This window comes from Mesorhizobium sp. M7A.F.Ce.TU.012.03.2.1 (assembly GCF_004006095.1).
Lineage (GTDB): Bacteria > Pseudomonadota > Alphaproteobacteria > Rhizobiales > Rhizobiaceae > Mesorhizobium.
In genome coordinates, this window is record NZ_CP034779.1 from 3,594,900 (window position 1) to 3,649,976 (window position 55,077).

58 protein-coding genes, 1 tRNA gene and 1 pseudogene (2 of these 60 running past the window's edge) are annotated in these 55,077 nt (G+C 62.9%); 29 read left to right on the forward strand and 31 right to left on the reverse strand.

Annotation, left to right across the window (positions count from 1 at the left end; all coding sequences use genetic code 11):
• Together EJ079_RS17460 and EJ079_RS17465 are read left to right on the forward strand one after the other, a co-directional pair.
• A protein-coding gene (locus tag EJ079_RS17460; RefSeq protein ID WP_127809623.1) for a VOC family protein crosses the window boundary here: on the forward strand, positions 1-132 show its end. The gene continues 294 nt to the left of window position 1, outside the view; 132 of the gene's 426 nt are visible here — the last part of the coding sequence; its start codon lies beyond the left edge, outside the window; the stop codon is at positions 130-132.
• A gap of 130 nt (positions 133-262) precedes the next feature.
• Positions 263-1,366, forward strand: coding sequence for a helix-turn-helix transcriptional regulator (locus tag EJ079_RS17465; RefSeq protein WP_127809624.1), 1,104 nt, complete (start codon positions 263-265; stop codon positions 1,364-1,366).
• A gap of 62 nt (positions 1,367-1,428) precedes the next feature.
• On the opposite strand, the gene EJ079_RS17470 is transcribed toward EJ079_RS17465, so the two are convergent.
• A complete protein-coding gene (locus EJ079_RS17470; protein WP_127809625.1) occupies positions 1,429-2,376 on the reverse strand; it encodes a trypsin-like peptidase domain-containing protein in 948 nt (315 codons plus the stop codon).
• 168 nt (positions 2,377-2,544) lie between these two features.
• Here EJ079_RS17470 and EJ079_RS17475 point away from each other — a divergent pair, with 168 nt between their 5' ends.
• From EJ079_RS17475 to EJ079_RS17485, 3 genes are all read left to right on the forward strand, one after another.
• Entirely contained in the window at positions 2,545-3,417 is an 873-nt protein-coding gene (locus EJ079_RS17475; RefSeq protein WP_127396640.1) for a S1C family serine protease, read from the forward strand.
• 8 nt (positions 3,418-3,425) lie between these two features.
• Positions 3,426-4,061, forward strand: coding sequence for a helix-turn-helix transcriptional regulator (locus EJ079_RS17480; RefSeq protein WP_127326307.1), 636 nt, complete (start codon positions 3,426-3,428; stop codon positions 4,059-4,061).
• A 110-nt stretch (positions 4,062-4,171) separates the two neighbouring features.
• A complete protein-coding gene (locus tag EJ079_RS17485; RefSeq protein ID WP_127809626.1) occupies positions 4,172-5,038 on the forward strand; it encodes an NAD(P)-dependent oxidoreductase in 867 nt (288 codons plus the stop codon).
• A 123-nt stretch (positions 5,039-5,161) separates the two neighbouring features.
• On the opposite strand, the gene EJ079_RS17490 is transcribed toward EJ079_RS17485, so the two are convergent.
• The gene (locus EJ079_RS17490; protein ID WP_127809627.1) at positions 5,162-5,677 is read right to left on the reverse strand and encodes a TIGR00645 family protein; all 516 of its coding nucleotides are present in this window, start codon (positions 5,675-5,677) and stop codon (positions 5,162-5,164) included.
• Between the two features lie 305 nt (positions 5,678-5,982).
• A complete protein-coding gene (locus tag EJ079_RS17495) occupies positions 5,983-8,040 on the reverse strand; it encodes an OmpA family protein (protein ID WP_127809628.1) in 2,058 nt (685 codons plus the stop codon).
• A gap of 197 nt (positions 8,041-8,237) precedes the next feature.
• Between EJ079_RS17495 and EJ079_RS17500 the strand changes: the two genes are divergently transcribed.
• Positions 8,238-8,684, forward strand: a complete 447-nt coding sequence (locus EJ079_RS17500; RefSeq protein WP_127809629.1) for a YcgN family cysteine cluster protein — start codon at positions 8,238-8,240, stop codon at positions 8,682-8,684.
• A 251-nt stretch (positions 8,685-8,935) separates the two neighbouring features.
• A complete protein-coding gene (locus tag EJ079_RS17505; RefSeq protein WP_127269289.1) occupies positions 8,936-9,292 on the forward strand; it encodes a hypothetical protein in 357 nt (118 codons plus the stop codon).
• Positions 9,293-9,505: 213 nt separating this feature from the next.
• Here EJ079_RS17505 and EJ079_RS17510 read toward each other — a convergent pair whose 3' ends face one another.
• Positions 9,506-10,216 carry an SIMPL domain-containing protein gene (locus tag EJ079_RS17510; RefSeq protein ID WP_127809630.1) on the reverse strand — a complete coding sequence of 237 codons (711 nt, stop codon included), beginning with the start codon at positions 10,214-10,216 and terminating at the stop codon, positions 9,506-9,508.
• A 136-nt stretch (positions 10,217-10,352) separates the two neighbouring features.
• Here EJ079_RS17510 and EJ079_RS17515 point away from each other — a divergent pair.
• Positions 10,353-10,428: transfer RNA gene (locus tag EJ079_RS17515), tRNA-Ile, on the forward strand.
• A 228-nt stretch (positions 10,429-10,656) separates the two neighbouring features.
• Here EJ079_RS17515 and EJ079_RS17520 read toward each other — a convergent pair.
• The 7 genes from EJ079_RS17520 to EJ079_RS17550 form a co-directional block, all read right to left on the reverse strand.
• The gene (locus EJ079_RS17520; protein WP_127809631.1) at positions 10,657-12,033 is read right to left on the reverse strand and encodes an MmgE/PrpD family protein; all 1,377 of its coding nucleotides are present in this window, start codon (positions 12,031-12,033) and stop codon (positions 10,657-10,659) included.
• 25 nt (positions 12,034-12,058) lie between these two features.
• A complete protein-coding gene (locus EJ079_RS17525; protein WP_127809632.1) occupies positions 12,059-12,871 on the reverse strand; it encodes a CoA ester lyase in 813 nt (270 codons plus the stop codon).
• On the reverse strand, positions 12,865-13,707 hold the full coding sequence (locus EJ079_RS17530) for a MaoC family dehydratase N-terminal domain-containing protein (protein WP_127809633.1): 843 nt from the start codon (positions 13,705-13,707) through the stop codon (positions 12,865-12,867). Before EJ079_RS17530 ends, EJ079_RS17525 begins: the two co-directional genes overlap by 7 nt.
• Before the next feature lie 10 nt (positions 13,708-13,717).
• Complete coding sequence (locus EJ079_RS17535; protein ID WP_127809634.1) at positions 13,718-14,845, reverse strand: CaiB/BaiF CoA-transferase family protein; 1,128 nt, start codon at positions 14,843-14,845, stop codon at positions 13,718-13,720.
• The gene (locus tag EJ079_RS17540) at positions 14,838-15,578 is read right to left on the reverse strand and encodes an NAD(P)H-dependent oxidoreductase (protein WP_127318279.1); all 741 of its coding nucleotides are present in this window, start codon (positions 15,576-15,578) and stop codon (positions 14,838-14,840) included. The genes EJ079_RS17535 and EJ079_RS17540 overlap by 8 nt, the downstream gene beginning before the upstream one ends.
• A 9-nt stretch (positions 15,579-15,587) precedes the next feature.
• Positions 15,588-16,736 carry an acyl-CoA dehydrogenase family protein gene (locus EJ079_RS17545; protein ID WP_127809635.1) on the reverse strand — a complete coding sequence of 383 codons (1,149 nt, stop codon included), beginning with the start codon at positions 16,734-16,736 and terminating at the stop codon, positions 15,588-15,590.
• Between the two features lie 105 nt (positions 16,737-16,841).
• Positions 16,842-17,777: a LysR substrate-binding domain-containing protein gene (locus tag EJ079_RS17550; protein WP_127267891.1), complete on the reverse strand. Its 936-nt coding sequence runs from the start codon at positions 17,775-17,777 to the stop codon at positions 16,842-16,844.
• Positions 17,778-17,938: 161 nt separating this feature from the next.
• Between EJ079_RS17550 and EJ079_RS17555 the strand changes: the two genes are divergently transcribed.
• The 5 genes from EJ079_RS17555 to EJ079_RS17575 all read left to right on the forward strand — a co-directional run bounded on the left by EJ079_RS17555 (position 17,939) and on the right by EJ079_RS17575 (position 21,875).
• Positions 17,939-18,451 (forward strand): thiamine pyrophosphate-binding protein, encoded by a 513-nt coding sequence (locus EJ079_RS17555; RefSeq protein WP_164748823.1) that lies wholly within the window; start codon positions 17,939-17,941, stop codon positions 18,449-18,451.
• Positions 18,452-18,456: 5 nt separating this feature from the next.
• A complete protein-coding gene (locus EJ079_RS17560; RefSeq protein WP_127269711.1) occupies positions 18,457-19,044 on the forward strand; it encodes a thiamine pyrophosphate-dependent enzyme in 588 nt (195 codons plus the stop codon).
• 8 nt (positions 19,045-19,052) lie between these two features.
• The gene (locus tag EJ079_RS17565) at positions 19,053-20,531 is read left to right on the forward strand and encodes an aldehyde dehydrogenase (RefSeq protein ID WP_127809636.1); all 1,479 of its coding nucleotides are present in this window, start codon (positions 19,053-19,055) and stop codon (positions 20,529-20,531) included.
• Positions 20,532-20,625: 94 nt separating this feature from the next.
• Entirely contained in the window at positions 20,626-21,405 is a 780-nt protein-coding gene (locus tag EJ079_RS17570; RefSeq protein WP_024503240.1) for an SDR family oxidoreductase, read from the forward strand.
• A 5-nt stretch (positions 21,406-21,410) separates the two neighbouring features.
• Complete coding sequence (locus tag EJ079_RS17575; protein ID WP_245463670.1) at positions 21,411-21,875, forward strand: VOC family protein; 465 nt, start codon at positions 21,411-21,413, stop codon at positions 21,873-21,875.
• 46 nt (positions 21,876-21,921) lie between these two features.
• Here the strand turns inward: EJ079_RS17575 and EJ079_RS17580 are convergent, their stop codons facing one another.
• Together EJ079_RS17580 and EJ079_RS17585 are read right to left on the reverse strand one after the other, a co-directional pair.
• Positions 21,922-22,575 carry a GntR family transcriptional regulator gene (locus EJ079_RS17580; RefSeq protein ID WP_023809526.1) on the reverse strand — a complete coding sequence of 218 codons (654 nt, stop codon included), beginning with the start codon at positions 22,573-22,575 and terminating at the stop codon, positions 21,922-21,924.
• A gap of 106 nt (positions 22,576-22,681) precedes the next feature.
• Entirely contained in the window at positions 22,682-23,860 is a 1,179-nt protein-coding gene (locus tag EJ079_RS17585; protein ID WP_127809637.1) for an FAD-binding oxidoreductase, read from the reverse strand.
• Between the two features lie 204 nt (positions 23,861-24,064).
• On the opposite strand from EJ079_RS17585, the gene EJ079_RS17590 reads away from it, so the two are divergent.
• The 5 genes from EJ079_RS17590 to EJ079_RS17610 are packed head-to-tail and all read left to right on the forward strand — an operon-like array spanning position 24,065 to position 28,298.
• Complete coding sequence (locus tag EJ079_RS17590; protein ID WP_127269418.1) at positions 24,065-25,267, forward strand: pyridoxal phosphate-dependent aminotransferase; 1,203 nt, start codon at positions 24,065-24,067, stop codon at positions 25,265-25,267.
• A gap of 8 nt (positions 25,268-25,275) precedes the next feature.
• The gene (locus EJ079_RS17595) at positions 25,276-25,731 is read left to right on the forward strand and encodes an acetyl-CoA carboxylase biotin carboxyl carrier protein subunit (protein WP_127809638.1); all 456 of its coding nucleotides are present in this window, start codon (positions 25,276-25,278) and stop codon (positions 25,729-25,731) included.
• 4 nt (positions 25,732-25,735) lie between these two features.
• Positions 25,736-27,109: an acetyl-CoA carboxylase biotin carboxylase subunit gene (accC, locus tag EJ079_RS17600; RefSeq protein WP_127809639.1), complete on the forward strand. Its 1,374-nt coding sequence runs from the start codon at positions 25,736-25,738 to the stop codon at positions 27,107-27,109.
• On the forward strand, positions 27,099-27,488 hold the full coding sequence (locus EJ079_RS17605; protein WP_127809640.1) for a biotin/lipoyl-containing protein: 390 nt from the start codon (positions 27,099-27,101) through the stop codon (positions 27,486-27,488). The genes accC and EJ079_RS17605 overlap by 11 nt, the downstream gene beginning before the upstream one ends.
• Before the next feature lie 36 nt (positions 27,489-27,524).
• A complete protein-coding gene (locus EJ079_RS17610) occupies positions 27,525-28,298 on the forward strand; it encodes a 5-oxoprolinase subunit PxpA (protein WP_127809641.1) in 774 nt (257 codons plus the stop codon).
• A 17-nt stretch (positions 28,299-28,315) separates the two neighbouring features.
• Here EJ079_RS17610 and EJ079_RS17615 read toward each other — a convergent pair whose 3' ends face one another.
• Genes EJ079_RS17615 through EJ079_RS17640 form a run of 6 tightly spaced genes read right to left on the reverse strand, consistent with a single transcriptional unit; the run spans position 28,316 to position 34,036 of the window.
• Complete coding sequence (locus tag EJ079_RS17615) at positions 28,316-29,341, reverse strand: proline racemase family protein (RefSeq protein WP_127809642.1); 1,026 nt, start codon at positions 29,339-29,341, stop codon at positions 28,316-28,318.
• Between the two features lie 42 nt (positions 29,342-29,383).
• Positions 29,384-30,415 (reverse strand): Ldh family oxidoreductase, encoded by a 1,032-nt coding sequence (locus EJ079_RS17620; protein ID WP_127326620.1) that lies wholly within the window; start codon positions 30,413-30,415, stop codon positions 29,384-29,386.
• Positions 30,416-30,453: 38 nt separating this feature from the next.
• Positions 30,454-31,617 carry an epoxide hydrolase family protein gene (locus tag EJ079_RS17625; protein WP_127809643.1) on the reverse strand — a complete coding sequence of 388 codons (1,164 nt, stop codon included), beginning with the start codon at positions 31,615-31,617 and terminating at the stop codon, positions 30,454-30,456.
• Complete coding sequence (locus tag EJ079_RS17630; RefSeq protein WP_127809644.1) at positions 31,614-32,594, reverse strand: biotin-dependent carboxyltransferase family protein; 981 nt, start codon at positions 32,592-32,594, stop codon at positions 31,614-31,616. Before EJ079_RS17630 ends, EJ079_RS17625 begins: the two co-directional genes overlap by 4 nt.
• Positions 32,591-33,253: a 5-oxoprolinase subunit PxpB gene (gene pxpB, locus EJ079_RS17635; RefSeq protein WP_127396969.1), complete on the reverse strand. Its 663-nt coding sequence runs from the start codon at positions 33,251-33,253 to the stop codon at positions 32,591-32,593. The genes EJ079_RS17630 and pxpB overlap by 4 nt, the downstream gene beginning before the upstream one ends.
• A 6-nt stretch (positions 33,254-33,259) precedes the next feature.
• A complete protein-coding gene (locus EJ079_RS17640; protein ID WP_164873809.1) occupies positions 33,260-34,036 on the reverse strand; it encodes an SDR family oxidoreductase in 777 nt (258 codons plus the stop codon).
• 237 nt (positions 34,037-34,273) lie between these two features.
• On the opposite strand from EJ079_RS17640, the gene EJ079_RS17645 reads away from it, so the two are divergent.
• From EJ079_RS17645 to EJ079_RS17670, 6 genes are all read left to right on the forward strand, one after another.
• Positions 34,274-34,909, forward strand: a complete 636-nt coding sequence (locus tag EJ079_RS17645) for an RraA family protein (protein WP_127396967.1) — start codon at positions 34,274-34,276, stop codon at positions 34,907-34,909.
• Between the two features lie 148 nt (positions 34,910-35,057).
• Positions 35,058-36,167 carry a branched-chain amino acid ABC transporter substrate-binding protein gene (locus EJ079_RS17650; RefSeq protein ID WP_127326424.1) on the forward strand — a complete coding sequence of 370 codons (1,110 nt, stop codon included), beginning with the start codon at positions 35,058-35,060 and terminating at the stop codon, positions 36,165-36,167.
• 118 nt (positions 36,168-36,285) lie between these two features.
• Positions 36,286-37,197, forward strand: coding sequence for a branched-chain amino acid ABC transporter permease (locus EJ079_RS17655; protein WP_023809510.1), 912 nt, complete (start codon positions 36,286-36,288; stop codon positions 37,195-37,197).
• Complete coding sequence (locus EJ079_RS17660; RefSeq protein WP_245466214.1) at positions 37,197-38,156, forward strand: branched-chain amino acid ABC transporter permease; 960 nt, start codon at positions 37,197-37,199, stop codon at positions 38,154-38,156. Before EJ079_RS17655 ends, EJ079_RS17660 begins: the two co-directional genes overlap by 1 nt.
• Positions 38,157-38,158: 2 nt before the next feature.
• The gene (locus EJ079_RS17665) at positions 38,159-38,923 is read left to right on the forward strand and encodes an ABC transporter ATP-binding protein (protein WP_127809645.1); all 765 of its coding nucleotides are present in this window, start codon (positions 38,159-38,161) and stop codon (positions 38,921-38,923) included.
• Entirely contained in the window at positions 38,923-39,651 is a 729-nt protein-coding gene (locus tag EJ079_RS17670; RefSeq protein WP_127266690.1) for an ABC transporter ATP-binding protein, read from the forward strand. Before EJ079_RS17665 ends, EJ079_RS17670 begins: the two co-directional genes overlap by 1 nt.
• A 297-nt stretch (positions 39,652-39,948) precedes the next feature.
• Here EJ079_RS17670 and EJ079_RS17675 read toward each other — a convergent pair whose 3' ends face one another.
• Entirely contained in the window at positions 39,949-40,149 is a 201-nt protein-coding gene (locus EJ079_RS17675) for a hypothetical protein (protein ID WP_127809646.1), read from the reverse strand.
• Between the two features lie 63 nt (positions 40,150-40,212).
• Between EJ079_RS17675 and EJ079_RS17680 the strand changes: the two genes are divergently transcribed.
• Together EJ079_RS17680 and EJ079_RS17685 are read left to right on the forward strand one after the other, a co-directional pair.
• Entirely contained in the window at positions 40,213-40,416 is a 204-nt protein-coding gene (locus EJ079_RS17680; RefSeq protein WP_127809647.1) for a CsbD family protein, read from the forward strand.
• 383 nt (positions 40,417-40,799) lie between these two features.
• Positions 40,800-41,201, forward strand: coding sequence for a c-type cytochrome (locus EJ079_RS17685; protein WP_164873810.1), 402 nt, complete (start codon positions 40,800-40,802; stop codon positions 41,199-41,201).
• On the opposite strand, the gene EJ079_RS33340 is transcribed toward EJ079_RS17685, so the two are convergent.
• The 10 genes and pseudogenes from EJ079_RS33340 to EJ079_RS17725 all read right to left on the reverse strand — a co-directional run bounded on the left by EJ079_RS33340 (position 41,173) and on the right by EJ079_RS17725 (position 50,552).
• A complete protein-coding gene (locus EJ079_RS33340) occupies positions 41,173-41,976 on the reverse strand; it encodes a c-type cytochrome (RefSeq protein ID WP_164873811.1) in 804 nt (267 codons plus the stop codon). The two genes, EJ079_RS17685 and EJ079_RS33340, sit on opposite strands and share 29 nt — an antisense overlap.
• 101 nt (positions 41,977-42,077) lie before the next feature.
• Complete coding sequence (locus EJ079_RS33345; RefSeq protein WP_348629625.1) at positions 42,078-42,398, reverse strand: hypothetical protein; 321 nt, start codon at positions 42,396-42,398, stop codon at positions 42,078-42,080.
• A 222-nt stretch (positions 42,399-42,620) separates the two neighbouring features.
• Positions 42,621-42,962: a hypothetical protein gene (locus EJ079_RS17695; RefSeq protein ID WP_127266688.1), complete on the reverse strand. Its 342-nt coding sequence runs from the start codon at positions 42,960-42,962 to the stop codon at positions 42,621-42,623.
• A gap of 1 nt (position 42,963) precedes the next feature.
• Positions 42,964-43,566, reverse strand: a complete 603-nt coding sequence (locus EJ079_RS17700) for a cytochrome c oxidase subunit 3 (RefSeq protein ID WP_127811353.1) — start codon at positions 43,564-43,566, stop codon at positions 42,964-42,966.
• Positions 43,563-45,503, reverse strand: a complete 1,941-nt coding sequence (gene ctaD / locus EJ079_RS17705) for a cytochrome c oxidase subunit I (RefSeq protein ID WP_127809648.1) — start codon at positions 45,501-45,503, stop codon at positions 43,563-43,565. The genes EJ079_RS17700 and ctaD overlap by 4 nt, the downstream gene beginning before the upstream one ends.
• A complete protein-coding gene (locus tag EJ079_RS34215) occupies positions 45,500-45,850 on the reverse strand; it encodes a c-type cytochrome (RefSeq protein ID WP_281040165.1) in 351 nt (116 codons plus the stop codon). Before EJ079_RS34215 ends, ctaD begins: the two co-directional genes overlap by 4 nt.
• Positions 45,827-46,414: pseudogene (coxB, locus tag EJ079_RS34220) on the reverse strand (cytochrome c oxidase subunit II); the annotation flags it as partial. The pseudogene coxB and the gene EJ079_RS34215, both read right to left, overlap by 24 nt.
• A 299-nt stretch (positions 46,415-46,713) precedes the next feature.
• Positions 46,714-47,595, reverse strand: coding sequence for a cytochrome c oxidase assembly protein (locus EJ079_RS17715; protein WP_127809649.1), 882 nt, complete (start codon positions 47,593-47,595; stop codon positions 46,714-46,716).
• A 96-nt stretch (positions 47,596-47,691) separates the two neighbouring features.
• Entirely contained in the window at positions 47,692-49,446 is a 1,755-nt protein-coding gene (locus EJ079_RS17720; RefSeq protein WP_127809650.1) for a thiamine pyrophosphate-dependent enzyme, read from the reverse strand.
• Positions 49,447-49,541: 95 nt separating this feature from the next.
• The gene (locus tag EJ079_RS17725) at positions 49,542-50,552 is read right to left on the reverse strand and encodes an ATP-dependent DNA ligase (protein ID WP_127809651.1); all 1,011 of its coding nucleotides are present in this window, start codon (positions 50,550-50,552) and stop codon (positions 49,542-49,544) included.
• A 226-nt stretch (positions 50,553-50,778) separates the two neighbouring features.
• Between EJ079_RS17725 and EJ079_RS17730 the strand changes: the two genes are divergently transcribed.
• The 3 genes from EJ079_RS17730 to EJ079_RS17740 all read left to right on the forward strand — a co-directional run bounded on the left by EJ079_RS17730 (position 50,779) and on the right by EJ079_RS17740 (position 53,507).
• Entirely contained in the window at positions 50,779-51,207 is a 429-nt protein-coding gene (locus EJ079_RS17730) for a LysE family translocator (RefSeq protein WP_245481686.1), read from the forward strand.
• Positions 51,208-51,614: 407 nt separating this feature from the next.
• A complete protein-coding gene (locus EJ079_RS17735) occupies positions 51,615-52,934 on the forward strand; it encodes an Nramp family divalent metal transporter (RefSeq protein ID WP_348629716.1) in 1,320 nt (439 codons plus the stop codon).
• Positions 52,935-53,018: 84 nt separating this feature from the next.
• On the forward strand, positions 53,019-53,507 hold the full coding sequence (locus tag EJ079_RS17740) for a hypothetical protein (protein WP_127397664.1): 489 nt from the start codon (positions 53,019-53,021) through the stop codon (positions 53,505-53,507).
• 79 nt (positions 53,508-53,586) lie between these two features.
• On the opposite strand, the gene EJ079_RS17745 is transcribed toward EJ079_RS17740, so the two are convergent.
• On the reverse strand, positions 53,587-55,077 hold the 3' portion of the coding sequence (locus tag EJ079_RS17745) for a catalase (protein ID WP_127809652.1). 621 nt of this gene lie beyond the right edge of the window; the window shows 1,491 of its 2,112 coding nt (coding positions 622-2,112); its start codon lies off the right edge, out of view; the stop codon is at positions 53,587-53,589.

Sequence of the window (55,077 nt, forward strand, 5' to 3'; positions counted from 1 at the left end):
CGCGACGAACCCTTCGGCCAGCGCCATTTCATCACCCGGGATCCCAATGGCGTGCTGATCGACGTCATCAAGCCGATTCCGCCCAGCGAGGCGTTTCTGGCGCAGTACGCGGAGGGGGCGGTGGGCACCTGAACGGTGTTTTCGTGTTGGCTGTTCCCTACGCAATTTATGATCATCCGGTAATGCCAAGCCGAGAAAGTTTTGCTTTCTGAGCAGAGGTGCGATGCAATCATGCGAGTGCAGGTGGCGAGCGGACCATTGAATGACCGAAGATCTTGTCGATCGAATTTATGAAGCGGCGTTCGTCCCCGATTTATGGCCAGACGTCTTCGACAGGTTGAGCGAACTGTCGAACTCGACCGGAGGCGGTATGGGTTTGTTCGATGATCGGCTGGACCCGATGCTCATCGCGTCGGACCTGGTCCGGCCGATACTGGAGGGCATCTCTGCGGAAGGCGGGTTCAAGAGCAGCAGTGTCTCCCAACTCCTGCTGACGCTGCCCCCACCCTCGGAATTCGTCTACGACGAGGATTACTTCCCCAAGGAGGCGCTCGAGAACAATCGGACGCGGCTCGACCGGACGCTGCCATTGGGAATCGGTGGCGAAGTCGGTACGTTCATACCCCTGCCTACAGGCGAAGTTCTGTTGTTTACGATGGAGCGTTGGCTGACCAATGATCGGCCATCCCGAGACGAATTGGACCAGCTCAACCGCATGAGGCCGCATCTGGCGCGCGCCGGCCTGATTGGTGCGCGCCAGCGGCTGGAACGAGCGCGCGCTACGACTACGGCGCTTGCGGCGATCGGCCTGCCGGCCGCGGTGATGACGAGCAGGGGACGCGTTCTGGCGACCAATCAACTGCTTGACGCTCTGCCCCTTGTGTTCGTGCCGACGGCCCGTGATGGGCTCGCCCTTGCCGATGCCAAGGCAAACAAGTTGTTTCAGCAGGCGATTGCAAGCGGGACTGGTGACGCTGCGTCGGGTCGCTCCGTGCCCATAGCGCCAAGCGAGAATAGCGAGGCCATGATCGTTCACCTCATCCCTCTTCGCCGTCTGGCGCACGAACTTCTCTCAGGCGCCGACATACTGATCGCAGCCACGGCTCTCAACCCGACGAATCTGGTGCCTTCGCCGACCATCCCTACGGGCCTTTTCGACCTCTCGCCGGCCGAGGCGCGATTGGCAGCGGCATTGGCATCGGGGGATAGCCTTGGTGTGGCGGCGACAAGCGCCAACATCACCTATCGCACGGCCAGCACGTATTTTGGTCGTATCTTCGACAAGACAGGCACGCATCATCAGGCGCAACTCGTAGCTCTCCTGAAGGGAGCCTATGTCCCCGTTGCTCCCTCGAAGGGGGAGTGAGCAACGGCGGCCTTAAAGTCTTCGTTGTCCCAGAACCGCGGCACACTTCTGGGCGACATGCACTAGCTTCGCGCCACCGGCATCACCGTCACCTGGCTGACGCCGGTGCGGCGCACCACGGTGCATTGTGTCTCGCGGCCGATGCGCTCGGCGTCGAGCACGCGCACCAGGTCGTCGACGCCGGTGACCGGGCGGCCGTCTATTGCGGCGATGATGTCGCCCTCCTTCAAGCCGGCCTTGGCCGCCGGGCCATCCTTCTCGACGCTGCGCAGCCGCACCGCGGTGTTGGTCCACACTTGCGACAGGAGCGCGGCGCGTCGCGGCAGATTGACGGTGTCGGCCGAGACGCCGATGAAGGCGCGGCGCACGCGGCCGAAGCGGATGATCTCGGAAATGACGAAATTGGCGGTGTTGGAGGCAACAGCGAAGGCGATGCCTTGCGCGCCGTGGATCATGGCGGTGTTGACGCCGATGACCTCGCCGGCCGACGACACCAGCGGTCCGCCGGAATTGCCGGGATTGAGCGCTGCGTCGGTCTGGATAACGTCGTCGATCAGCCGGCCGGTGGAGGCGCGCATCGAGCGGCCGAGCGCGGAGACGACGCCGGAGGTGACGGTCCATTCGAAACCGAGCGGGTTGCCGATTGCAATGGCGATCTGGCCGCGCCGCAGCCGTTTGGAATCGCCCAGCGGTGCGACGTCGGCAAAGCTGCCGTCGGCGCGCACCAGCGCGATGTCGGTGTCGGGATCGCGGCCAAGAACACGCCCTTCTCTCGAGGCGCCGTCCGGCATCGAAACGCGCACCGTCCTGGCATCACCGACGACATGGAAGTTGGTGACCACCAGCCCGTCCGGCGCAATGACGAAGCCGGAGCCATGGCCGCCCTGACCGCCAACGCGCTCGATGCGGCAGACGGCCGGACCGATGCGGTCGACCGCATCGGCAACCGTCGTCGAATAGGCGTCGAGCAGCGTGTCATCGGTTTGGAATTTGGCGACCGCGACGGCCATGGGAGGGCTCCGTGTGTTCAGGCTTGATCGTGACTATATGTGCGGAGCGGCTGGAACCGCAGCGACCTGACCAGATGGCCAGTCAAACCGGCAACTAGCCGTCAGGCGAGTACCCGCGGACGCGCTGTCGAGCGATATCTGGGGCATGGATGAACCCAGGAGACCATTATGAGCGATTTCAATCTGAGCGCGTTTTCGCAAGCCGTCGCTGATCTCGCCGCCAAGGCCGCGCCGGCAACGGCTGGCTTCGCCACGCATCATCACCGCACGGCAAGCGCCTTCCACTGGCGTGACGGCTATTTCGTCACCGCTGAAGAGGCTGTCGAGGCCGGCGAGGAGATCGAACTGGTGTTGGCCTCGGGGGAAACGGTGAAGGCCGAGCTGGTTGGCCGCGACCCTTCTACCGGTGTTGCCCTGCTGAAGCCGTCGGAGGCCGTCAGCGCCGCGCCGTTGGCCAAGGCCGATGCGGTGCGGCCGGGCAACATCGCCATTGCCATCGGCAGCAGCGACGGTTCGGCTTTGGCTGTTTCGGGCTCGGTGGGCGAAGTCGGCCCGGCCTGGCGCTCGATGCGCGGCGGCACCATCGACCGGCGCATCAATCTTGCCGTCGGAGCCGGCGGCCGTTTCGAGGGCGGCCCGGTTCTCGACGCCAAGGGTGCGCTGATCGGCATGCTGTTGTTCGGACCGCGCCACCGGGCGCTGGTCATGCCTTACGAGACGATCGAGCGGGCGGTCGCGACCTTGCGCGAAAAGGGCCATGTCGCGCGCGGCTATCTCGGCGCCGGCCTGCATCCGGTACGCGACCGCGACGCGCACGGCGCGATGGTGATGAGTCTCGATGACGATGGTCCCGCGAAGACCGCCGGTCTCTCTCTTGGCGATATCATCGTGGCGTGGAACGGTGAGGCGGTGCACGGCCCGCGGGACCTGATCCGCAGGCTCGGACCCGACAGTGCCGGCTCTTCGGTGACGCTCGGTGTCGTGCGCGGCGGCGAACAGCGCGATGTCGTGCTGACAATCGGCGAAAAGCCGCTGAGCTGAGGGCATCCATGGACACGCTCACCAGCGACAGGATCATGCATGACGGTGCCGTCTCGCGGCGGCTGGTGGTGCTGATTGCGCTTGGCGATGCGTCACGCGCCGAGCGCCTGGCGGCCTCGCTGGCCGCGAGCGATGACCTGCTGCCGGTCGTAGCCGGCGGTGGAAGAGCCGACGTCGCCATCGTTGACGACAGCATTGGTGATGGCGTGCCGGCCCTCATTCCACGGGTGCTGCTGACCGGACGCGCTGGCGGCGAGCGGCCCGCCGGTGAGGTGCTGGCCGTGATGTCCGCTGGCGCGGAGGATTTGTTGATCGCCGCGGCGGCGCGGCTGGCCGCGGCCGGCTATCGCGTCTCGGGCGAGCGCGGAAGCGGACGCCATGAGGATTTCCGTGCCGGCGATGGCGAGCCGTTCGAGGAGGAGGCCTCCGACGAGCATGCCGCCCGCCCAACGCTGTCGCCGCGCGAGGCGGAAGTGTTGGCGCTGCTGGCCGAGGGCGCCCCAAACAAGGTGATCGCGCGGCGGCTGAACATTTCGGTGCACACCGCGAAGTTCCATGTCGCCGCAATCCTGATCAAGCTCGGCGCCGCCAACCGCACCGACGCGATTGCCATTGCGATGCGCCAAGGGCTGGTGCTGGTTTAGCCATAAACCCTACGCTGCGTAACGCGGTGTCCAGCGTGTCGGGTCTTGCGCTGCGGTCGCCTGCCGCGCAAAGGTTTGCGCCTGTTGTGTTGCAAGGGAGGCGCAAGGAAATGTCGCTCAAGGGAAAGACGCTGTTCATCTCCGGCGGGTCGCGCGGCATCGGGCTGGCGATCGCGCTGCGCGCGGCGCGCGACGGCGCCAATGTGACGATCGCGGCCAAGACCGCCGAACCGCATCCGAAGCTGCCGGGCACGATTTATAGCGCTGCCGAAGAGATCGAGCAGGCTGGCGGCAAGGCGCTGCCTGTTTTGTGCGACATCCGCGAGGAGGCGCAGGTGGCCGAGGCGGTCACCAGGACCGTGGAAAAATTCGGCGGCATCGACATCTGCGTCAACAATGCCAGCGCCATCCAACTCACCGGCACGCTCGAGACCGACATGAAACGCTACGATCTGATGCATCAGATCAACACGCGCGGTACCTTCCTGGTCTCGAAAATGTGCATTCCTCACCTGAAGTTGGCGCAAAATGCTCACATCCTGAATCTGGCGCCGCCGCTCGACATGAAGGCCAAGTGGTTCAGGAACCACGTCGCCTACACGATGGCCAAGTTCGGCATGTCGATGTGCACGCTGGGCATGAGTGCGGAGTTCGCCAAGGACGGCATCGCCGTCAATTCACTGTGGCCGATCTCGACCATCGACACGGCGGCGGTGCGCAATCTGCTCGGCGGCGCGACGGTGGCGGCGATGAGCCGTTTGCCCGACATCATGGCCGACGCCGCGCATGCCATCTTCATGCGGCCGGCGCGCGAGACAACAGGTAATTTCTACATCGACGAGGAGGTGCTGCGCGCCGAGGGCGTCAGCGACTTTTCAGCCTATGCGCCAGGTGCGACCGGGCCTCTGGCCGGAGATTTCTTTGTCCCTGACGAGGTGTTTGCCCGCACGGACAGCAAGATCAAGAGCATCTACTAGATCCGCGTCATTGTGAGCGTCGAGCTAAGCCATCCGCCGTGGCTGAGCCACGGCAAAGCCTTGCTCACAAAGCGATAGGGCGCCAACCCTGCCGGAGTGATTCAAGGTCCGGCAGGCGCTTGCTTACGCCTCATCCTTCTTGCCTTTGCCGAGGCCCATCAGCCGGTCGATATAGGCGAGCATGAGGGCCGAGACGACGAAGGCGAGATGGATGATGGTCAGCCACATCAACTGCTCGGTCGTGTAGGTCGACGAGTTCAAAAACACCTGCAAAAGGTGGATGGACGAGATGGCGACGATGGTCGAGGCAACCTTGACCTTCAGCGAGCCGACATCGATGGTGCCCAGCCAGTGCACGCCACCCTCCTGGTCGTCGAAGCGGCTGACGAAGTTCTCGTAGCCCGAGATGATGACCATCACCACGAGCGAGGCAACCAGTGCGGCATCGATCAGGCCGAGCATCTTGAGGATAGTGTCGGTGTCACCGAGCGTGAACGCCAGGGTAATGAACTCATAAAGCTTCTTGCCGAATGACAGCGCATAGACGGCCAATGCTAGGGCCAGGCCGATATAGAAAACGACGAGCAACCAGCGTGAAGCGAGAATGATCGATTCGATGGCGAGTTCGAGACGCTTCATGGGATGATTCCGGCTGGTTATCTCTCAGACAATGGCCGTATTCGGCCACGCCGCCACCGTTTGCAAGACAAAAAACCCCGCCGAACAAGGTCCGGCGGGGTTCAATGCGTCCCGCTGGAGCCGGGACGGGGCAGGGAACGCCCAGCACCGAATCTGGGGTGGCTGGGCTCGCGATTCAATGAGCCGTGTCTAATGCCCGTACAATTCTTGTTGAACCCGTCACATCCATCCATCCCCGGCGGTGCCGGGGATGGATGCTTCTCGTGCCGATTCCACAAACCGGGTCATGGGTTTGAAATCATGACCTAATTGTTGCTGGCCACAGGTGCCACCAGCGAGGTGATGCGGCGAATGCCGACGCGCCGGTTCTCGCGGTTCGGCGCCGACGTATTGACCTTCAGATACTCCTCGCCATAGCCCTGTGTCGTCAGGTTCTCCGGCGGGATGCCGAAGGCGTTGGTCAAGGCCTCGGCCACCGATTCTGCGCGGCGATCGGAAAGAGCCAGGTTAGCCTCCGGTGTGCCGACGGCGTCGGTGTGACCTTCGATCAGGAAGGTCTCGGCCGGGTTCTTCTTCAACAGCTTCTCCATTGCGGTGGCGACGCCCTCGAGCTTCTGCACTTCGGTGTCGGAGATCGAGGCCGAGCCGAATTCGAAGTTGAGCGTGTCGAGATCCACGCGCCGTGCGATGTCGCGCACGCGTGCCGAACGTTTGACCTCGTCGATCGAGTAGAGGCGCTGGACCTTCTCCACCGGTGGCTGTTCGAGGAAGGTGTAGTAGTCGTCCGGATCTTCGACATCCTCGGAGTCCAGAATGTACTCCTCGCGCGGGATTGTCAGCCGCATCGGCGGCAGATCATCGCCGGGATCGCGCCAGTCGCTGTCGTCCTCATAGTGCCGCTCATCGACATAGCTCAGCACATATTCGCGTCCATCCGGCGCAATGCGCGAACGCTGGATAACGTCGCCATAGCGGTTGCGGATGGTGACGATCTGAACACCGTTGTCACGCTCGACGATTTCCCGGGTGCGGTCGCCCGACAGATCCTCATAGTAGACGTTCCTGGCGCCGCGGGTCATGCGCGGGGCGTCATTGCTCTCGACGAATGTCTGGTTGTTGAACTGCAGGATGACGCGGTCGCCGAGTTCCCTGACGACGTCGACGCCTTTCGGACGCCGGCGGTCACGGACGTTCTCATCGGGCGCACGCTCTACGCGCGTGCCCTTTTCCTCGGTCACCGGCGCGATCTTCTCGGGCTTGATCTCCTGTTGTGCGGCCCTGTCGTCGGTGGGCGGCGGACCTTGGTCGATGGGAGCAGCCACCGGCTTACGGCCTTGATCGCCACCTTGCTGGGCATTTTGCCCGCCATTCTGCTGCTCGCCATCCTGGGGGACGATCTTGTCGCCCTGCTTGCGGCCGCCTCTGCGTTCGGCGTCCTTCTGGCTGTCCAGGATGGGAGCGGCGTTTGGATCGGCCGGTGCTTCGCCTTGCACCGGGTTTTCGCCCTGTGCCGGTGCTGCCGTCTGACCATTGGCCGGTTGTTCGCCGGTGGCTGGCTGTTCGGCTGTGGCCGGCTGCTCGCCAACAGGTTTCCTGACACGCTTCTTCGTCGTGTCCTGGGGCTGCTCGCCCTGGGCCGCGGGCTGTTCGCCGGCAGGGGCCGTCGCCTCTCCAGCGGGAGCCTCTTTCGGTGCCGGGGCGACTTCAGGTTGGGCCTGCTGGTCCTGCCTGTTCTTCTTGCGCGGCTTGGCCTGCTCGCCGGGCTGATTGTCGTTGGCCGGTTCCGCCTGGTTGGCCGGCGCCTGCTCGGTTTGCTGCTGCTGGTCGCGCTTCTTCCTGCGCGGCTGCTGTTCTTCGGCTGGCGCGGCCTGTTCGGCCGGCGCCTGTTCGGTCTGTTGCTGCTGGTCGCGCTTTTTCCTGCGCGGCTGCTGTTCCTCGGCTGGCGCGGCCTGTTCGGCCGGCGCCTGTTCGGTTTGCTGCTGCTGGTCGCGCTTCTTCCTGCGCGGCTGCTGTTCCTCGGCCGGAGCGGCCTGTTCGGCCGGCGCCTGCTCAGCCTGCTGCTGCTGGTCGCGCTTCTTCCGGCGTGGCTGCTGCTCCTCGGCCGGCTGTTCGCTCTGGGCAGGCGCGGCCTGCTGTTCAGGCTCGGCCTTCTTGCGCTCGCGCTTCTGTTCGGGTTCCGCCTGCTGCTGTTGTGCGCAGGCTTCGCCTTCGGCGCATGCTGCTTGCGCCAGGATGAATGGGGCTGCCGTGCGCTGGGCAAGGCCGGACGCGACACTTCCCTGAAGCGGGAACGCGCCCAACGGCGCGGATGCCATAAGCAGGCCGAGTGCCGTGCCTGCCAGAATCCGTGGTTGGCGTTTCATCGAAATTCTCCTTGTGGGGTCCCATCCTTGCGGAAACCGATCTTGTGCCGATTGGTTCCAGTCTGGCACGGATAGAGGCCGTACGGGGCGATTGACCGACCTTTTGAAGGCAACTTCATGTCATTCACCTGGCGATAGCCGCAATTGCGACCATTGCCGCGCTTGACCTTGCCCGCGGCTGGGGCCACATCCCGGAAATGGAAACGCCATTCTGGAAAACCAAGGCGCTGGAGGCGATGAGCCCGGCCGAGTGGGAATCGCTGTGCGACGGCTGCGGTAAATGCTGCCTTTCGAAGCTTGAGGACGAGGACACCGGCGAGATATACTGGACCAGCGTCGGCTGTCGGCTGTTCGATGCCGAGACCTGCCGCTGTTCGGACTACGTCAACCGGCTGGCGCGCGTTCCCGACTGCGTCGGGCTGACGCCACAGAATGTGCGAACCATCAGCTGGCTGCCCAGCACCTGCGCCTATCGGCTGGTGGCCGAGGGCCGCGACCTCTACTGGTGGCACCGGCTGGTGTCGGGCAGCGCCGAGACCGTGCATGAAGCCGGCATCTCGATGCGCGGCCGGGTCAAGGCGAGCGAAACCGATTTTGCCGAGCCGGAAGACTATTTTGACTATGTACTGGACGAGGAGCCGTAGGACCAGCGGCGGTGAGCAAGAGCCTCGCGTTTGAAGACATTCGGCCAATCCGCGGGGTCGGAACCGGGCGCCGAGTCAGGCGTTCTGGCCTTCACCGAGGGCTGGGGACGATGGCGAATGGCGGGAACTTTCCTTTTCCCGCCATATGAACCGGAGATGAACGGCAGGTTCGTAAAGAGTTCAGACAGGCAAGCGCATTCTCCCCTCATCGGTTCACAAGGGGCGAAGGCCCGCAAAAAGGAGAGAAGACGATGTTCAACACGATCAAGACGGCAGCCCTTTCGGCCCTGGTCGGTCTCGGCACGCTGGCGGCCGTTCCCGCTCACGCCGACAGCCTCTATCTCGGCTTCGGCAACAACAACGACCCGCGTTTTGGCGTCTATACCGGTGACGACGGTTATCGCCATCGCCGTGACGAGCGCCGTGGCAACTGGCGCCGTGGCTGCTCGCCGGACCGCGCCCTCGACAAGGCCGAACGCATGGGCCTCCACCGCGTCCGGATCGTCGACGTCAGCCGTCGTACGGTGAAAGTGGCGGGCCGCCAGGATGGCGACCGCGTCGTCGTCGTGTTCGCCAATGAGCGCGGCTGCCCGGTCATCTATCGCTAAGCTTGGGTTTGGCGGACCCTAGAGGCTGATCTTCTGCGAAGATCAGCCGGGAGACGCGATCTTCTGCGAAGATTGGTCTGGACTAGCCGAGCCCCTTTCCGTTTGAAGGGTGTGGCTCGAAAAAACCCGCGGGAGCAATCCCGCGGGTTTTTCATGCACGCCATTGGTTGATGATTGCCGTGGCCAGGCTCAGCCACGGATCGTCAGAGCCGCTTATTTCAGTTCGAAGGTGACGGTGACCTGCACATTGTAGGCGTTCTCACCGGCCTGTACCGGAGCCGCGCCGGCCGCGGCATCGAAGGCTTTGGCATTGATCGGCATCGGCGCCGGCCTGATGTTCTGGTCTGTGATCTCGAGCACCCGGCCCAGGCTGACGCCGGCGGCTTCGGCCAGCGTCTTGGCCTTGGCCATGGCGTCGGCGACCGCCTTCTTGCGCGCCTCGGTGACCGTGGCTGCCGGGTTGTCATTGGTGAAGGCAATGCCGCCGCCCTGATTGACGCCCAGCGACACCGCCTTGTCGAGGACCTCGCCTGTCTTGTCGACGTCGCGCACCCGCACCGAAAGCGTGTTGGTCACCTGGTAGGCGACGAGTTCGGCTTCCTGACTGCCGTCCGGCTTGTTGGTGTAGTTGTAGCGCGGGTTGATCTGGATGCCAGCGGTCTGCAGATCGCGGTCCTTGATGCCGGCGGACTTCATCGCCGCGATCACGGCGGCCATGGCGTCATTATTGGCATCGAGCGCGGCGCGCGCGGTTTTGGCCTCGCGCATGACGCTCAGCGTCAGGACCGCCAGATCGGGGGCTACGGTTGCTTCGCCTTCGCCCGACACGATGATGCGGGGCGGCGTCGGCAGATCGGCGGCTCCAGCCATCGCCGGAAAAGCGATTGCAGTGGCGAGCGCGAGAGGCAAAAGATGTCTGGTCATGAAAATCTCCTTGGTCTGCGATCAAGTCGCAAGGGGTCGCGTAGAGCGCGATTATGGGTTGATTTGGGCGATCTGCGGAAGCCCGTCGGGGAAAGCCTTGTGCCGCGATGCGAAAAACATTAATCCAGCCCGCGTGGGGCCTGTAGCTCAATGGTTAGAGCCGGCGGCTCATAACCGCTTGGTTGGGGGTTCGAGTCCCTCCGGGCCCACCATTATCGCTATTTATCAATAAGTTATCGTTTTTTATTTGCCTCGGTTAGCCAAAATCAGGTTGGCGAGTCTCCGTCGATCTCGTTGAATTCATTGATTTACGATGGGCTCCCGAGGACTGCCGATCAAACTGCTTTACAACATAGGGCGGCGCGAAAGGAATCGAACTGCCCGCAATGCGCTCGTTCCATCCGTTTCGGGCGGGTGCAGTCCTTCGGCGCGACAGCGGGCTAACTCTCAGCAAATATTTCCGCCGTGCTCCCGGGCTGACCGAGCCTCCAGATGCGGGCTATGCAGCGACGCATCTCGTCAGCGGTGGCGCCGCCTCGGAATTCGGCGAGGCGTATGGCCTTGGCTTCCAGTTCCTGTTTCGAAAGGGTGTTGCCGGGATCTCCCTTGGGCTCGTCGACGCGGGCATTGAATTTGCGGCCGTCAACCGTCGTGACGCTCACCTTGCCGACCCACTGCTTGGGATAAAGGGTGTCGACCTCGGCGTCGCGTTCCATATGCACCTTCGCGCGGAAACGGGCGACGCGGGTGTCGGCAAGTGCATGGTGTTCGAAAGCATCGAGGTCAGCGACGCCGTGAACGGCGATCAGCCCCAAAACCGTGCCCATGGAGAACTTCGCCTGGTGGACGGTTTGCGGAGTGACCACCGCGCCCAGGACATCGATGGCTCCCTGATGGACATGGGTCACCACGCCGGTGATGTCGTCCGGACCGAGCCCTTCGCGGCGCATGAGAGACTGCAGCGCGTCGGCGGCCGGATGAGTGTGCCGGCAGGCTGCGTGCCATTTGAAGGAGGTCTCCTCGGTTGCCCAACGGCTGCCGAGCCCGTCCGTCAGGCGGGCCGGATCGGCGTCGCTGGACATTCCGGCAGCCATTCCTTGCTGGCCTTCGAGGATCCGCGCGGCGCCCTTGAAGCCATCGCGCGCCAGATAGGCAGCGAACAGACCGTTGGCGGCCGCTCGCGCGGTATGGAGTTGCTTGGAATCGGCAGCGTCACGCAGAAATTCCCAGAGACCTGCCGCCTGCGTACCGGCCGAGCCGACAGCATGGTTGAGCCCGGCTGCGTCCAACCCGATCAATCTGCCGACCGCCGCGGCTGCTGCCACTGCGCCAGCCGTGCCGGTGGTGTGGAATATCTCGTAGTGCGAGCGTCCGAGGAATTCTCCCACGCGGATGCCCACTTCATAGCCGGCGATGCAGGCAGTCAGCACTTCGCGGCCGGTCTTCCCCTCAGCCTCCGCAACCGCCAAAACGGCCGGAAAGATCACCGCCGCCGGGTGAAAGACCGAGCCGTTGTGAACGTCGTCCTGTTCCACGACATGGGAGGCCGCCGCATTGACCATCGCTGCGAAGTAGGGGCTTGTGCGCCGCCGCGTCGGGATGATGGTGCTTGGGCCGTCCGCCGGCCCCATGGCACGCGCAAAGCCGTCGATCATCTCGACCTGGTGCGCGCCCTTGCCGGCCAGCGCCGAGCCGAGCCAGTCGATCATCAGTCCTTGCGCGAAATGAACGACGCGCGGCGGGATCTGTTCGAAGTCGAGTTCGGCAATGAAGGCGCAGAGCCTGGCGGTCGGCCAATCGGCGGTGTCCGTGCTCATCGGTTGCTTCTCCTCTGCATGCCCTTCAGACCAAAGCGGCCCGGCGCAGGACCTGCCTTGCACGTTCGACGACCGGTCGATCCACCATCTCGCCTTTCACCAGGCTGACTTCGCCTGATGAGGCCGCGCCAATGATGTCGCGTGCCCATGCGATGTCACTATCGCTCGGGCGAAAGCCATTGCGAATCGGCTCGATCTGCCTCGGATGGATGGCCATCTTGCCGCCAAAACCCATCTTCATGGCGTGGCGGGCGTCATCCTCGGTGATTTCGGGACTGTTCAGGTCGGTCGTTACGCCGTCGATCGGCGCGGCACGGCCAGCCGCGCGCGAGCGCCAGACGATTTCGTTGCAGGCCGCAAGCAAGGTCAGTCGATCATGCGCGCAACCGAGATCGAGCGAGAAGTCGACCGAGCCGAAGGCGACGGCAACGACGTTGGGCATGGCCAATATGTCCGGCAAGTTGGCGAGACCGACGGCGCTCTCGACCAGCGCGATGACGCAAACGCTGCGTGCCATGTGCCTGGCCATATCGGCAATGTCTTCCGGACGTTCGGCCTTGGGCAGCATGACGGAGACGCCGTCGAGGCGCCGCAGGGCGTCGATGTCCGCTTCGTGCCAGGGTGTTCCCGCGGCATTGATGCGGACCACGACCGCGGATTTCAGCGCGGCTGCATGAGCAACGACCGCTTCCCGAGCGCGGTCCTTGTCGCCAGGGGCGACAGCATCCTCGAGGTCTAGAACGACTGCGTCCGCGCCGCTGCTGTCGGCTTTGGCAAACCGCTCAGGACGTGAGCCCGGCACGAATAGCGGCACGACAGGCGTGACGAAGCTCACCATTGCGCCGTGGCTTTCACCGTCACATGGCCGTCGGACGACCGTGCCTCGAGAGCCATGCCGTCCTGGCCTGGGGATGTTGCGCTCAGAAGCAGGCGCTGTGGGCCGCTCGCCGGATGGACGCCGCGGAATGAGAAACGGCGCGGCGACTGACCGACAATGGCGGTGGCGAAGTTCATCAGCAGCGTCGCCTGCAGCGGGCCATGGATGACGAGCCCGGGATAGTGCTCGACCCCCGTGGCATAGGGCGTGTCGTAGTGGATGCGATGCCCGTTGAACGTCAGCGCGGAATATCGAAAGAGCAGCACGGGATCGATGTCGATCGTGCGCTCGTGCGATGCGGCCAGGGGCGAATTGGCCGGCGGGGCAGGGGACGCAGCAGCGGCTTCGGCGCCGCGATAGACGATGATCTGGTCCTCCTCGATGACCGGACCGGAATCGTTGGCGATGTCGTGCCGGACCGTGACGAAGGTGAGCGGGCCGGAGCGGCCCTGCTTCTCCTCGATGGCGGCCAATGTCGAGCGGCGGCGGATGCGGTCGCCAGAGCGGATCGGCGCCATGAAACGCACGTCGCTGGCAGCCCACATGCGACGGGGAAGCGGCACCGGCGGCAGGAAGCCGCCTTTGGCCGGGTGCCCGTCAGGTCCGAGTTCTCGCATGGCGGCAATGTCGGGCGCCAGGCACCAATGCAGTCCGGGCGCGGCTGCGCCGTCGGCAGTTTGCGCCGCGTGGTCCCCAAGCGTGGCGCCAAAGCTGGCCAGCAGGCGCGGGATCACAACATCCTCGACCTCGTGCGTGCGTCCAACCCATTCCTGCAGCATGCTTGTGTCCAGGCTCATGAGGTCCTCGTCAGGCGGCGAATTGGGACCGGATCCGGTCCGTATCGGCGCCAAGCGCGGGGACGCTGGGAACCGTTGCAAATCCCTCCGGCCGCCCTGCAGGCATTGGTACTGCGATGCGCTTGCCGTCCGGCAGTGCCACCTCCGTCCGGCGGAGCGCCTTGTGGTGCGGCAGGTCGCGCATTGCACTCACCCGGCCCCAGGCGATCTGCGCCTCGTCGAGACGGCTTATGGCCTCGTCGCAGTCGATTGCCCCGAAGATCGGTTCGATCTCGGCGTCGAGCGCCGTGCGGTTGGCAACCCGCCAGGTATTGGTGGCGAAGCGTTCGTCGGCGAACAGATCCTGCCTTTGCAGCACGAGCGTGCAGAAGCGCTTCCATTCATTGTTCTGCTGGATGGACACGACCACGCTGCCATCCCGACAGGCATAAGGTCGATAGGGGTAGATCGAAGCATGCGCCAGGCCATATCTCTGCGTCTCGCGGCCCGCATATTCGTAGTGCAGCAGCGGCACGGTCATCCAGTCGGCCATGGCGTCGAACATGGCAATCTCGACAATGCGGCCGCGCCCGGTCTTCTGGCGCGCCAGCAAGGCTTCGAGGATCGCTGCATGGGCATTCATGCCGGTGGCGATGTCGGCGGCGGAAACCCCGATTTTGCTTGGCGTGTCCGGCGTGCCGGTAACGGCGCAGATGCCGCTTTCGGCCTGCACCAGCATGTCGTAGGCGCGCATGGCCGCGTAGGGCGTGTCCTGCCCGTAGCCGACGATGTTGATGGCTATCAGCCGAGGAAACTCTTTCGCAATTGTATCGGCCGAGAGGCCGAGCCTGTCGATGGCGCCCGGCACGAGATTCTGCACGAGGACGTCGGCGCGCGCGACCATCCGGTGCAGGAGAGCCAGGTCGTGCTCACTCTTCAGGTCGAGCACCGCGCTCTCCTTGCCGCGGTTGAGCCAGACGAAGTAAGCCGACATGCCTTCCACTGCGGAATCGTAATGACGCGCGGTTTCGCCTTCCGGACGCTCGATCTTCACGACGCGCGCGCCGGCATCGGCAAGGCGGACCGTGCAGAGCGGAGCGGCGACGGCCTGCTCGATCGAAACGACAAACAGGCCCTCCAGCGGGCGGGCGTCAGACATTGCGCTGCACTCCCGAGCGCGCCAGCACGCCAGGCTTCAGCCGCTCGTTCTTGCCGTAGTCCTCGGCTGCGTGGAAGAACAGATGCGGCGTGCCATCAATGTCCTCGAGCCTCTTGCGGTAGGCGTCCAGATAGGCCTTGCGGCCATCGTCGCCGACGCGGCCCGGCATGTAGGCGACGAAGGGCGGCAGCACGTCGAAGCCGGAATAGCGCAGCAGACCATTGTGGATCGGCCACAGCACCGTGAGGATGTCGCCGTCGATGCCATCGGGCGCGTAGGTGTCGGCCGACGTGCCCGTGGTGGCGGCCACCATGGCGAGCTTTCCCCTGAACATGCCGGTGTCGTATTTGCGGCCCGGCAGATAGGCGAAACCGCGCGCGAAGACGCGATCGGCCCAGCCCTTGAGCATTGCTGGCATTCCGAACCACCAGACCGGGAACTGGAACAGCACGAAGTCCGCCCGCTTCACCTTTTCGATCTCTGCACTGATATCGGCCGACAGTGCGCCGGCCTCGTAGGCGGCGGTCTGTTCGCGCGGCAGGCTGAAGAAGTCCGGATCGTTACGCTCGCCCGATACGTCGCCCGGCCCTGCGACAGGATTGAAGCCCATCGCATAAAGGTCGCTGACGACTACATCGTGGCCTGCGCGGGTCAAGGTTTCCACGGCCAGATCCTTCATGGCGCCGTTGAAGGATTTTGCTTCCGGGTGTGCATAGACGATGAGGACGTTCACGGACGACTCCTAGTAGGAACGCGGCAGTCCAAGCACGTGCTCGGAAAGGTATGACAGGATGAGGTTGGTCGAGATCGGCGCGACCTGATAGAGACGCGTCTCGCGGAACTTGCGCTCGACATCGTACTCTTCCGCGAAACCGAACCCGCCATAAGTCTGGATGCAGACATTGGCGGCTTCGTTCGAAGCGTCGGCCGCCAGCATCTTGGCCATGTTCGCTTCGGATCCGGGGTTCTTGCCGGCCTCGTAGAGGTTCAGCGCCTCGCGCACCATCAGTTCGGCCGCGCGCATGTTGGCGTAGGCCCTTGCGATCGGAAACTGGATGCCCTGGTTCTGGCCGATCGCCCGGCCAAACACATGCCGCTCCTTTGCGTAGGTGCTTGCCTTTTCGATGAACCATTTCGCGTCGCCGACGCATTCGGCTGATATCAGGATGCGCTCGGCGTTCATGCCCGAGAGGATGTAGCGGAATCCCTTCCCCTCTTCGCCGATCAGGTTTTCGGCGGGTACGCGCAGATCGTCGAAGAAGACCTCGGTGGTGGCATGGTTCATCATGGTGCGGATCGGCCGGATTGTGAGGCCGTTGCCGACGGCTTCGCGCATGTCGACGATGAGGACGGAGAGGCCGTCGGTCTTTTTCATGCCGTCCTTCAGCGGCGTGGTCCGCGCCAGCAGCAGCATCAGATCCGAATGCTCGGCGCGGCTGGTCCAGATCTTCTGGCCCTTGACCACGAAATGATCGCCGTCGAGGCGAGCAGTGGTCTTGAGCGCCCCCGTGTCGGTCCCGCTGGTCGGTTCCGTGACGCCGAATGCCTGCAGGCGCAGTTCTCCCGTGGAGATCTTTGGTAGGTATCGCTGCTTCTGCGCTTCCGAGCCGTGGCGAAGAAGCGTGCCCATCGTGTACATCTGGGCATGGCAGGCGCCGCCATTGCAGCCGGCGCGCTGAATTTCCTCCAGCACGGCAGCGGCGGCCGAAAGCGGCAGGCCCGAGCCACCATATGCCTCCGGGATCAGGATCGAGAGCCAACCGGCCTGCGTCAACGCTGCGACGAAGTCGCCGGGATAGGCCATGTCCCTGTCGAGTGCGCGCCAGTATTCTCCGGGAAAGCGCGTGCACAGCCTGGCGACGGCATCGCGAATGTCCTGATAGGCTTCCATGAGGTTTGTCCGGGTTTTCGTCTTGCTGCGGGCCTCACTATCGCGCCTCCATGCCCTGTCAGCAATGCAGAGCGGACGTGAGCAGATATAACGCAATTCGAATGCTTATGGTGGAGGGCCGAGAAGTTGGCCGACCCAGACGGCCCGCCCGACAAGATCCTTGGCGATGTCCTCTATCGCTTGTCCGGCAAACCGCGCCAGCCGCGAGGCAGGCCGGTCCGCCGGGTAGGCAAGGATCAGGCGGCGCACGGGCACCGGATCGATCAATGGCGCGGCGGTGAGCAGCCCGGCAGTCACGTCGGCATGGATGGGAGCGAGCGGCAGGATCGTCCAGCCATGGCCGTTGCGCACCAGGTCCTTCAGCGCCGAATAGGAGTCCGCTTCGATGCCGACATCGAGCGTGATGCCGGCATCCGTGGCGCAGCGTTCGACGATGATGCGCAGCCCGTGCTTGATGCTGGGCAGCAGCAGGCGCTTGCCGGCGAGCGAGGCGAACGATACGGCGCGCACAGTTGAAAATCCCGCATCCGGCGGTCCGATCAGGAAGAGGTTTTCCAGGAGCAGCGGGCGCGAGCGCAGCGAACGCGCCATGCGCGGGTCATAGAGCACCGCGACGTCCACCTCGCCGCGGTGCATCCAGTCCAGCAGATAGCCGGTGTAGGCGCTGACAAGTCTGAGCTTCGCCTTGGGATGGGCCTTGCCGAAGGCGGCCGCCAGCGGCAGCGAAATAATGTCGGCAACGGTGGGCGGCAGGCCGATGGCCACTTCGCCGGTCAGCGGCGCATCGGCGGGCGTGGCCGTGGCGCGGATCTCGTCGATCTCGGCCATCACGCGCATGGCGTGCGCCAGCACCTCCTTGCCCTGCTCGGACAGCACCATGCCGCGTCCATGGCGCAGGAAAAGGGCAAAGCCCAATTCCTCCTCCAGCATGCGCACCTGCCGGCTGAGCGCCGGCTGCGCAATGTGCAGCCGGTCGGCGGCCTTGCTGAGGCTGCCGAGTTCGGCGACGTGGATGAGGGTGCGTAGCTGCGATAACTCCATGAGCTATCGAATACCATTATATCTGATCACGAGAAAGAGACGAAGATTGCATCGGTCAAGCGCGCTAGTCTAATGCCAGTCCAATATCTCGGAGATGTAAGGTGACGGCGAGCATACAAGCAAAACCTCCGGAAGCAGCAGCGCTTGCCGCCGCTCCGACCGTGTCTGAAAGGCAGTGGCCGGATCAGGTCTATGAGGTGCTCAAGGCTGCCGGCATCAGCCACATGTCCTATGTGCCGGATGCCGGTCATACCACATTGATCCGCCTTTTCAGTGAGGATCCCGAAGTCGTCACCAATGTGCTGACGACGGAGGAGGAGGGCATCGCCATCGCAGCAGGCTCCTGGCTCGGTGGCAAGCGGAGCGTCGTGCTCATGCAATCCTCCGGTGTCGGCAATTGCATCAACATGCTGTCGCTTCCCGTGCAGGCGCGCTTCCCCTTGCTCGTCCTGGTGACGATGCGGGGCGAATGGGCCGAGTTCAACCCGTGGCAGGTGCCGATGGGGCAGGCGACGGAGGCGTCGCTGAAGGCGATAGGGCTCAGGGTGCTGCGCGCCGAAACCGGTCCCGACCTGGTGGAGACGGTGGCGCAGGCAGCCTTGATGGCCTTCGACGCCGACCAGCAGATTGCCGTGCTGATCGGGCAGCGGCTGCTCGGCAAGAAGAAGTGGTGAGCGACATGAATTTACCGACGATGGACCGCCGGGTTGCGGTGAAGAAGCTGCTTGACGCCCGCGACGGAGCCCTGGTCGTGACCGGTCTAGGCTCGCCGAGCTACGACGTGCATGCTGCCGGTGACCGCAACGACAACTATTATCTGTGGGGCGCCATGGGGGGTGCTGCGCTGATCGGCCTCGGGCTTGCCCAAGCCCAACCCGACAAGCGGGTCATGGTGATCACCGGAGATGGCGAACAGCTGATGGCGTTCGGTTCGCTGGCGACGATCTCGGTGGCGCGGCCGAAAAATCTCGACCTGATCGTGCTCGACAATCAGCATTTCGGCGAGACCGGCATGCAGTCCAGCCATACCGGCAAGGGCATTGGTTTCGACAAGGTCGCGGCCGCTTGCGGTTTTTCGAAGACCGCCGAGCTGCGTACGCTGGAGGAGGTCGACATGCTCTGTGGAGAACTTCGGCGCCCGGCCGACGGTCCGCGCCTTTTCGTGCTGAAAATCACCGCCGAGAACCTGCCGCGCTCGCTGCCGCCGCGCGACGCGGTCGAGGTCAAGAACCGCTTTCGCGCCCATCTGGGCTTTGCCACCTGTTGAGGACCGATATGGCGCTGGTCAGTTTCCAGAACACGGTCGGCGGTCGGTTGCAATCGACAGCCGATACATTCGAGAGCCATGATCCGTTCACCGGCAGGCCCTGGGCGCTGATCCCGCGTGGAGGAGCGAGCCAGGTGGACGCCGCCGTGGCGTCCGCGAAGGCAGCATTCCGGTCGAAGGAATGGGCCGGCATCACGCCGACCGCGCGGGGCAAGCTGCTCGTGCGGCTGGCCGATCTGATCGCCGAGAACGCAGATCGTATTGCCGCCATCGAGACGCGCGACAATGGCAAGCTGCTCACCGAAATGACGGCACAGCTGCGCTATATCCCGGAATGGTTCCGCTATTTCGGCGGTCTTGCCGACAAGATCGAAGGGTCGGTGCTGCCGATCGACAAGGCTGGCATGTTCGCTTTCACCCGCCACGAGCCGCTGGGTGTCATTGCAGCGATCGTGCCCTGGAATTCGCCGCTTTTACTCCTGACATGGAAGCTCGCGCCGCTGCTGGCGGCAGGCAACACTGTCGTCATCAAGCCGTCGGAACACGCCTCGGCCTCGACGCTGGAGTTCGTGAAACTGTTTGCGCGGGCAGGCTTCCCGCCCGGCGTGGTCAACACCGTTACCGGCATGCCGCTTGATGTCGGCGCGCCACTCGTCTCTCATCCCGACGTCGCCAAGATCGCCTTCACCGGTGGTGAGCCTGGCGGGATCGCGGTCTATCGGGCGGCTGCCGAACAGCTAAAAGTCGTCACGCTGGAGCTCGGCGGCAAATCGGCCAACATCGTCTTCGACGACGCCGATATCGAGAGCGCGGTCAACGGCGCGATCTCAGGCATCTTCGCGGCCAGCGGCCAGACCTGCATCGCGGGTTCGCGGCTGCTGGTGCATCGCAAAATCCACGACCGGTTCGTGGAAGGCGTCATAACGCTGGCGGCCAGCGCTCGATTGGGCAATCCGGCGCTGCAAGAGACGCAGGTCGGGCCGATCACCACGCAAGCCCAGCGCGAGAAGGTGCTGTCCTATCTCGGCATCGCGCGCCGCGAGGGTGCGCTTTGCGTGCTGGGCGGCGGCAAGCCGGCCTCGGGTGAACTGGCCGAGGGCTGGTTCGTCGAGCCCACCATCTTCACCGGCGTGAACAACACCATGCGGATCGCGCGTGAGGAGGTGTTCGGGCCGATCCTGTCCGTCATCCCCTTTGACGACGAGGACGAGGCCTTCGCCATTGCCAATGACAGCCCCTATGGGCTGGCGGCGGGAATATGGACCAGCGACATGGGCAGGGCGCTGCGCGGCGCGGCCGCGATGGAAGCGGGGATGGTCTGGATCAACTCATACCGTGCCGTCTCCTACATGGCGCCCTTCGGCGGCTACAAGAGGAGCGGTATCGGGCGCGAAAGCGGGCAGGATGCCATCAATTCCTATCTGCAGACCAAGACGGTGTGGATAGACACCGCCGGCAAGACCGCCAATCCCTTCGTTATCCGCTAGGCTAGGCTTCGGTGGGAGAAACCCCATTCCTAGCCAAGCTCGGCCCATGCTCCCTGAGACGGTGGCCGACTTACAAATGATCGAAGGATTGGACATGAGACAGGCAGGCAAGGTGGCGGTTGTCACAGGCGCGGCGCGCGGCATCGGACGCGCTTGCGCGGAACGCTTTTTGGCCGAAGGCGCGAAGCTCGTGCTCGGCGACATCGATGCCGTGGAGTTAAAAAAATGTGCCGCTGAAATCGGTACCACCGACAGCGTCCTGGCGGTCGTCACGGATGTCAGCAAGAAGGACCAGGTCGATGGGCTGATTGCAGCGGCGGTGGCGAAGTTCGGCCGTGTCGACATCATGGTCAACAATGCCGGCATCGCTCCGGTCCAGGACTTTCTCGACATCACAGAGGCGGACTACGACAGGGTTCTCGCCGTCAATCTCAAAGGTGCGTTCATGGGCACCCAGGCCGCAGCCCGCCAGATGATCGCGCAAGGTGGAGGCGGCGTCATCATCAACATGTCGTCGATCAATTCGGGCCTCGCCAACCCACGTGTCGCCACCTACGCGATCTCCAAGGGCGGCATGAACCAGGTCACCAGCACCGCGGCCGTCGCCTTCGCCCCCCACGGCATCCGCGTGGTCGGTGTCGGGCCGGGCACCATCGCCACGGACATGGTCATGGACGGGACATTCATCGACTCGGAAGAAATGCGACGGGCGGTCCTTTCGCGGACACCTCTCGGGCGCCTCGGCACGGCAGCCGAGATCGCCTCGGTCGTGGCATTCCTAGCCAGCGACGACGCTTCCTACATCACCGGCGAGACGATCTACCCCGACGGGGGGCGCCGCGTTCTGAACTATACGGTCCCGATCAAGGAGTGAGAAGAATGGGGAGTGACGACATGGGCAATTTCGACAAGCTGCATCACATCTGCATCGTCGTGCACGATATCGACAAGGCGCAGGCCTATTATGACTCCATCGGCATCGGGCCATGGGAGTCCTATCCGCCGCTGGCCGAATACGAAGAACTCCAGGTCCCAAGCCCCGAGGGTTTCAAGGCGATGCAATACCGGATTTGCAACTTGCCGAACGTTCAGCTGCAGCTGTGCGAGCCGAACGGCGATCCTTCACCGCAGCGGATTCATCTCGACAGCAAGGGTGAAGGCGTCTTCCATATCGGCTTTGAGGTTCGCGATGCGGATGCAGCCGAGGCCAAGGCGCAGGACGACGGGCTTCCCGTGCTGATGCGCGGGCGCCGGGAAAACCGCACCGGCTTCACCTATTACGATACGGCCGACAAGGCGGGCGTGATCCTGCTGACGAGGGCGACCAATCTGCCCGGCAAATGATCTTCGCGCGAAGGATTGGGGCTGGACAAGGAGACGGGGCGACTGATCAGCTGCCCCGCAATTCCTCAAGCCGGTCGACCAGGAATTTGCCGCTGGTGATGATATGCATTTCCAAAAGGCCGACGGCGCGCAGCGTATCTTTGGCTTCGCATAGGTCGATGAGCTGCCAGTGGTCGCGGTCGGACTGGGCCTGGATCTCGGTGAGCGTCACCATCATGCGCGTGTAGCGTTCCAGCTGCTGATAGATGCGCCCGACCAGTTCGATCGTCGCCTTGCGGCCGGACGGCGCGTAGAGCGCGGCGTGGAAGTTCCAGTTGAGCTGGTTCGAATACTCGCCGGTCTTGCCCTGCTCCTGGTGCTGCTTTGCGCGCTCGCGGGCCAGCGCGAGGTCGGCCTCCGTCATCCTTGGAATGGCGAGGGCCAGTAGCCATGTTTCGATCCGGGCCCGCAATTCGTAGAGCTCGAGGATCTCGTCCAGGGAAATGGAGGTGACGACGGCGCCCTTGTGGGAAACCAGCGTGACGAAGCCTTCCGAATGAAGCTGATGCAGCGCCTCTCGCACCGGAATTCGGCTGACGCCGAACTCGGTGGCCAGATGCTCCTGCCGCAACTGAAAGTTGGCCTCGTATTCGCCGATCAGGATCTTCTGCCTGATGGCATCGGCGACCTGGGTCGAGATGGTTTTCTTCTGTACGAGCATGAATCAGCCTGAGGCGGCCGCCGTGTTTGTTGACTGGCGCCGTGTTGATTGAAGAAGTGGACGCATAGCACCGTTGTCACCGCGATGCCATGTCGCCCGTTTCGCTTCAGTAGACATGTTCCTCGATAGGTTGATTGCCAGCGATCCGTTCGTAGCGGAAGGCCGACAGGTCGACAGAGCGGTACTCGCCATAGGCAATGAGATCACTGACGCCCGACCCGGTCGCCGCTGCATGCATCATGCCGTGGCCGCTGAAGCCGGTGGCCAGGACAAAGTTCGAAACCTCGGGATGCCGGCCGATGATACCGCTGTGGTCGAAGGTGTTGTATTCGTAGAGCCCCGCCCAGGCGCGCAACATCCGCAATTGCTCAAACCCGGGCACACGATGGGCGAGCGCCGGCCAGATCAACTCGTCGAACAGGTCGTAATCCACATCCAGTTCAAAATCGTCCGGCTCGTTCTCGCGCACCGGCGGAATACCGCACAGGAAGAGCTGGCCTTCCGGCCGCAGCCAGAAGCCGCTCGTGTCGAAGACGAAGGGGCAGTTTTCGATCCTTGCCGGCGTTTCGAAGACGAAGACGCAGCGCTTGCTCGGGACAACCGGCAGTTCGGCGCCGGCCATCTTGGCGATGCCCGCGCTCCACGGTCCGGCCGCGTTGATCACCGTGCCGGCGGCAAGCCGGTCGCCATTGTCGAGCACCACTTCGCCGACCTTTTGGGGAGACGCCATGGTCAGTCCGGTCACCGTCGCGGCAAGATAGTCCACGCCCTGCGTGCGCGCCTTGCGGCGAAAGGCCTGCATCAGGCCGGGGCCGTCGAACCAGCCTTCGCTGCCAAGGCCGAGCGAGCCAAGGGCGAGATCGTCCGTGTTGAGCCACGGGAAGCGTCGTGCCAGATCAACCTGCTCGATCAGTTCGGCGTCGACGCCCATGCCGCGCTGAACGCGGTTCTTGGCACGCTGCGCGTCTGCCCGCTCGGGTGTCGCCAGCACGAGGTAACCGGGCTCATGCAGGCCGATGTCGGCCAACTCGTCGCCGATGGCAAGCCGCGTCTTTACCTGGCGCAGGAAGTCGATGCTGAACTTCGACATGGCAATGTTGGGCGCCGTGCCGAACTGCTGGCGGATGGCGCTGGTCGACAAGGAAGACGAGGAGGCCGTGTAGTAGGGGTCCCGCTCGATCACCGCAATACTGCCATCGAAATCCGGATTGGCTGACAGGAAATAGGCGATCGAGCTGCCGACAACGCCGCCGCCGACGATCACCACATCATAGTTTGTGCCCATTCCAATCGTGTTCCCTATCTCGAATGTCATACGCGGCGATGAAGGATTGGATACTTTCCTCTATCGACCCACCACGGGAATGAGACATAACCCGGTCTTCGATGCAGAAAAAGGGGTTTGACGCGAAAATCAGAATACATTATCCAATCTTCACCAGATATCACCTGCCCGGCAACGTCGCGGCAGCCATGACGAGGATTTCCCGTGGGCCTCATCGCTCCCCGTCTTGACGTCATCAAGCCAAGCCCCAGCATGGCGGTCACCGCGCGGGCAATCGAAATGCGCTCGGCCGGCATCGACGTCATCAGCCTGAGCGCCGGCGAGCCGGATTTTCCAACGCCTCCGCACATCGTCGAGGCGGCCTACGAGGCGATGCGCAGGGGTGAAACGCGCTATACGGCGGTCGACGGCACCGCCGCGCTGAAGAAGGCGGTGGCCGGGAAATTCAGGCGCGAGAACGGCCTCGACTACAAGCCTTCGCAAATCAGCGTCGCGGGTGGCGCAAAGCAGATCATCTACAACGCCCTGCTGGCAACGCTGGCCCCCGGTGACGAGGTGGTCGTCCCCGCGCCCTATTGGGTTTCCTACACCGACATCGTCCTGCTCGGCGAAGGCAAGCCCGTGGTCGTTCCTTGCACGGAGGCGCAGGGCTTCAAACTGACACCGCAAGCCCTGCGAGCCGCGATCACCGGGCGCACCAAATGGCTGCTGCTCAACACGCCTTCCAATCCGACTGGCGCCGTCTACAGCCCCGACGAACTTGCCGGCCTGGCCGGGGTGTTGCTCGATCACCCGCATGTGCACGTTCTGACCGACGACATCTACGAGCATATCCTGTTCGATGGACGTACCTTCCATACCATCGCCGGCGTCGAGCCGAGGCTGAAGGACCGTACGCTGACAGTGAATGGCGTGTCGAAGGCCTATGCCATGACCGGCTGGCGGATCGGCTATGCCGGCGGGCCGGAACCGCTGATCCGCGCCATGGCCACCGTGCAGAGCCAAAGCACGTCGAACCCGTCATCCATCTCGCAGGCCGCGACCATTGCCGCACTGGAAGGTCCCCAGGACTTTCTTCGCCCTCGGGCGCTCGAATTCCAGGCTCGGCGCGACCGCGCTCTGGAGCTGCTGCGCAAGATTCCCGGCCTTACCTGCCAGACGCCCGAGGGCGCCTTCTATCTCTATCCCAATTGCTCGGCCCTGATCGGCCGTCGTCGCCCCGACGGCACTCCCATCGGCAGCGACGATGATTTCTCGCTTTACCTGCTCGATCAGGCGCGGGTCGCGGTGGTGCAGGGCTCTGCCTACGGGCTGTCGCCGCATTTCCGCATTTCCATAGCCACGTCGATGGATCTGATCGAAAAAGCGATCGGGCGAATCGCCAAGGCTGTCGAAGCGCTGCGATAGGGTCGGCGATGGATCTCGACTTCGTCCAGAAGCTGATCGAATTTGTCTCGCGTTCGCCCATTGCCGAACTGGAGATCGAGCGCAATGGCGTTCGCATCCGCATGTCCAGGCAGATGGCGCCGGCGCAATCCGCGTCGCAAGCGCAATCTGCGTCGCAGTCGGGGCCAGCCGCCGTCCCTGCCGTCTTCACAAATCCGGCTTCGACATCTCCGCCCATCGCACGCTATTCGATCCGCGCGCCGCTGACGGGCGTGTTCTACCGCTCCGGCACCGAAGGTGAACCGCCGCTCGCTTCGGTTGGCGATGTGGTCGTGGAAGGGCAGAAGGTTGGTGTCCTCGAAGCCATGAAGACGTTCAATGTCGTGGAATCCGATCGCGCTGGGCGGATCGTCCAGATCGCGTTCGACGACCATGCCGCGGTGCAGTCCGGCGATGTGCTGTTCGTTCTCGAAGATTTGGGCTGAGGCGATGTTCGACACCGTCCTCATCGCCAATCGTGGTGAAATCGCGCTGCGCATCCTGCGCGCCTGCCGCGACCTCGGATTGAAGACGGTGGCGGCGCACTCGGAAGCGGATGCGAGCCTTCGACATGTCGCGCTGGCGGACAGGGCGATCTGCATCGGACCGGCGGCCGCGACGGAGAGCTATCTCAACATCGCCGAGATCATCGCGGCCGCGCAACTCACCGGCGCGGGCGCGATCCATCCGGGCTACGGCTTCCTCTCGGAAAACGCCGCCTTCGCCGAGGCTGTCGAGAATGCCGGCCTTGCCTTCATCGGGCCGTCGGCGGCGGCGATCCGCACCATGGGCGACAAGGTCTCCGCCAAGCGCACGATGATCGCCGCCGGCGTTCCCTGCGTTGCGGGCTCGGAGGGGGCGCTGCCGCAGGACGAGCAGGCAGTGCGCGCCATTGCCGAGGCCATCGGCTATCCGGTCATCGTCAAGGCAGCGGGCGGCGGCGGCGGGCGCGGCATGCGCATCGTGCGCGAGCAGCACGCCCTGATGGAAGCCGTTTCAATGGCGGTGAAAGAGGCGGACCGGGCCTTCGGCAACCCGCAAGTCTATCTGGAAAAATTCCTCGAGCATCCGCGCCATATCGAGATCCAGATTCTGGCGGACAAGCATGGTAGGGCGGTCTGGCTCGGCGAGCGGGATTGCTCCATGCAGCGCCGCCACCAGAAGATCATCGAGGAGGCGCCGGCGCCCGGCATCGCCCGCGAGGCGGTTGCCGAGATCGGCGAGCTGTGTGCCCAGGCATGCCTGACCATCGGCTATACAGGCGCGGGCACATTCGAATTCCTCTACGAGGACGGGCGCTTCTCTTTCATCGAGATGAACACCCGCGTGCAGGTGGAGCATCCCGTCACGGAACTTGTCACCGGCATCGATATCGTGCGCGAGCAGATCCGCATCGCCCGGGGCGAACCCCTGTCGTTCAGCCAGGAAGACATCCGCATCCAGGGCCACGCCGTCGAATGCCGCATCAACGCTGAAGATTCATACAGCTTTCGCCCGCATCCGGGCCGGGTCGAGCGCTGGACGCCGCCCGGAGGTCCCGGAATCCGCGTCGAATCGCATCTCTACTCCGGCTACACCGTGCCGCCGCACTACGATTCATTGGTGGCCAAGCTGCTGGCGCATGGCGTGACGCGAGCCGAGGCGATCCGGCGCATGAGTGGCGCGCTGGGCGAGATGGAGGCCGTCGGCATCGCCACCAACGCGCCGCTGCACGGCCTCCTGATGGACGAGCCCGGCTTCGCTGCCGGCGGCTTCGATATCCATCATCTCGAACGTCTCATTGAAGGCGGTCTGCTCCAGGGACGAGGCGGCGATGACGGTTGAGGAGATCGAAAGGCTGGCCGCCTGGTGCGCTAGCGCCGGCATCGGCGAGATCGAAGTGTCGGAGGCCGGGTTTTCGTTGCGCTTGCACATGCAATCCGTTGTTGCCTCGACACCCCCGGTCGAAGCCCTGAAGGCCGAAACGGTCTTCAAGGGCGTGCGCGCGCCCGGCGTCGGCGTGTTCCGTCTCGATCACCCAACGACCGGTCGTCCGATCGCCGAACCTGGCCAGACGGTTCGCAAGGGCGAGACGGTCGGCGTCCTGCAGGTCGGCCCATGCCTGAAGGCAATCGTTGCGCCGGCAGACGGTGTGCTGGGTGCAGCGCTGATCGAGGACGGAGCGGTCGTCGGCTACGGGACGCCGCTCTACGAGCTGGTGTGAAGCAAGGCGACGGTTCGAACCACTGAGGAAAGCGCCATGGCGGCCCAAGGATTGCAGGTCGATATCAATTCCGACATGGGCGAGGGTTTTGGAGCCTACAGGCTCGGCGACGATGCGGCGATCCTCGACATCGTCAGTTCAGCCAATGTGGCCTGCGGCTTTCATGCCGGCGACCCCGAGATCATGGCGGCCACGTTCTCGATGGCGCGCGACAAGGGCGTCGCCGTTGGCGCGCATCCGAGCTTTGCCGATCTGTGGGGGTTCGGACGCCGCATCATCCCGCATTCCATGGATGAGATCGAAAGGCTGGTCGCCTACCAGATCGGCGCGGCGCAGGCGCTTTCCGCCTATGCCGGCCACCCGATCCGCTATGTGAAGGCGCATGGCGCGCTGGGCAACCTTACCCAGACCGACCGTGGCGTTGCCGAAGCGGTGACGCGCGCGGTCAAGGCCGTCGATCCCGGCCTGATCTGCCTGTCCATTGCGCTCGGCTTCCAGGACAGGATCGCGCGCGACGCGGGCCTGACGGTCAGGTCCGAAATCTTTGCCGACCGCGCCTATACGGAGGAAGGCTTTCTTGTCTCGCGCAAGCTGGAAGGCGCTGTCATCCACGACGCCGAGAAGGCGGCAGAACGGGTCGTGCGGATGGTCAAGCAAGGCGCCATCGAGACGCTTTCCGGGCAGATGCTGCAGACGCCGATCGATTCGATCTGCGTCCACAGCGACACGCCGGCAGCCGTCGCCATCGCCGCGCGCGTTCGGCGACGGCTGGAGGCGAGCGGCGTCAGGGTCAGAGCGTTCGCGGCCTGAGCACGGCCGCGTCCGTTTCAGAACCAGACGTCGCTGAGGCGATGCCCGCGTGGATAAGGGTCTGTCGGGTCGAGGCCATATTGGCCGATGCTGGTGATCCAGGCCTGTCCGGCGATGGTGACCACGACAGCGTCGCGATCGCCGAGGCGCGTATTGGCGATCACGCGGGAATCGAAATGGGTCCCGATGATCGATCTGTTGCGGAACAGCTCGCCCTTGGCGATCTGCCCCTTTGCCGACATTACCGCCAGCCGCCCGGTGGTGCCGGTGCCTGTCGGCGAGCGGTCGAGCCTGCCATGCAGGCACACCGTGCCGTTGACGCTTTCCACGCGCCCGTCGACGCGCTCGATCGGACCTTCGAAAATCACGTTGGACACGTCGCGGATCTTCGGGTTCTCCGGATGCACGACCTCGAGCTGTTCGTTGACCGCCTTCTTGATGCGTTGGCCCATCAGCGACATCTGGTGGGCCTCGTCGGGTGTTATGGAAAAGCCGAGTGCGCGCGCATTGACATGGGCGAAAGTCATGCCGCCATAGGAGGTGTCGACGGTGATCGTGCCGAGCCCTTCCACCTCGACATGCGTGTCGAGGTGGAGTGCAAAAGCCGGTACATTGGTGAACTCCACCTGCTTCACCTTGCCGTTCTCGCAGAGACAGCGCACCTCGATCATGCCGGCCGGCGCTTCCATGCGCAGCAATGTCTCAGGCTCCTTCATCGGCACCATCCCCGTTTCCAGCGCCACTGTGGCGACGCAGATGGTGTTTGAGCCAGACATGGGCGGGTATTCCGTGCTTTCAATTATGACGTAGCCGAGATCCGCCGAGCGATCGCAAGGCGGCAGGATGATGTTGCCGTTGACGTAGGGCGCACCGCGCGGCTCGAACAAGAGCAGCCCACGAATGTCGTCCATATGCGCTTCGAGATACTCCTTCTTTTCGAACATGGTCTTGCCCGGAACGTCCTTGACGCCTCCGGTGATCACATTGCCGACTTCGCCCTCGGCATGGCAGCCGACGACCGTGAATGTTTTCGTCCAGCGCATTTTTCTCCTCCTGTGATTGGTCTTGGCCCTGGCGATACCGATTCAGACCGCGTCGAGCCCTCGTTCGAGAAAACGATCGAGTTGTTCCATTTCCTGGTGCGATAGGACGATACCGTCGCGCTCCGACGTCTCGCGGGCTAGGAACCGCCTTTGCGAGGGCAGGCGCGCACCCTGGCCCAAGATCGCCTCGAACAGCGCTTCAGCACGGCCCAGCGGATTGCCGGGCCGGCCGGCGGCGAAGGCTTTCGGCGAGAAAGCGATGACCAACTCTCCGTGCGACGGATAAAGCGTCGTGGTGCCAAGCAGCTCGAGCGCCTCGGGGCTGGTCAGGTCGCCGATCATGATCCCGGCGAGCAGCTCGATCATCGTCGCGATGGCGGAGCCCTTGTGCCCGCCGAAGGGAAGCATGGCGCCCGCCAAGGCAGCTTCGGGATCGGTCGTTGGCCTGCCGTCCGAATCCATGGCCCAGCCTTCCGGCAGCTTCTTGCCGGCCCGGCGGTGGAGCTCGATCTCGCCGCGCGCGGCAACCGAGGTCGCGAAGTCGAAAACGTAGGGAGGCTGCTCTTCTCGCGGCCAGCCAAAGGCAAAAGGATTGGTGCCCAGCAACGGTCCGTTGCCACCGGTCGGAGCGACGGTGGCATAGCTCGGGCACATGGCCAGGCCGGTCAGGCCTGCCTGTGTCAAAGCTTCGACCTCCACCCAAAGGGCGGAAAAATGCACCGCATCGTTGATCGCGAGTGCGGCAATGCCGCACGACCGTGCCCGCTCGATCAGCACGGGCAGACCCAGTTCGAAGGCTGGGTTGGCGAAACCATGCTTCGCATCCACTTTGACGAGGGCGGGAGCGTCTTGCGGCAGCAACTCGGGCAGCGCGTCCGGTTTTACCTTTCCGGCCTTGATCGTCCGCAGGGCGCCTTCGATCCGGTAGATGCCATGCGACTTGCAGGCATCGCGTTCCGCCGCGACGATGACCCTTGTAATGGCGCTGGCCTGAATGGGGTTCAGTCCGGCCTTGCGGAAAATTGCATCGACGCGCTCATGCAGGGCATCGATGGTGATCGTGGTGTTGGTCATTTCTGGCCTTCGGGCTTGGCTGCGCGCAAACGCTGCCTTTAAAAATCCAGACCACCGGCAAAGGCTCTTAGATCCTGTGCAAGCAAAGCGGGCTGCTCGAGGGCTGCGAAATGACCACCGCGCGGCATCGCTGTCCACTGGCGGATGTCCTTGAAGACGCGCTCGACCCAACTCCTTGGCGGCATCGGCAATTCCTTGGGAAACAAAGCCACTGCAAGCGGGACGTTGATCGCCGTGCCGGGCGCGAATGCAAGCGGACGGGCGCGCGTTTCCCAATAGAGCCGCATCGACGAAGCGACGGTCCGGGTGAACCAGTAGAGCGAGATGTTGGCGAGCATGTCGTCGCGCGAAAAAGCGGCGTTGGCCAGATCGCCATCGCAATCGCTCCAGTCGCGGAATTTTTCGATCATCCACGCCGCCAGTCCGACCGGCGAATCCGTCAGCCCGTAGGCAAGCGTTTGCGGGCGCGTCGCTTGAATATGAGCATAGGCGCCATGAAGATCCGCCCATCCGGCTTTCCGTTCCAGGAAGGCGCGTTCTTCCAAGCTCAGGTCGCCATCCGGGCCTGGATCGTGAGGAGGTGAGTATGAGCCGGGGATGAAGTTCAGATGCACGCCGGCGAGACTGTCTGGATACGCGTGCGCCAGGCAGGTCGACACGCCGGCGCCCAGATCGCCACCTTGCGCGAGATATCGTTTGTAGCCGAGACGGCTCATCAACTCGGCCCAAAGGTCGGCGACGGTGAACAGGTTGAGACCAGGCCTGGTCGGTCGGCTTGAAAAGCCATAGCCGGGAATCGAGGGGGCCACGACGTTGAAGGCGTCCTCCTGTCTTCCGCCATGCGAAAGCGGATCGGTCAGAAGCGGGATCAGCCTGTGAAATTCGAAGACGCTGCCTGGCCAGCCATGGGTGAGTATGACCGTTCTGTTGGTCGCCACAGCGGCACGCGCATGGATGAAATGGATGGTTTCGCCGCCGATATCCGTCTGGTAGTGCGGATGGATGTTCCAGGCGGCTTCCTGCTTGCGCCAGTCGAAGCCGGTGCGCCAGTGCTGCATTAGTCGGCGCAGTTCCTCGTGCTCCGTTCCCTGCGCCCAGCCTATCGCCTGCAACTGGTCCGGCTCGTGCCAGGTCGAGATGCGCTTCTTCAAATCGTCGATTTCAGACTGGGCAATCTCGATGGTGAAGGGGCGAATTTTCATGGAGTCCTCTGCTCGCCGGCCATAAGGTTTCGGGCGGCGATAAAGTCGTGACTTTGCTGCCGGTTCGCGCGAAGCGCTTCCGTCGACGCTTCTATCGAGACCGCTGAGAAACGCAGGCGCGCGCCGACCGGCGCTTGCGCCAGCCGCCAGAGGTCGGCTTCGATCACCGTAGCGATCTTCGGATAGCCGCCGCAAGTGTTGGCATCGGCAAGTTGGATGATCGGTTGGCCGGACGGCGGCACCTGGACTGTGCCTGGTACGATGCCGTGCGAGAGCAGTTCGAGCGGTGAGAGGAGCGAAAGCGTCTCTCCAGCAAGGCGATATCCCATACGGTTGGCGTCGTTGGTGATGCGCCATTCGCTGCCGGTGAAAGCCGCCTGGGCCTCCGGCGTGAAGGCGTCGAACTCGGCGGCCGGCAGAACCCGCAATTCGATTGCCGAGGCCAAGGCGTCCGCCGCGCCTCGTCGCTCCTCCAGCGCTGCGCCGATGCCGCCCGCGGGAAGGCGGCATTGCGCAGGTTTGAGCGCAAGCCGGTCACCGCGCGACAGGCCGCGTCCAGCGAACCCGCCGAAACCGCCTTTCACATCCGTCGCGCGCGACCCCATGACGGGCGGCAGATCGATCCCGCCGGCAAAGGCGATGTAGGAACGAGCACCGGCGCGCAGCGCCTCAAGGACAAGGGTCTCGCCTGCGCGGATCGTCATGGCCCACCAGGGCGGGCAGGGCCGGTCGCCGATGCTGACGGCGCAATCAGCGCCGGTGATGGCGACGGCGGTGTCGATATGCGCGCGCAGCCGGAACGGGTGAAGCGCGACCTCGATCCCGGCGGCCGAAGGATCATTGCCTAGCATGAGATTGGCGATCGCCAGTGCCTGCTTGTCCATGGCGCCGCCATGGCTGACCCCCAGCGCCAGATGGCCGGGCCGGCCGAGATCCTGGACCGTGTTCGGCAGGCCGGTGGTGAGGATCTCGATCATGCCTCGATCCCTGCAATTGCGAAGCGAATCTTGTCTCCGGGCCTGAGCAGCACGGGCAATTCCGCTTCGGCCTTGAAGAGCTTCACGTCGGTATGGCCGATGATGTGCCATCCGGACGGCGCTGTCATCGGCATGATACCCGCCTGCGCGCCGCCGATGATGACGGCGCCCTCGGTAACTTTGAGGCGAGGCGTGCTGCGCCTTGCCCAGGCAAGCCGCGGGTCGAGACCGGACAGATAGGGAAAACCCGGCATAGCGCCGATGGCGGCGACGGTGTAGCGGGCCGCCGCGTGGCGCCTGACGGTCTCGTCGACAGACAGGCCGCAATGCGCGGCCCAGCCGGTGAGATCCTCGCCGCGCGCGCCGCCGTAGTGAACGGGAATCGCATGATGCGTGCCGGTCACCGGGTGGGCATCGGTGGCGGACCAGAGCGACATCAGTTGATCTCCGACGCTGTGGGCGTCTGTGGCGAGGGGATCAAACACCACCAGCAGGTTGTTCATGCCGGGAACGGCCTCGCGCACCCCTTCGAGGTCCAGCGCGGCCTTCGCCACCGCCCAGACCAGTTCCTGGGTGGCATCGTTGAAAGCCCCCTGCATTCCATCGAGCAGCAGCGCGCCCGATCCCGCAACACTGATGTGGGGCGTACCGACAACCATGAGCGGTCAGTCCTTCACCGGCACCGTATAATTCAGGATCAGACGGCCGCCGTCCGGATAGATGGTCTGGCCGACAATGTAGGAAGCGTCGTCGCTGGCCAGGAAGGAAGCGACGCTGGCAATCTCCGATGGCTCGCCACAGCGGCCGCTCGGCGTGCGCGACAGGATGGTCTGGCGCTGCGCTTCGCTGGCCATGACCGAGCTCTTGACCATGTCGGTCAGGATGGTGCCGGGGCCGATGGCATTGACGCGGATATTGTGCGGGATCAGTCCGACGGCCATCACCGCGGTCAATTGCTTGATGCCGCCCTTGGACACGGCATAGGCGACGGAATTGGGGATGGCCAGAATGGCGTTGATCGAGGACATGTTGATGATCGAGCCGCCGCGTCCCTGTGCGATCATGGCTCTTGCCGCGGCCTGCCCGAGCAGGAAGGGCGCCTTGAGATTGATCCGCTGAACCAGGTCGAACGCCTCCTCGGGGAAGTCGACGAAATCGTCCAGATGGATGATGCCGGCATTGTTGATGAGGACGTCGACGCCGCCGAATCGCTCCGTGGCCTTGGCAACAATATCAGCTGCCATTTCCTGCGTGCATTCGGAGAGATCCGCCGATAGCCAGGCGGCACGCTCACCAAGACGTTCGGCATGCTCGCGCCCGCGATCGGCCTGTATGTCGACAAGCACCACCTTGGCGCCATCGGCATGAAAGCGCTCGGCGCAGGCAAGGCCCAGGCCTCGTGCCGCCCCGGTGACGATCACGACTTTTCCTGCGTGCTTCACAACCCAATCCCTTTTTCACAATACGCATTCATGGATATGTTATCCAATCTATCTTGAACTTCGACGCCATTGCAAGCCCCGGATAAGTGGATCTGTTGGGTCGGTTCTGCAGCCGTTTGCCGTTCCTAAGCCACTTTTGGCTTTTTTCTGCCAACCATCTTAAGCCGGTTGACTCCACTGAATTAATTGTGATTGGATATTATATTCATAAAGTGACGACGGCGAGGAGTGTAGGCGATGGCGGATGGATCTCAGGAAAGCGAACTGATCGACGCGTTCCGCGCCCTTGCGACGGCGTTGATCAGCGACAATCTCGCTCGTGTCCCCGGGGCTGTCGGGTTACGGCCGTTTCATCGGGTGAGCGGCGTCATGGCGGGGAGGGCGCTGACGGTCAGGACCCGCCCCGGCGACAACCAGTTCATCCATCGTGCGCTCGATCTGCTGCAGCCCGGCGACGTCATTGTCGTGGACGGCGGTGGCTATGAGGGGCGCGCGCTGGTCGGCGAAATCATGACAAGTGTCGCGGCTTCGCGCGGCGCCGCAGGCATTGTCATCGACGGCGCCATTCGCGATGCCGGTGCCATCGGCCGCAATCCGTTCCCATGTTTCGCGCGGTCGGCCATCCATCTCGGACCTTACAAGGATGGTCCGGGAGCCATAAATGTTCCCGTCTGCATAGGCGGCATGGTCGTCGGTCCTGGCGACATCGTCGTCGGCGACGAGGATGGCGTCGTGGCATTTCCAATCGACGGTGCCGCGGCCTTGCTGGCGGCCGTCCGGGCGCAGGAAGCCCGCGAGGCCGAGATCATGCAGAGCATCCAGGAGAACCGTTATCAGGGAGCCTATGCCCGGGCTTCAAGCGGCAGTCACTGATCTGCCGGGTCAGTCCTTGCCGGTGACAATCGTGTGGCCGGCTGGCGATCCTGCTCAACATAACCGCTCCGCAGCTAACCGAGGGGCGAAACAATGCATTTCGGGCACGCCGCCTGGATGCACCAACAGGGGAAAATGGAGAGAATTGATGGTTGTTTCCTTCAAGAGGCTAGCTTGCGCCACCGCCCTTGCCGGGCTGGCTCTGACCACGATGGCCGCGGCTGCCGACATCAAGATCGGCATCGTGGCCCCCATGACTGGCCAACTGGCCAGTGAAGGGCAGGATATGGAGAACGCCGTGAAGATGGCGATCGATGCCGTCAACGCCAAGGGCGGCGTAAACGGCGACAAGATCACTATCACCACCGCCGACGACGCCTGCGATCCGCAACAGGCGGTGACCGCAGGCAGCAAGCTTGTCTCGGAAGGCGTGACCGCCATCGTCGGCGGCTACTGCTCGGGCGCCGTCTTGCCGACATTAAAGATCTATGGTGACGCCGGCATTCCGTTCGTCATCATCGGAGCGAACTCGACCAAGCTGGTCGCCGCCAATCAGGGCAATGCCTTCCTCGCCAATTCGACCGGCGACATGCAGGCGACGACAGCCGTCGAACTCTTCAAGAAGAATGGCTACAAGAAGTTCGCGTTCGTGGACGAAGGCGATGCCTATTCGTCCGACCTGGCCAAGTTGACCGCCGAAGCTTTCAAGAGCGCTGGCGGCGAAATTGCCGCCAAGGAGACCACCACGGCCGGCGAGCAGGACTATTCGGCGGTCGTCACCAAGATCAAGTCGAGCGGCGCCGATGCTGTCTTCTGGACCGCCTACCATGCCGGTGGCGCTCTGCTCACCAAGCAGCTCCGGCAGGCCGGGTTCCAGGGCGGCATCGTGCTGGGCGACGGCAACAATTCACCGGAATATCTGGAGATCGCCGGGTCGGCCGGTGAGGGCGTGTACCTGTTGTCTCCGCCGACTGTCGACCTCTTGTCCGGCGCCGCCGACTTCAAGGCCAAGTACAAGGAAACCTATGGCCGCGACGCCGGCGCCTATGCGGCGCTCTCCCACGATGTGGGCGACCTGATCGTCGATGCGATCACGCGGGCCAAGTCGGCGGATCAGAAAGCGATCATCGAGGCGCTCAAGGCGAGCGATTTCAAGGGCCTCGCCGGTGAAATCAAGTTCACCGACAAGAACACGCTCCAGACCTCGAACTTCCGCCCGGTGATTGCAAAGGGCGGCAAGTGGGTGGCTGTCGAATAAAGGCCAACCGGATTGATGCCGAGGCAGGCCTTGTGGCGGCCTCGGCGTCACCGCCGATTGTCTGGTGCGCCGACGCTGCGCCCAGACAAGACTTTTTCAATTCTGCCCTGGAGCATCAATGACGCTCGACCTGCTTATTCAGCAACTGGTGAACGGTCTTATCGTCGGCTCGTTCTATGCCCTGATCGCGCTTGGCTACAGCATGGTCTTCGGCGTCATCAAGCTCCTGAATTTCGCCCATGGCGACATCTACATGAACGGCGCCTTCGTCGGCCTCATCGTGTTCTCCTTTGTCGGCATATGGGTCGGCAATGGCTGGCTGGGCGTGGTCTGCGCCCTGCTTGTGTCGATGCTGGCTGTCGGCTTGCTCGGCGTCATCATTGAACGCTTCGCCTATCGGCCGATGCGCAATGCGCCGCGCCTCTCCATCCTCATCACGGCGCTTGGTGCCTCGATGGTGTTGAACGGCACGGCACTCGCCCTGACCGGCGGGCGGCATTACGCCTTCAACACCGACCTCGGTTTTGCCGGTGTCGACATTTCCACCGTTCATATCACCTACACGCAGATGGTTCTGGTGGCCGCCTCCATTGCTCTTATGGCAGGCATGCAGGCCTTTGTCTCCCGCACCATGTACGGCAAGGCGATGCGCGCCGTGTCCATCGACATGGGGGCGAGCCGCCTGATGGGCATCGATGTCGACCGGGTGATCGCCTTGACGTTTTTCATGGGCTCGGCGCTCGCTGCCGGCGGTGGGGTCATGGCCGGCGCCTATTATGGCAGCGTCCATTTTTTCATGGGCTTCATCATGGGGCTCAAGGCCTTCACCGCCGCTGTCATAGGCGGGATCGGCAGCGTGCCGGGCGCCATGCTCGGGGGCTTGCTGCTCGGCCTGCTCGAGGCTTTCGGTTCGTCCTTGCCCTTCGTCGGATCGGAGTGGCGTGACGTCTTCGTTTTCGGGACCCTGATCCTGTTCCTTGTGTTCAAGCCGACCGGCCTTCTTGGACGCTCTGTCGTGGAGCGGGTGTGATGATCGACGAAGTCAGAACCATGCCGACCGCCGTGCAACCGCAATTGATGCGCTGGTCCGTCGTGCTGCCCGGCCTGACGGCACTCGCCGTCGCGCTGGTGTTGCCGCAATTCGCCAACGGCTATGTGACGGAGGTGGCAACCACGGCGCTGCTCTATGTCGTTCTGTGCCTCGGCCTCAACATTGTCGTCGGCTATGCAGGCCTGCTCGACCTCGGCTACGCCGCCTTCTTCGCGGTCGGCGCGTACACGTCAGGCATCCTGACCGCCGAATTCGGGTTCAATTTCTGGCTCACCATCCCGGTCGCCATGGCGGCAGCCTGCGTGGCTGGCATCATCATCGGGGCTCCGACATTGAGATTGCGCAGCGACTATCTGGCGATCGTGACGCTGGGCTTCGGCGAAATCGTGCGCATCATCGCCCGCAACCTCGACATCACCGGTGGCGCGAGCGGACTCATCGGCATCGAGCGCCCGGAGATATTCGGCTTCAGGTTGATGCAGGTGCAGCACTTCTACTATGCGTTCCTGGTGCTTGCGCTGCTCACCGCCTTCGTCTGTCTGAGCGTCGAGCGATCGCGAATGGGACGAGCCTGGTTCTACGTTCGCTACGATGAGGACGCCGCCGCTGGCATCGGCATCAACCGTGTCACGGCCAAGCTGCAAGCCTATATGATGGGCGCCGTGATCGCTTCCGTGGCCGGATGCCTCTACGCAGCCAAGATGACGGCCATCTCGCCGGAGAGTTTCACCTTCAACCAATCGCTGCTCATCCTTCTCGGCGTCGTCCTGGGCGGCATGGGCCGCATTCCCGGCGTCGTTCTTGGTGCTGTTCTCGTGGCCCTGCTTCCGGAGGTGCTGCGCGGCGCGGGGACCTATCGTCCCCTGGTGACTGCGGTTGCGCTGCTGGCAATCATGCTCTTCAGGCCGAACGGGCTGTGGCCGGACAAGCGAGTTTGACCATGGCGCTGCTGGAAGTCCGCGATCTGCGCCTCAGTTTCGGAGGACTGAAAGTCCTTCACGACATTTCGTTCTCAGTTGAGAAAGGCGCCATCAACAGTCTTATCGGGCCGAACGGGGCCGGCAAGACATCACTCTTCAATTGCCTGACCGGCTTCTACAAGCCGAAGGGCGGCTCGATCAGTCTGGGCGGCCGGCCAATCACCGGCTTGCCGCCGCATCGCATCACCGCGCTCGGCCTCGCCCGCACGTTCCAGAACATCCGGCTGTTCAAGGAAATGACCGTTCTGGAAAACGCCATGTCCGGCCAGCATTGCCGCAGCCGCCACGGCATCATGTCGGCGATCCTGCACTTGCCGGCGCAGCGGCGCGAGGAGGAGGCGATCCGCGCGGCTGGCATGCGCTGGCTCGATTTTGTCGGTATCGAGCAGCATGCGCATCGCCGTGCCGGCGGTCTCTCTTATGGCGATCAACGGCGGCTCGAACTCGCAAGAGCCCTGGCGTCGGCGCCCGAGCTCATCCTGCTGGACGAGCCCGCCGCCGGCCTGAACGAGCGCGAGAAGCTGGACCTTGTGCACCTGATCCGCCGCATCCGTGACGAAACCGGTGTCACCGTCCTGCTGATCGAGCACGATATGGGCCTGGTCATGCAGGTGTCGGAGAAGATCGTGGTGTTCGACTATGGGCAGAAGATCGCCGACGGACCGCCGGAGGCCGTGCGAACAGACCCCAGGGTCATAGAAGCCTATCTCGGTACGGAGGAATGATGGACGCCGAAATCGTTCTTTCCGCGGACCGCATCGTCGCGCGCTATGACGGCATCGAAGCCCTTCATGGTGTCAGCCTTTCGGTCAAACGCGGCCAGATCGTCGCCCTGCTTGGCGCGAATGGTGCGGGCAAGAGCACCACGCTGCGCACGCTGTCCGGCCTCGTTGCCGCATCCTCCGGATGTGTCCGCTTCCTGGGCGAGGATATAACCAAAGTCCCTGCCCATCGCCTGCCGCATCGCGGGCTCGTCCACGTTCCGGAGGGAAGGCGTATTTTCGGCGACATGACGATCAAGGAGAACCTTGACCTCGGCTCTTTCACGCTTGCCGACGACGCCGAGCGCCGCCGGCGGCTGGATCATGTTTTCGAGCTCTTCCCCATCCTGGCGCGCAGACAGAATGGCGATGCAAGGAACCTCTCGGGAGGCGAGCAGCAGATGCTGGCGATCGGCAGGGCCCTCATGGCCGCGCCCAAGGTGCTGTTGCTCGACGAGCCTTCCATGGGTCTGGCGCCGCAACTGATCAAGGAAGTCATGAACATCGTGCAGCGCCTCAATCGTGAAGGCGTGACCATTCTGCTTGTGGAGCAGAATAGCAAAGTCGCCTTGAAATTCGCCGACTATGGCTATGTGCTCAAGGCTGGGCGCGTTGTGCTTGAGGGACCAGGCAGTGATCTTGCGAGCAACGAAGCGGTCATCAGCGCCTATTTAGGTGGCGTCGCTGCTTAGCTGGCAAAGCTGCCAACTCCCGGATTTTTACAAAATGAGGCCGCCACTCCAGTCCAGCCCCTAACATATTGATTTGTGCAGGAAGCACTGACCCTCAGAGACATAATCATTATTTGTCAACAGGTTACGAAGCCGTTCGCTCAAATCGATTCAGGAAGCTGATCCAGCCATTTCGCTGACCGAATTTATCTCAAGCCGAATGGCGGCTTTGCGCCTCAAGTCGGTCATTAAGACCAGCTTCGCCGTTTCCCGAAAGCCGACATCATCGGACTACGCTGGCTTAAGATGACTGTTCCTCTAGACGGACGGCGGCGACAGGATGAAAAGCGCTTGCGCCTGCTTGGTGGCGGAACTGTTGCGGAAGGTGTGGAGGCGTCTTGGGTCGAAGGTCGTGGCGTCGCCTTCGAGCAGGACGACCTCAATTGATGACGCAGGCTGAGCGTGAAGGAATGGATCGCGGCCTGTGAGAGCAAGACGAGCGTCGAGTTCCAGGAACATCCGTCGTTGATTTGCGTTTGCTCTCCGAGGTTAGACGTTTTCAAACCGAAGGAGAACGGTGTTATGGACTGGAACCGCGTGGAAGGAAACTGGAAACAGGTGAAAGGCAAGGTCAAGGAGCAGTGGGGTAAACTCTCGGATGACGACCTTGACCGCATCGCCGGCAAGCGCGATCAACTCGAAGGCAAGATCCAGGAGCGTTACGGCCTCGAAAAGGACCGTGTGCGGCGCGATATCGATGACTGGTACGGTCAACAGGGCTGGTAAGCGCGTGAGCCCCGGGCCGCGGCCAATTCCAAGACGCGGCCCAACAGTCCGGCAGGTCCGGCTCATGCAGATGCCGAGCCTTATCGTCAGTTGAATTTTGCAGCAAGGATTTCGTACTGTGTCAGAAGATATCTCTCGCAAGCAAGAGCAACGGGGGACAAGAAGGATCGTCATGTGGGCGATCGCAGTTACCGCTGTGATTTTCCTTGTTCTGCTGGCTACATTCGTGTTCGGCCCGCTGGTATGATTTTCGTCGCGATGATTGAGTTGTTTCCAGCGAGATCCGGGGATGATCGGGCGTTTGAGGGCGCTTGCAGCGGCCACCGGGCCGCGTCTTGCGACTGCGGCAGCCGGCGCGGATGAGCCGACAACCCGTCAGGTTGATGCCATCCGCGCTGCCCTGGGTGGCAGGCGTATCCGCGGCAATCGCCATTGTTCCGGTAGTTTGCGCCGTCAATTTGGTCCGCGGCGACAATCTCCGGGAAACCACCATTGCACAGGCCATCGGTGGCGACCCTGACCGGGCCGTCCCGGCAATGATCCGCAACGGCTGTGGCGGATGTCACGAAATCCCGGGAGTGCCCGGCGCCCGTGGCACCGTCGGTCCATCCCTGCAAGGCGTCGTCGAAAGAGGATATACCGGGCCGTCGCGAGCCACCCCGGATGCGATGATGCGCTGGATCAGCAGGGCGCGGGACGTTGACCCGAAGACGGCCATGCCCAATACAAATCTGTCGCCTCAAGAGGCGCGCGACATTACCGCCTATCTCTATGCGCGAACATGAGGCGCGCTGAAGTCGCCCCACGGCGCAGGCGTCTTGCCAGCAAAAGCAGCAGGCCAAGCATCAACACGGCGGCGCCCGCTACAAGTGATTGAGCCGCCAGAATCATGATCGTCTGGCTGGTTGTCGTTCCTGCCCGCATCTGGCGTACATCGGCCGCAGTGACGCTGAGGTCGGGATTTCCGAACCGCGCGGTGACGTAATTTGCAAGAGCTGCCACCTGGCCATCGTCCAGCCAGCCGCCGAAGGCCGCCATCGATTGACGCCCGGCCACGTCACCAGCTTTGACGCCTTCAAGGATGGTCATGACGACATCCTCGGGCGTGGCCGCGCCGGGGGTGCTGTTACGGGTCAAGGACGGATAGGATCCGTCTGATGATCCGCCTCCGTTCGCCCCATGGCACGTCGAACAGAGCGATCGATAGAGATCATCGCCGGTTGCGGTTCCGCTGCCTTGCGTCATCCCCTCGGTTCCAGCATCGCCGTCTGCCGCGGCCGCGTTACCCCATGAGAAACGCGGCTGCTTCTCGTCCCCCGGTTGGGCGGGCACGTCCCTGAGATAGGCGACAATAGCCTGGATGTCGTCGTCGGAAAGATGCTGCAGGCTGTTCATGACCGTTTCCGCCATCGGCCCGCCCGCGTAGGCCTTCCCGGGCACGACGCCGGTTTTGAGGAATCGAGACAACTCTTCGTTGCTCCAGCCGCCGACGCCTGCGATCTTGTCGCTGGTGATGTTGCCAGATGCCGGCGGTGCCGCCGGCAAGCTTGTGGTCTTCATCCATGCCGAACGTCGCATTCCTTGGCGTGTGGCAGGCACCGCAGTGGCCGAGCACCTCGACAAGGTAGGCTCCCCTGTTCCATGCGGCGGTCCGGCTCCGATCAGGCGTGAAACTGCCGCTTTGGAGGTTCGTGAGCTTCCACAGCGCAACCGTCCAGCGTGAATGGAAAAGGCAGAATGTTTCGCGGCCGCGGCTGGGAAATCGGCGGCTGCGCAAGGAGATAGGCCCGGATCGCAAGCACGTCCTCGCGGCTCATTGCGGCGAAGCTGTCATAGGGCATGGCGGGGTAGAGATCGGCTCCGTCGCGCCTGATACCTTTCTGCACGGCTCGCACGAACTCGTCCGCGGAATAGCGTCCGATGCCCGTTTCGAGATCTGGTGTGATGTTGGTCGAGTATACATCGCCGAAGGGTGTCGGCACGCGATAGCCTCCAGCGAAGGGGCGGCTCGGATTGGACGTGTGACAGCCGATGCAGTCGGCCGCTCGCGTGAGATATTCACCCCTCTGGATTTCGCTCGCCCGCAGCTCGGTGCAAAGCGCCTACGACGACCGCCCGAGAAATGACGGCTGGGAATGGAATGCCCGTGGCAGGCCAAAGCGCGTACCGGCGGCGGATGGCCAATCTCCGCGTCTTTGGCGTCGTCACAGTTCGCACCCGCTGAAGATCAGCCCTGCCACCACTTGCGCCAGCAAGATGAGCGTGAACAGCGCCCCGATGCCCACCGAAGTCCTGGCAAGGAACGCGCGCGTGCGCGCCTTCCGGGGCGGGATCGTACCATGCCCGCGGTCATGAACGGCGTGCCACGACAGGAGCGTGCCTGCCAGGGCGACAGCGGCGCCTATCAATGAGAACAAGGCAGTGGGACGAAAGCCGGCATGGCACTGCCAGGATGCAATGGAGTAATCGAGCTGCAGGGCTATTGCCCATGCAACTGGCCCGCTGACCAGGCCTGCCCAGGAAACGCCGGTACGGATCGCCTGCATCTCACATCCTCGGAGCCCAATAGATAACAAGATAGAGCACGACCCATGAGACGACGACGAAGTCCCAGTAGAACGCATTGTCCGAGACGTCGCTGAAGCGGCGGCCCGCCTTGCCTTTTTGCGTGAACATGAGAACCGCCAGGACGATCGTGTCGCCGACATCGCTAAGAAGATGCGTGGTATGCAGTCCAAGCAGGAACCACACGATCGATCCGTAAGCGTTCTGATCCCAGGAAATCCGCAGAGCCGGAAATTCCCAGATGCGAACGATCAGCGGAAGAATCCCGACGACCGACATGACGACCATGCCAAGGCGAACTTTCGCGAGGTCCTGGCGACGCGCCCAAAACTCGATCAGGTGGTTGGGCACGACGCTCGCAACCAGAATGATCAACACTGCCGTGCCCGGCAGCAAATCTGGCGCCGGGGCTCCGATGGGCCAATGCCGGGCCAGCACGGCCAAATAGAAGTAGGTGCCTATCGCCAAGGCAAAACCTGTTGCCTCGAGAGCAATGAAGGCAAGGGTTCCCCACCACATCGGGCTCGCCGACCCGAAATCATATGTGGGCAGGTGGCTGACGTCGGCGACGGGACGGTGCCTCATTCCTCGTCCTCCGGCTCGCCTTTCGGCCAGAACCAACAGATGAAGCCGATCGAAACCGGGATCGCTCCCCAGACCACCGCCCATGGCGTGTATATCGAACCGAGAAATGCACCGCCCACCGCAATGGCCGACAGAAGCGGCCAGATGGAGTTGTCAGCCGATGGCACCCTTAGTTGCGGCACCGCATCGGCGACCGTGCCGGCGAGCACCTCGCGTGCGTCGACACGCAGACCCTCGACCACGGGAAGCGTATCGGGCTCGGCCCAAAGCGGTTCGAGGTGAGTTACCACGGGCAGCCGCGAAAAATCGTAGGAGGGCGGCGGCGATGTCGTCGCCCATTCGAGCGTGCTCGCGCCCCAGGGATTGTCTCCGGCAATGCGGCCGTTGCGAAGGCTGAGCAGGAGGTTCAGGAAGAAAAGCGCAAAGCCGGCGAACACCACCAGTGAAGAGAGGCTGATGAAGAGGTTCATCTCGCCCCAGCCGCTCGCCGGCGGATACGTATAAACGCGGCGCGGCATGCCTTGCAGACCGAAAATATGCATGGGGAAGAAGGTGAGATTGAACCCGAGGAAGACGAGCCAGAAATTCCAGCGGCCGAGCCTCTCGGACAGCATGCGTCCGGTGATCTTGGGAAACCAGTAGTAAACGGCGCCGAGCAGGGGGAAGACGGCGCCCCCGACCAGCACATAGTGGAAATGGGCAACCACGAAATAGGTGTCGTGTACCTGCAGGTCGAGCGGCACCGAGGCGACCATGACCCCGGTCAGGCCGCCGATCACAAAGGTGAAGATGAAGCCGAGCACGAAAAGCATGGGCGTGGCGAAGATCGGCCGGCCGCCCCAGATCGTCGCAATCCAGCAGAAGATCTGAATGCCGCTCGGAATGGCGATCATCATCGAGGAAGCGGTAAAGAAGCTTTCGCCGAGCTGCGGCAGGCCGGTAGCGAACATGTGGTGCACCCACAGGCCGAAGGAAAGAAAACCGATCGCGATCAACGACAGGACGATCCCGAGATAGCCAAAGATCGGGCGGCGAACGAAGGTCGGCAGGATCGCGGAGACGAAGCCGGTCGCCGGAATGAAGATGATGTAGACCTCGGGATGGCCGAAGAACCAGAACAGATTCTGCCACAGCAGTGCATCGCCGCCTGCAGCGGGATCGAAGAATTTCGTGCCGACCAGGCGGTCCAGGATCAGCATTGTGCTCGAGACCATCACGGCCGGCATGGCGAACAGGATGACGAAAGCCGTGACGAGGACGGACCAGACATAGAGCGGGATGCGGTCAAGCGACATGCCGGGAGCACGTTGTTTGAACACTGTCGCGATGATCTCGACCGCTACCGCGAGCGCGGACACTTCAGTGTAGGTCACCATCTGCGCCCAAAAATCGGGGCGCTTGCCGATGCCATATTCGGGTCCGGCGAGCGGTACGTAGGAAAACCAGCCGGCATCCGCACCGGTTTCGAAGGCGAAGGCGATCCAGATCATCAGCCCGCCGGAAAGATAGACCCAGTAGCTGAATGCATTGAGCCGCGGAAAGGCGACATTGCGAGTGCCGATCATCAGCGGCACCAGGTAAATGGCGAAAGCTTCCATCACCGGCACGGCGAACAGAAACATCATCGTCGTGCCATGCATGGTGAACAGCTGGTTGTAGAGATCGGGGCCGATGTGGCCGGCCTCAGGCTGGGCAAGCTGGAAACGCATGGCGAGCGCTGATAGACCCGCAAGGATGAGAAACAGGAAAGCCGTCACGATATAGCGCCGTCCGATCAGCTTGTGATCGACCGTGACCAGCCAGCCGTAGAAGCCTTTCGGCGTTCGCCAGGCATGCCCCAGAAAGGCGCGCAGTCTCACCTCTTCGAGGCCGGTGTCACGGATGCCTTTCAGGCCCTCCTGGGTATGCTCGGCCGGCTTTCTCCCAAAGCCGCTCATTCGAGGCTTCCGAGATAGGCGACGACCGCGTTGAGATCGTCGGCGCTAAGGGCAATGCGCGGCATCTTGGCGCCGGGCTTTACCGACTGTGGATCGGCAATCCAGGCGGCGAGCGCGCCAGGGGTCATGGCCAGCGTATCTGCGGCCAGTGCACGTCGGCTGGCGAGATGCGTAAGATCAGGACCGACCGTTCCGCTGGCAGGCGTGCCTCTTATCGTATGGCAGAGCGCACAGCCGGTGAAAAGAAATGCCTGTTGGCCGCGGCGTTCTTCCTCGCCGCCAGGCGCGGATGCGACGGCGTTTTGCCTGGATTGCCATGCGTCGAACGCTTCGCGGCTTTCCGCGATGACGGTGATGGCCATATGGGCGTGCTGATAGCCGCAGAATTCGGCACACTGGCCACGATAGATGCCGGGCTTATCGGCGATGAGGGTAAGCTGGCTTGGCCGGCCCGGAATGAGATCGCGCTTACCGGCAAGGTTCGGCACCCAGAAGCTATGAATAACATCGAGCGAATCGAGTTCGACCTTGACCGGTTCGCTAACCGGGACATGGATTTCATTTGCCGTGACGATCGATTGCGCGGGATCATTACCGGCATACCGGACCTCCCACCACCATTGGTGCCCCGTGATCCGCACGGCAAGCGTTTCCGTTCCGCTCAGCGAAGCAATGGATTTGCCGGCGAAAAAACTCGCTATCGTCATCATGACGAGCACCAGAACGGTCAGCGCAACGGCGCTGCCGACAGCGCGGGTAAATCGGCGCTCCTGATGTGAATCGATCTCGAGCGGCGAGCGCGTTGTCTCGGAGAGGCGGCGACGCAAAAGCGCTGCCGCCAAGACCAGCATGACAAGCAGCCACGTGGCCGCCGCGACTGCGCTGAAAGACCAGATCAGATCAAGGATTCTCCGGGCGTTCGCACCGTGTGCATGGAGGGCCGATTGCCGATCGCCGCAACGTCGACGCTGCGCTGACCCACCTCAAACGCGGTTGCGCAGCCTTTCCCGGAACAATGCCAGTCAGGATTTGCGTTGGACATGTAAAGGCAAGCGACATTTGCGGTCATGTCCGCCTGCGAGAGCGGGCCAACGGACTCATGCACCTCGCCATGAAGAATCCACCATCGTTGCCAAGGCCATAACGCAGCTGGCTGAAAAAGGATGCTTGGCAACACCGCCCGGTGAAAACCGACGTGAAGCGGTGCGGGTTAGACGATGCGCAACTCCTGGGGAGCCTGATGCCGCCGGCTGCTCGTTTGAATCCAGAAAGCGACCGAGAGCAGTGCGGCTCCGCCATAGATCAGGCCAGCGGGAATCCACATGATCAAGCCTGCAAGTTGCTGGTCCTCGAGCGGGCTGAGCCCCCACAGATCCGAGCCGACGGCATTAGCCGGATACCACAGCTTTGGCGAGACGACGAGCAAAACCCCGAGCAGCCCGGTGTGGAGCGAGGTGAAGAAGAGATGCATCACCGCATTGCCGCAAGCGTGCTCGCGGCCAGGGCGAGGCAGCAGCACCCACCAGAACAAAAGCCCGGTACCGAGGAAGCTCGCATGCTGGGCATAGTGCAGGAAACCCTGCTGGAGGGCAGCCTCGAACAGCGCCGGGACATGCCAAATCCATATCGCGGCTCCGTGCAGGACGGTCGCGACCACAGGGCGGCTGATGAACGACCAGATCGCCCGAAGCGTATTTGCATGTCCGGCCGCTCCGAATATCTGGCGCAGCTGTACCGGCAGTGCCCACATCATCGCCGCTGTCGGGCGGGAGGCAACCAGCAGAGGCGCTGCGACCGCCATCAGCAATTCATGCTCGATCATGTGCGCCGCAAACACATGTTCGCCCAACGCATGGATCGGGCTTACAAGGGCGAACGCCAGGACGGCCCAGCCGGCAGCAAACTGGAAGTCCTGCCGTGATCGCAAGCGACGTCCGCGTCCGCTCCGTCGCCACAGTCGGCTGGCGCCCGCTGTATAGAGCGACACGACTGCCAGGAGCGGCAATGTGATTGGAAGCGCCAGTGTCCAACCGGCTTGCGGGGCGCCGTTGCCATAGCAGATCGAGGTCGAAAAGAGCGCGTCGAAGCTCATGATCCGCATCCGTCAGCCGGAAGAGCACCGGAGCTCCGGTTCATCTGGAAAGATCCAGATTGAAGCCACTGAGGCGCTGTTCTCACCTCCGTGCCTCTAGGCGTCCATCATCGATTTCGCCGGCTCCCGGGCGATGTTTTCTTCTATGCGTTCGTGTCCCGGCGTCCGCGGCAGGGCCTGGCGGAAGTTCTTGGCGTAGTCTGCCGGCATTTTGGGCGGCATCAGCGGCTCATACGCATCTACCAGCGCTTCGATCACGACTGGGCCTTGCGTGGCGAAAGCCTGGTCGAGAACCGTCTCGATCTGATCGGCCCGCTCGATGCGAAAACCCTTTGCGCCCATTGCTTCCGCCGCCATGGCAAAATCGATCGGCTGCAATTCGCAACCGAATTGCGGATTGCCCAGAAACATCATCTGCTCCCAGGCGATCTGATTGAGCATGTTGTTCTTGATCACCAGAACCTTCAGCGGGATCTTGTAGCGCACCGCCGTCGAGAATTCGCCAAGCTGCATGGCAAAGCCGCCATCCCCGACGATGGCGGCAATCGGTCGACCGGGGAACGCGATGCCGGCAGCGATGGCGTAGGCGAGACCGCAAGCCATCGACGCCAGCGATCCGGACACCCCGAATGCCTGGCCGCTGCGAAGATCGACATGGCGTGCGGCCAACTCCGTGTTCTGACCGGAATCCGTGGCCAGCACTGTGTCGTCGGCCAACCGTTGTCCGAACGCCCGGGCAATCGCTTGTGGCTTCAAGGGTTGCGCCTGCATGTCTTCCGACTGCCGCATCATCTCGCGCCATTTTCTCATGGTCTCCTGGGAACGGTGCAGGAATTCATCGGAGGGCTTCTGCGTCAGACGTTGGTTGAGCGCGCGCAATGTCTCGGCCGCGTCGCCGACAAGGCCGGCCTCGACCGGAAAGCGCAAGCCGATCCGCTGCGCATCGCTGTCGATCTGGACGCCACGGGCCTGCCCGGGCTGCGGGTAGTATTCGATATAGGGAAAGGTCGAACCGACAATCAGCACCGCGTCACAGCTCTCCATCGCCTCTTGCGAAGCCAGGGTTCCAAGAATGCCGATCCCGCCGGTGGTGTAAGGATGGTCGTCCGGCAGCACCGCCTTGCCCAGCAAGGCCTTCGCGACAGGCGCCTGCAACAGGCGCGCCGTGTGTTCGAGTTCGGCGGCCGCGCCGATGGCGCCGCGTCCGGCCAGGATCGCAACCCGCGAAGCGTCATTGAGAATGGCGGCGGCTTTGTCGAGCTCAACCTCCAGCGGTACGCTGTGACCGGCGAACATATCCTGCGGCGTGTGCGCCGGGCGATTGCGCTTGGAGCGCTTCGACGGATCGCTCTCCTGCTCCTGGATGTCGCTGGCAATCGAAAGATGGGCGACGCCCTTGCGCGCCAGCGCGGTTCGGCAGGCAAGGCTGGCGACGTTTTCCATATGCGCGGCGTCGGCGACATGTGCATTGTAAACGGAGACATCGTGGAACACGCGCGTCAGATCGACATCCTGTTGCGTGAACGTCTCGATCAGATCGTGGAACTGCATGCCCGTAATCGCCAGCACCGGAGCCTGGTCGAGCTTGGCGTCATAGAGGCCGGTCAGAAGATGTGTTCCGCCGGGACCGGACGTCGCAAGGCACACGCCCAGCTTTCCTGTCCACTTGGCATACGCACATGCCATGAAGGCAGCCGACTCTTCATGCCGGACCTGAACGAAGGCAATCTTGTCGCGCCGCGTCCGCAACGCTTCCATGACGCCGTTTATGCCGTCTCCCGGCAAGCCGAACACCACCTCCACGTCCCAGGCGACGAGCGTATCGATGAGAATTTCTGCTGCATTTGGCATGTCGGGGTAGCTCCGGTGGATGGTGTCCGAACCGGTGAATCCCGAGTTGGTTCCTTCGTCACAATAAATCGTGGAAGCGATCTTCCAGGAGCGGTCTATTCGATCTGCTCAAACGTGCATTGCCGTGGCGCCTTGTCGGGGCGCCAGCGCAGCAGTTTGGTGCCGTGGCGGAACCGATTGCCGGTAACGTGGTCGAAGCGGACCTCCACCACCAGTTCAGGCTGCAAGGGTTCCCATTGTCCGCTGCGCTCCGTGCTCCAGCGGCTCGGGCCGCCGGGCGCCTTGCCGGTGAATCCGGGCTCTGACCGCAGCCCTTCCAGCCGGCGCGTGAGCGCTCCTCTGTCGGTCCTGGCGATGGTCGACGTGAAGCCGACGTGATCGAGCTTGCCGTCGTCATTGTAGAGGCCGAGGAGCAGCGAGCCAACCTCACGACTGTCCGCGAGATAACGGAAACCGCCGACAACGCAATCGGCGGTGCGCCTCGGCTTTACCTTCACCATCGCACGTTCGCCGCACAGATAATGCCCATCAAGCACTTTGGCCATGATGCCGTCGGTCGATGCATGGCCGGAGCCGTGTAGCCATCGAGCCGCCGTGGCTGCATCATAAGTGCACTTCGACAGGCGAAGATCTGGACTGTTCGAGGAGGTCACCAAGTCCTCGATCGCTCGCCGCCGTTCCACAAGTGGCTTGCCCGTGATGACCTCGCCGCCCGGCCTGGCAAGCATGTCGAAGAGGATCAGACTGGCAGGCGTCTGCGAACTCAGTTTGCGGATTCTGCTTTGTGCCGGGTGAAGGCGCATCTGCAGCGCCTCGAAGGAAAGCTCACCGTCAACCTCAATGACAATCTCGCCGTCGATGACGAAGTGCCCGCGCTTGAGGTCACGCAAAATGTCCGTGATTTCCGGAAAATAGCGGCCGAGCGGCTTGCCGGATTTGGCGCGCAGGTCAACGGTGTCGTCGCTCTTGAAAGCCAGGCAGCGAAAACCGTCCCATTTGGGCTCGTACTGCCAGCGGTTTCCATCCCGGGGGATTTCATCGGCAAGCTTGGCCTCCATCGGAGACGTGTCCAGCGGGAGCGGGAAGGCGTTTATTGGTTCATGCACGGGTAGGCCTCCAAAACCGGTTCAGGAACGGCTCCGGCTTTTTTCAACTTCCAGGACTGGCACCGCGTTCCATCTGACGGTTCATGCCTGGTTCTTCGCGATGGGACATTTTCATTTGCCGCGGAACCCGGATGACGGCTGGCCGCTTTGATGTCATCGGCAGCGCTAACGGAGATGCCCCATCGATCCCTCATTGTGGATAGCTTTTGTCGGAACCGTCATTCTCATGCAGGTGCCGCCAGGTCCCGACAGCATGCTGGTGATGGCCCGCGGCATTGGACAGGGGCGCGACGTGGCGCTGTTCACGGTGCTCGGCATGACGCTGGGCGCCGGACTTGTGCAGCTTCCGCTGATTGCATTCGGCCTGTCCTCGCTTGTCCACGCCTCGCCCCTGGCGTTCAATCTGCTTCGATGGGCCGGGGCGGCCTACATCGTCTGGCTGGGTGTCCGGCTGCTGCTTTCATCCTCGGCAACCATTCCCACAGGTGACCTCAAGGCCCTGCGGCCGCTCGCCGCCGCCCAGGAAGGAATGATCGCCAATCTGAGCAATCCCTGGCCTTTGATGTTCATGGTTGCGTTCCTGCCGCAGTTGTCGATCCGCACAGGGGCTCCGTCACGTTGCAGCTGGTGCTGCTTGGCGCAACACAGAAGATAACCGGTGTGCTGGTGCTGGGAGCCTATGCCTTGGCATCGGGCGCGGCCGGCGCATGGGTCATGCGGCACCCTCGCGCAAGGCTTTGGCAGCAGCGGCTCGCCGGCTGTCTCATCATCGGCCTCGGCTTACGGATGGCGATCGGCGGCGGTACGAGCCGCTGACCAAGCGGATGAACGGGCTGGGCCGAACACTCGACTTTGGCGCCGCGGGATTTTCTTTCGGGGAAAGTTTTGTGCCAAGTCGCCTGAATGACAGGCTCCGACACCCTTCTTCAGTGGAGCGGAGCATTCGCTTGGATGTCCGGCTCCGCCGAAAGAACCCGCATCGGATGAAACGTCGTCGCGGGCCGGGACTGGTTCAGGAACAAAAAGCCTGACCAGAGGTTCGAGCCTCGATCTCAATGCAGCTTGAAACGGCTGCTTCATCGCCGTCCGATTGGAATGTTCGTCATGATTTCTTGCGTGGCAAGCGGGCAAAAAAAGGGCGGCGTCGTTCGGGCTCTCGGGCTTGGTCTGATCACCGGCGCGGCCGATGACGACTGCTCGGCCATCGGTACCTACGCGAGCGCCGGAGCGCGGTTCGGGCCTGACCTGCTGTGGACGGCACCTGTCACGCTGCCGATGATGTATGTCGTCGTCTATCTTTCATCCAAACTAGGCCAGGTTTCGGGTCGCGGGCTTTTCAAGGTCATATCGCACTTCTATCCGCGTTGGCTGCTATGGTCCGTGCTGGTGGGCGTGCTGATTGGCAACACGATCGAGGCAGCCGCAGATCTTGGCGCCATGTCGGCGGCCATCGTGCTGTTCGTTCCTCTGCCTGCTCCCTTGGTCGTCATTGCCGTTGCGGTGGTCATTTTTGCCCTGCAGGTGTTCGGATCGTATAAATTGATCCGAAATGTGTTCCGGTGGCTGGCTCTGGCTCTGCTTGCCTATGTGGTCTCCGCGGTGCTTGCCAAACCGGATGCAGCCTCCGTTCTGCGCGGCACGCTATTGCCAAAAATCGAATTCAGCCGCGAATACCTGTCCATCCTCGTGGCCATCATCGGGACCACGCTCTCCGCATACCTTTACACGTGGCAGTCCAATCAGGAGGTGGAGGAGGAGATAGCCAAGGGTCGAACGAGCCTCGAAGAGCGCAAAGGCGCCACGGAGAGCGAACTGCGCCGATCCCGCCGCGACATCCTGATCGGCATGACGTTCTCCAATCTGATCATGTATTTCATCATTCTTTCGACAGGTTCGACGCTCTACAAGGCCGGGCAGACGCAGATCGAGACAGCGGCACAGGCGGCCGAAGCGCTGCGGCCGCTTGCCGGCGACGCTGCCAGCATTCTGTTTGCGGCCGGTGTAATTGGCGTTGGCTTTCTGGCCGTGCCGATCATGACCGCTGGCGCCGCTTTCGATTTCGCTCAGGCGATGGGATGGAAGAATAGCCTGCATTCCAAACCCCGCCAGGCTCCCAAATTCTACATCGTGATCGGGATCATAACGCTGGTGGCGGTGGGCCTCAATTTCTTCGGCTTCAACCCGATGAAGGCCCTGGTCTGGTCGGGCATTGTGCAAGGATTTTCAACGCCACCTCTGCTGCTTCTCATCCTCATCATGACCAACAACCGCAAAATCATGGGCGACAAGGTCAACAGCACAAGCACGAACATCCTGGGCGGCGTGACGACCCTGGCGATTTTTGCGGCGTCGGCGGGACTGGTGGCAAGCTGGTTCCTGTAGCTCGCCGGGCGGGAAGGATGTTCAGGCGCGGTGGAACATCGGCGGTCAATTCTCGTTGAGACGCTTGTGGGAGAGGAGATGTCCATGTCAAAGTTGCAGGCCGCCACTCCGGATCGTCTAAGACAACTCAGGCTTGAGGCGTCGGCCCATTTCGCTCCGTTAATGCTGCACGAGGCTTTGCTGCGTCTTTCCCATGCCTGTGGGAGTGAAAGTCTTGAGCGGTTCGAGAAAGCCATGGTCAATCGCATCGAAGAAGCAAAAGACGATCGTGCGGACTTCGAAACTATCAAGGAATTAGCGATCGAGCAGTTATATTCCTTGATTCGAGACGCGAACGATTCGCCAAAAAAGAAACAGCCGCTGGAGAACATAGAAAGTCGCAGAACGCACGGCCGCTCCGAAGAACCCCAAACACTCGAGGATCAGTTACAGGCAGGATTGGAGGATTCTTTTCCGGCCAGCGATCCGCCTGCGGTCGTATCCACAGCAATTCCGGGTGGAGCGAAGAAGCTGGTCGGAACCGACGAAGTTTTGAAAAAGCAGCGAGAACAAGCAGCTAGAAAGAGCAGCTAATCATAGCGCGCCGTGCCAGAAGGCTAGGAGGCGAACCACCCAGATTGCGGCAGCCGGCATCTTGCCGGCTGTTATCGCGTCAAAGCTTTACAGCCGCCTCCCTTGCCCAGAGCCGCAGTTTGCGGCACGACTGCACAAATGTCTCGACCGAGGCTGCCGTATCCAATGCTATCAGCCCCTCATCGGCATCGGGAGCGACGCCTGCTTTGGCCAGGAGCGGCTCGGCCCCCGGGGTGAAGCCGATGAACTTGCAGTGCGCAAACGCGTCAGACACGAAATCCTTCGCAGCGGCCTCCTTAACCAGCAACTCGGCGCCCGCCTCGGAGAGGAGCAGCACCACCGCGTCGAACAACACGGACGGACCGCCGTCGATCATGTGCCTTGCCTCGATGTGAGTGCCGTCGGCGGCTTCGACGCCGCCCACCTTGGGCGCAACCACCTCCATCACCGCGCCTTCCGCTTCGATGGCGGAACGAAGTTCCTCGAACAGCGCGACATCGGCTCCATCGCTAAGCATGACACCGACTTTGCGGCCCTCGAAACTGTCAGGCCCGTTTTGGATGATGCTGAGCGCCGGCGACGGCGGCAAGTCATCGCGCGGTGAAACGGCGGCTTCGGCAGGTTGGGGCATGTCACGGATGCCGAGCTTGTCGGCGACCGTGGTCGCCAGCGTTTCATCGATGTTCAACAAATGCGAAACCATGCGCTCGCGGATCGCCGGCGCCTGGACCTTGCTCAGTTCAAATGTCAGCGCCATCGCGATGTGACGCTGCTCCGGTGGTGTCTGGCTGTTGAAGAATTGCCGGGCCTGGCTGTAGTGATCGGCGAAGCTCTCCGCGCGCAGACGTACTTTCTGCCCTTCTTCGGCATCGGCGAAAGAACGGAAGCCACGCTGCGGATCCTCGCGCGGTCCCAGTCCCCATGAGTTCGGCTCATAATTGGCGCGACCGGCCGGATTGCGCATGGCCATGTGCCCATCCTGTTGAAAATGGGCGAACGGGCACTTCGGCGCATTGATCGGCAGATGGGTAAAGTTCGGGCTGCCCAGTCGCTTCAATTGGGTATCGAGATAGGAGAAGTTGCGGCCTTGCAGAAGCGGATCGTTGGAAAAATCGATTCCGGGCGGCACATTCTGCGTCATGAATGCAACCTGCTCGGTCTCGGCGAAGAAATTGTCCGGCATCCGGTCGAGCACCAGCCGACCGACTGGAATTGGCTCGAGGATCTCCTCCGGAATGATCTTCGTTGCGTCCAGGATATCGAAGTCAAAACTGTCGGCAAATGCCTGATCGAACAGTTGCACCGTCAACTCCCATTCCGGGAAATTGCCGGCCTGTATGGCCTCCCACAGATCGCGGCGATGGAAGTCGGGGTCGGCGCCATTGATCTTGACCGCCTCGTTCCAGACCACCGATTGCATGCCGAGCTTCGGTTTCCAGATGAACTTGACGAAGGTGGATTCGTCCTTCGCGTTGACGAGGCGGAACGTGTGCACACCAAAGCCTTGCATGAAGCGGAAGGAACGCGGGATCGCGCGATCCGACATGATCCACATCACCATGTGCATCGA

Excerpts from the sequence above, each read along its gene's own strand:
- EJ079_RS17465 (WP_127809624.1), top strand. The coding sequence starts at position 263 with ATGACCGAAGATCTTGTCGATCGAATTTATGAAGCGGCGTTCGTCCCC.
- EJ079_RS17470 (WP_127809625.1), bottom strand. The coding sequence starts at position 2,376 with ATGGCCGTCGCGGTCGCCAAATTCCAAACCGATGACACGCTGCTCGAC.
- EJ079_RS17475 (WP_127396640.1), top strand. The coding sequence starts at position 2,545 with ATGAGCGATTTCAATCTGAGCGCGTTTTCGCAAGCCGTCGCTGATCTC.
- EJ079_RS17480 (WP_127326307.1), top strand. The coding sequence starts at position 3,426 with ATGGACACGCTCACCAGCGACAGGATCATGCATGACGGTGCCGTCTCG.
- EJ079_RS17485 (WP_127809626.1), top strand. The coding sequence starts at position 4,172 with ATGTCGCTCAAGGGAAAGACGCTGTTCATCTCCGGCGGGTCGCGCGGC.
- EJ079_RS17490 (WP_127809627.1), bottom strand. The coding sequence starts at position 5,677 with ATGAAGCGTCTCGAACTCGCCATCGAATCGATCATTCTCGCTTCACGC.
- EJ079_RS17495 (WP_127809628.1), bottom strand. The coding sequence starts at position 8,040 with ATGAAACGCCAACCACGGATTCTGGCAGGCACGGCACTCGGCCTGCTT.
- EJ079_RS17500 (WP_127809629.1), top strand. The coding sequence starts at position 8,238 with ATGGAAACGCCATTCTGGAAAACCAAGGCGCTGGAGGCGATGAGCCCG.
- EJ079_RS17505 (WP_127269289.1), top strand. The coding sequence starts at position 8,936 with ATGTTCAACACGATCAAGACGGCAGCCCTTTCGGCCCTGGTCGGTCTC.
- EJ079_RS17510 (WP_127809630.1), bottom strand. The coding sequence starts at position 10,216 with ATGACCAGACATCTTTTGCCTCTCGCGCTCGCCACTGCAATCGCTTTT.
- EJ079_RS17520 (WP_127809631.1), bottom strand. The coding sequence starts at position 12,033 with ATGAGCACGGACACCGCCGATTGGCCGACCGCCAGGCTCTGCGCCTTC.
- EJ079_RS17525 (WP_127809632.1), bottom strand. The coding sequence starts at position 12,871 with ATGGTGAGCTTCGTCACGCCTGTCGTGCCGCTATTCGTGCCGGGCTCA.
- EJ079_RS17530 (WP_127809633.1), bottom strand. The coding sequence starts at position 13,707 with ATGAGCCTGGACACAAGCATGCTGCAGGAATGGGTTGGACGCACGCAC.
- EJ079_RS17535 (WP_127809634.1), bottom strand. The coding sequence starts at position 14,845 with ATGTCTGACGCCCGCCCGCTGGAGGGCCTGTTTGTCGTTTCGATCGAG.
- EJ079_RS17545 (WP_127809635.1), bottom strand. The coding sequence starts at position 16,736 with ATGGAAGCCTATCAGGACATTCGCGATGCCGTCGCCAGGCTGTGCACG.
- EJ079_RS17550 (WP_127267891.1), bottom strand. The coding sequence starts at position 17,777 with ATGGAGTTATCGCAGCTACGCACCCTCATCCACGTCGCCGAACTCGGC.
- EJ079_RS17560 (WP_127269711.1), top strand. The coding sequence starts at position 18,457 with ATGAATTTACCGACGATGGACCGCCGGGTTGCGGTGAAGAAGCTGCTT.
- EJ079_RS17565 (WP_127809636.1), top strand. The coding sequence starts at position 19,053 with ATGGCGCTGGTCAGTTTCCAGAACACGGTCGGCGGTCGGTTGCAATCG.
- EJ079_RS17570 (WP_024503240.1), top strand. The coding sequence starts at position 20,626 with ATGAGACAGGCAGGCAAGGTGGCGGTTGTCACAGGCGCGGCGCGCGGC.
- EJ079_RS17575 (WP_245463670.1), top strand. The coding sequence starts at position 21,411 with ATGGGGAGTGACGACATGGGCAATTTCGACAAGCTGCATCACATCTGC.
- EJ079_RS17580 (WP_023809526.1), bottom strand. The coding sequence starts at position 22,575 with ATGCTCGTACAGAAGAAAACCATCTCGACCCAGGTCGCCGATGCCATC.
- EJ079_RS17585 (WP_127809637.1), bottom strand. The coding sequence starts at position 23,860 with ATGGGCACAAACTATGATGTGGTGATCGTCGGCGGCGGCGTTGTCGGC.
- EJ079_RS17595 (WP_127809638.1), top strand. The coding sequence starts at position 25,276 with ATGGATCTCGACTTCGTCCAGAAGCTGATCGAATTTGTCTCGCGTTCG.
- accC (WP_127809639.1), top strand. The coding sequence starts at position 25,736 with ATGTTCGACACCGTCCTCATCGCCAATCGTGGTGAAATCGCGCTGCGC.
- EJ079_RS17605 (WP_127809640.1), top strand. The coding sequence starts at position 27,099 with ATGACGGTTGAGGAGATCGAAAGGCTGGCCGCCTGGTGCGCTAGCGCC.
- EJ079_RS17610 (WP_127809641.1), top strand. The coding sequence starts at position 27,525 with ATGGCGGCCCAAGGATTGCAGGTCGATATCAATTCCGACATGGGCGAG.
- EJ079_RS17615 (WP_127809642.1), bottom strand. The coding sequence starts at position 29,341 with ATGCGCTGGACGAAAACATTCACGGTCGTCGGCTGCCATGCCGAGGGC.
- EJ079_RS17620 (WP_127326620.1), bottom strand. The coding sequence starts at position 30,415 with ATGACCAACACCACGATCACCATCGATGCCCTGCATGAGCGCGTCGAT.
- EJ079_RS17625 (WP_127809643.1), bottom strand. The coding sequence starts at position 31,617 with ATGAAAATTCGCCCCTTCACCATCGAGATTGCCCAGTCTGAAATCGAC.
- EJ079_RS17630 (WP_127809644.1), bottom strand. The coding sequence starts at position 32,594 with ATGATCGAGATCCTCACCACCGGCCTGCCGAACACGGTCCAGGATCTC.
- pxpB (WP_127396969.1), bottom strand. The coding sequence starts at position 33,253 with ATGGTTGTCGGTACGCCCCACATCAGTGTTGCGGGATCGGGCGCGCTG.
- EJ079_RS17645 (WP_127396967.1), top strand. The coding sequence starts at position 34,274 with ATGGCGGATGGATCTCAGGAAAGCGAACTGATCGACGCGTTCCGCGCC.
- EJ079_RS17650 (WP_127326424.1), top strand. The coding sequence starts at position 35,058 with ATGGTTGTTTCCTTCAAGAGGCTAGCTTGCGCCACCGCCCTTGCCGGG.
- EJ079_RS17655 (WP_023809510.1), top strand. The coding sequence starts at position 36,286 with ATGACGCTCGACCTGCTTATTCAGCAACTGGTGAACGGTCTTATCGTC.
- EJ079_RS17660 (WP_245466214.1), top strand. The coding sequence starts at position 37,197 with ATGATCGACGAAGTCAGAACCATGCCGACCGCCGTGCAACCGCAATTG.
- EJ079_RS17665 (WP_127809645.1), top strand. The coding sequence starts at position 38,159 with ATGGCGCTGCTGGAAGTCCGCGATCTGCGCCTCAGTTTCGGAGGACTG.
- EJ079_RS17670 (WP_127266690.1), top strand. The coding sequence starts at position 38,923 with ATGGACGCCGAAATCGTTCTTTCCGCGGACCGCATCGTCGCGCGCTAT.
- EJ079_RS17675 (WP_127809646.1), bottom strand. The coding sequence starts at position 40,149 with ATGTTCCTGGAACTCGACGCTCGTCTTGCTCTCACAGGCCGCGATCCA.
- EJ079_RS17680 (WP_127809647.1), top strand. The coding sequence starts at position 40,213 with ATGGACTGGAACCGCGTGGAAGGAAACTGGAAACAGGTGAAAGGCAAG.
- EJ079_RS17685 (WP_164873810.1), top strand. The coding sequence starts at position 40,800 with ATGCCATCCGCGCTGCCCTGGGTGGCAGGCGTATCCGCGGCAATCGCC.
- EJ079_RS33340 (WP_164873811.1), bottom strand. The coding sequence starts at position 41,976 with ATGAAGACCACAAGCTTGCCGGCGGCACCGCCGGCATCTGGCAACATC.
- EJ079_RS17695 (WP_127266688.1), bottom strand. The coding sequence starts at position 42,962 with ATGCAGGCGATCCGTACCGGCGTTTCCTGGGCAGGCCTGGTCAGCGGG.
- EJ079_RS17700 (WP_127811353.1), bottom strand. The coding sequence starts at position 43,566 with ATGAGGCACCGTCCCGTCGCCGACGTCAGCCACCTGCCCACATATGAT.
- ctaD (WP_127809648.1), bottom strand. The coding sequence starts at position 45,503 with ATGAGCGGCTTTGGGAGAAAGCCGGCCGAGCATACCCAGGAGGGCCTG.
- EJ079_RS17715 (WP_127809649.1), bottom strand. The coding sequence starts at position 47,595 with ATGAGCTTCGACGCGCTCTTTTCGACCTCGATCTGCTATGGCAACGGC.
- EJ079_RS17720 (WP_127809650.1), bottom strand. The coding sequence starts at position 49,446 with ATGCCAAATGCAGCAGAAATTCTCATCGATACGCTCGTCGCCTGGGAC.
- EJ079_RS17730 (WP_245481686.1), top strand. The coding sequence starts at position 50,779 with ATGCAGGTGCCGCCAGGTCCCGACAGCATGCTGGTGATGGCCCGCGGC.
- EJ079_RS17740 (WP_127397664.1), top strand. The coding sequence starts at position 53,019 with ATGTCAAAGTTGCAGGCCGCCACTCCGGATCGTCTAAGACAACTCAGG.